Source organism: Citrobacter sp. Cpo030 (assembly GCF_030333005.1).
Taxonomy (GTDB): domain Bacteria; phylum Pseudomonadota; class Gammaproteobacteria; order Enterobacterales; family Enterobacteriaceae; genus Citrobacter; species Citrobacter portucalensis.
In genome coordinates this window covers 1-57,671 of sequence record NZ_JAOWGT010000067.1, presented here as the reverse complement: position 1 = coordinate 57,671, position 57,671 = coordinate 1, and the positions used below count along the sequence as shown (strand labels likewise).

Sequence of the window (57,671 nt, the reverse complement as noted above, 5' to 3'; positions counted from 1 at the left end):
CAAGGCTGTAATCCGCTACGCCCGTGAGCATAATCTGGGAAAAATTGTCCTCGGACGTCCGGCTACACGACGCTGGTGGCGCAGTGATTCTTTTGCTGACAAACTGGCCCATCGCGCACCGGATCTCGACCTGATGATTGTTGCGCTCGATGAGCCACCTTCGCGCCCTGTGCTACAAACTGCAGATAACCGCACCTTTAAGGATAAATGGCGGGTACAAATTCAGGGTTGTGTGGTTGCCGTCGCGCTGTGCGCCATCATTACGTTGATTGCCATGCAGTGGTTGATGGCCTTTGACGCCGCCAACCTGGTGATGATCTATTTATTGGGCGTGGTGGTTATCGCCCTCTTTTACGGACGCTGGCCGTCGGTGCTGGCAACTTTTGTTAACGTCGCCAGCTTCGATCTCTTCTTTATTGCTCCACGCGGCACGCTGGCCGTTTCCGACGTCCAGTACCTGCTCACCTTCGCCGTGATGCTAACGGTAGGGCTGGTAATCGGTAATCTTACCGCCGGAGTGCGTTATCAGGCGCGGGTAGCCCGTTATCGCGAACAACGTACGCGCCATTTGTATGAGATGTCGAAAGCGCTGGCCGTCGGACGGAGTCAGCAAGATATCGCCGCCACCAGCGAACAGTTTATTGCCTCAACGTTCCAGGCCCGCAGCCAGGTTTTACTGCCCGGTGAGAACGGTAAGCTGGCCCCTCTCACCCATCAACAGGGCATGACACCGTGGGATGATGCCATTGCCCAATGGAGCTTTGATAAAGGGCAACCGGCTGGCGCAGGTACTGACACGTTGCCAGGAGTGCCGTATCAAATTTTACCGTTAAAAAGTGCCGACAAAACGCATGGGCTGCTGGTTGTGGAACCGGGAAATTTACGCCAGCTGATGATCCCCGAACAGCAACGCCTGCTGGAAACTTTCACTTTACTGGTCGCCAGTGCGCTGGAGCGTCTGACGCTAACCGCCAGCGAAGAGCAGGCCCGGTTTGCCAGCGAGCGCGAAAGCATTCGTAACGCGCTGCTCGCCGCCCTTTCCCACGATTTACGTACGCCGCTAACGGTGCTGTTTGGTCAGGCAGAGATCTTAACGTTGGATCTGGCAAGCGAAGGATCGCCGCACGCGCGCCAGGCCAGTGAGATTCGCCAGCACGTCCTTAATACGACCCGACTGGTTAATAACCTGCTGGATATGGCGCGAATTCAGTCCGGCGGCTTTAATCTTAAGAAGGAGTGGTTAACACTGGAAGAGGTGGTCGGCAGCGCCCTGCAGATGCTGGAGCCAGGACTCTCTGCTCCTATTAATTTGTCGCTACCAGCACCGTTGACGCTGATCCACGTCGATGGCCCACTCTTTGAACGGGTGCTGATTAATCTGCTGGAAAACGCCGTTAAATACGCAGGTCCAGCGGCGCAAATCGGTATTGATGCCAGCGTCGATGGCGAGCACCTGCAACTGGACGTCTGGGATGATGGCCCCGGCATTCCATCGGGTATGGAGCAGCGAGTTTTTGACAAGTTTTCCCGGGGAAACAAAGAGTCATCGGTACCGGGCGTTGGGCTGGGGCTGGCAATCTGTCAGGCCATTGTGGACGTGCACGGCGGTACGATTTCCGTCCACAATCGCGCACAGGGAGGAGCATGTTTCCGTGTTACACTGCCCCAGGAAATCCCCCCTGAACTTGAAGATTTTCATGAGGATATGTGACGAACGTACTGATTGTTGAAGATGAACAGGCTATCCGTCGCTTTCTGCGTACCGCGCTGGAAGCCGATGGTCTGCGTGTATATGAAGCAGAAACGCTGCAACGTGGTCTGCTGGAAGCCGCCACGCGAAAACCCGATCTCATCATTCTCGATCTCGGTCTGCCGGACGGTGACGGTATTGATTTTATTCGTGACCTGCGACAATGGAGCGCGATACCGGTAATTGTGCTCTCAGCTCGCAGCGAAGAAAGCGATAAAATCGCCGCTCTGGATGCCGGCGCCGATGACTATCTCAGTAAACCCTTTGGTATTGGCGAGCTACAGGCGCGATTACGTGTGGCATTGCGCCGCCACACCAGCGGCGCGTCTCCCGAGCCAGTGGTGCATTTTTCCAACGTAAAAGTAGATATCGCCACCCGGCTCGTACATCGTGGTGATGAAGAGATTCATCTGACGCCGATTGAGTTTCGCCTGTTAGCGGTACTGCTGAATAATGCCGGAAAGGTACTAACGCAACGCCAGCTGTTAAATCAGGTTTGGGGACCGAACGCCGTCGAACACAGTCACTATCTGCGAATTTACATGGGACACCTACGCCAGAAGCTGGAACTGGACCCGGCGCGTCCGCGTCATTTTCTGACCGAAACCGGGATTGGTTATCGGTTTATGCCGTGAATCTAAGCCGAATAAAAAAAGCCGGATCAGCACAAAGCTATCCGGCTTTTTAATTCATGCCGGATAGCGACGCTAGCGTCTTATCCGGCCTACGGTTTACGCGTTTTTCAGCACTTCGCTGACGATTTCAACCGCTTCTTTTTCGATCTGCTTGCGGTGTTCTTCACCGAGGAAGCTCTCGCAATAGATTTTATAAGCGTCTTCGGTGCCGGACGGACGAGCGGCAAACCAGCCGTTGTCAGTCATCACTTTCAGACCGCCGATAGAAGCACCGTTGCCCGGTGCCGCCGTCAGACGTGCGGTGATCGGATCGCCCGCCAGCGTGCTGGCGCTCACCATTTCCGGAGACAACTTAGACAGCGCCGCTTTCTGTGCGGAGGTCGCACTTGCCTGCAGGCGGTTGTAGCTCGGCGCACCAAAGCGGGCAGCCAGTTCGTTGTAGTGCTCCTGCGGATTCTTACCGGTCACTGCGGTAATTTCTGCCGCCAACAAGCACATGATGATGCCGTCTTTGTCGGTCGACCACGGTGTACCGTCGAAACGCAGGAAAGATGCCCCCGCGCTCTCTTCACCACCAAAGCCAAAGCTGCCGTCGAACAGACCGTCAACAAACCATTTAAAGCCAACCGGCACTTCGACCAGTTTACGCCCTAAATCATTCACCACGCGGTCAATCATCGCCGAGGACACCAGCGTCTTACCAACGGCAACATCTTTGCCCCACTGCGGGCGATGCTGGAACAGGTAGTTGATCGCCACCGCCAGATAGTGGTTCGGATTCATCAGCCCTGCCGGGGTGACAATACCGTGACGGTCGTAGTCTGGGTCGTTGGCAAAGGCCAGATCGAACTTGTCGCGCAGCGCCAGCAGGCCTGCCATCGCGCACTCGGAAGAGCAGTCCATGCGGATTGCGCCATCTTTGTCGAGATGCATGAAACGGAAAGTCTGATCAACGTGATCGTTAACGATAGTCAGGTTCAGGTTGTAGTGCTTAGCAATACGCTTCCAGTATTCGATACCGGAACCGCCCAGCGGATCGACACCCAGCGTCAGACCCGCTTTTTGGATCGCCGCCATGTCGACGATGTCAGCCAGTCCTTCAACAAACGGCTGAACCAGATCCTGCTCTGTTACATGGCCAGATGCCAGCGCAGCGTCCAGCGACATGCGCTTCACGCCTTGCAAACCGTCAGCCAGCAGCGCGTTGGCTCTGTCTTCCACCACTTTGGTGACGTTGGTATCTGCCGGACCACCGTTTGGCGGGTTATATTTAATGCCGCCATCTTCCGGCGGATTGTGGGACGGCGTGATCACAATGCCGTCAGCCAGCGGGCCGCCTTTTTTGTTGTGGACCAGGATAGCATTCGACACAGCAGGGGTCGGCGTAAAACCGTTACTTTCCTGCACGATGACGTCAACGCCGTTCGCCGCCAGCACTTCCAGTACAGAGATAAAAGCCGGTTCAGACAGCGCGTGGGTATCCTTGCCCACATAGCACGGGCCAGTAATCCCGTTTTTCGCACGTTCTTCAGCAATCGCCTGAGCGATAGCCAGAATATGCGGCTCGTTAAAACTATGACGACCTGCACTGCCGCGATGTCCGGACGTACCGAACTTAACGGCGTGCTCAGCGTTCCCTGCTGTTGGTTTCAGTACATAATACTGTGCCGTCAGTTGGGCGACGTTAATCAAATCACTCTGTTGCGCAGGTTGACCTGCACGGTTGTGGATTGCCATTGCCTGGTCCTTCTAATGCAAGGATTAAATTGTTCCGCAAACCTTTTCAATCAATTCCGCGGGGAATTGCATTGACTGCATGATGTGTTCAACCATGCTGCATTTACGGCCGGTATTGGTGTTGGTGATCACCCAGTACGGCGTGCCTGGCACGTGTTTCGGTTTGGTTTGATTACCATTTTTCAGCAGCGTCTGTTCATCTGCTGCAAAATAAACGCGCGTACGGCCATGCAACGATTCCGTTGCTTCGGCGAACGCGTTTTGATCCAGTGAATAGAGTGTAGACAGCACCAGCATAAAGCGATTTACTGCTTTCTTCTGTTCCGCGTATTCGTCGGACAGCAGCAGTTCACGCATCGCGCGCACTTTATCTTTTACGGGGTTAACCGGCTTAGCTTCCACGACAGGTTGCACAGCGCGGACTTCTTTGACTATCGGAGTGACAGGCTGTGATGCGGCGGAAAATTTCAACATACGCCGTAAAATGTCGGATGCACTCTCGCCAATATGCTTGGTGTGGCTGGCAATATAGCTATAGAGTTCATCATCAACTTCAATCGTTTTCATCTTAATCCAGTGCAGTGTTTAGCTGAATACAAGTTGTCGGGGTAAACACACGTAGTGTAAAGGCAAATCCCAACAGCGGATAGCGTCAAGCCTGGTGGCCAGCAAAACTCAGAGTAACCGTAGTTGTTGCAGCCATGTGGCAGAATGGTCAACATGATACCCTAACCCGTGAGTGTGAAAAAAAGAACTTTGCCATGAAATTGAATATCCGAGCGCAATCTGCGCAAAACCTGCACAATAATTCTCCCATCGTCCTGGTTCACGGCCTGTTTGGCAGTCTGGATAACCTGGGGATCCTGGCGCGCGATCTGGTGGTCGATCACGATATCATCCAGGTCGATATGCGAAATCATGGCCTCTCCCCTCGTTCCCCTGAGATGAATTATCCGGCCATGGCGCAAGATTTGCTGGATACGCTGGACGCTCAGCAAATAGAAAAGGCGACCTTTATTGGTCACTCGATGGGGGGAAAAGCCGTCATGGCATTAACCGCGCTGGCTCCTGATCGTATCGATCGACTGGTGGCCATTGATATTGCACCGGTCGACTATCAAGTTCGCCGTCACGATGCGATCTTTACCGCTATTAATGCCGTAACCGATGCCCAGGTCACTTCGCGTCAGCAGGCGGCCAGCGTCATGCGTCAGCATCTGCATGAGGAAGGCGTAATCCAGTTTCTGCTGAAATCTTTCGTCGACGGCGAATGGCGTTTTAACGTTCCCGTGCTGTGGGATCAGTATCCTCATATCGTCGGTTGGGAAACCATTCCTGCGTGGGAGCACCCGGCGCTGTTTATCCCTGGCGGCAACTCACCGTATGTTACCGAAGCGTATCGCGAACAGCTGCTGGCGCAATTTCCGCAGGCTCGGGCGCATGTTATTGCTGGAGCCGGTCATTGGGTGCATGCGGAAAAACCGGAGGCGGTGCTGCGCGCCATCCGTCGTTATCTGAACGAACACGCTAACTGATTAAAAACTCAGCGTCTGCGCGCGATTACGCGCGTGGGCGTTGGCGTGTCACCCCTGCTGATGTATTATGGCGCGCTATCCATCCGGGCAGACGCCTGGCTGATTGTTTCCCCGAAGTCACCAAGATCATGGCCAAAGAACAAACGGACCGTACGACATTAGATCTGTTCGCGCAGGAGCGTCGCCCGGGACGACCCAAAACTAATCCGCTCTCGCGTGATGAACAGTTACGTATTAATAAACGTAATCAGCTTAAGCGTGACAAAGTTCGCGGGCTTAAGCGTGTCGAACTGAAACTGAACGCTGATGCCGTTGACGCTCTGAACGAGCTGGCGGAGGCGCGCAACATGAGTCGCAGTGAACTCATCGAAGAGATGCTGATGACCCAACTCAGCACATTGCGCGGTCAGGCATAGTCTGAATTTCTGCTCTATACCCAAATAATTCGAGTTACAGGAAGGCGGCAAATGAACGAATCCCGGTGAGCTTACTGTAGTAAGTGATTCGGGTGAGTGAGCGCAGCCAACGCACCTGAAACTTGAAGTATGACGGGTATAAATCATAAATCGTGTAGCACAGAGTGCAGTCCTGCGTGTTTGCTGTTTCCGCATGCCTGACTGTTCTGCTATGATTGCCCTTATCCGTGGGCAATGCGCCACCACCATTTCAATAAGTTTCAAGAGGTTATTTAACTCATGGCAATCACTGGCATCTTTTTCGGCAGCGACACCGGTAATACCGAAAACATCGCAAAAATGATTCAAAAACAGCTTGGTAAAGACGTTGCCGATGTTCATGACATTGCAAAAAGTAGCAAAGAAGACCTCGAAGGTTATGACATTCTGCTGCTCGGCATCCCAACCTGGTACTACGGTGAAGCGCAGTGTGACTGGGATGATTTCTTCCCTACCCTCGAAGACATTGATTTTAACGGCAAACTGGTTGCATTGTTCGGCTGTGGCGACCAGGAAGATTACGCAGAGTATTTCTGCGATGCGTTAGGCACAATTCGCGACATCATCGAACCGCGCGGTGCAACCATCGTTGGTCACTGGCCGACGGCGGGTTATCACTTTGAAGCGTCTAAAGGCCTGGCTGACGACGACCACTTTGTCGGTCTGGCTATCGATGAAGATCGCCAGCCAGAACTGACAGCAGAACGCGTAGAAAAATGGGTTAAGCAGATCTCTGAAGAGCTGCACCTCGACGAAATCATTAATGCCTGATTTCGTGCGGCGTAGATTTCCATCTGCGCCGCATCAATAGATAAAACCAATCAAAATAATTGCTACAAATTTGTAACTTTTTCGTCTGACCCTGTACAATGGCTGGATGCCAATCGGGTGTTGCACAGTGTGTTTGTCGGCGATACCACGTTTTGATTAACAATATATGCCAGAGACTTGCAGTTTTCATTTAGCCATGGCAGTTCTATAATGATACGCATTATCTCAAGTGCAATTTCTGTCACTTCTGTTAATGAAGTGAATCGTTTAGCTACAGGACAGATTCCGCATGACTGACAACAATACCGCATTAAAGAAGGCTGGCCTGAAAGTAACGCTTCCTCGTTTAAAAATTCTGGAAGTTCTTCAGGAACCGGATAACCATCACGTCAGTGCGGAAGATTTATACAAACGCCTGATCGATATGGGTGAAGAAATTGGTCTGGCGACCGTGTATCGTGTGCTGAACCAGTTTGATGATGCCGGTATCGTGACCCGCCATAATTTTGAAGGTGGTAAATCCGTCTTCGAACTGACTCAACAGCATCATCACGATCACCTCATCTGTCTCGACTGCGGCAAAGTAGTCGAGTTCAGCGATGATTCCATCGAAGCGCGCCAGCGTGAGATTGCGGCTAAACATGGTATTCGTTTAACCAACCATAGTCTCTATCTCTACGGCCACTGCGCTGAAGGCGATTGCCGCGAAGATGAGCATGCCCACGACGGCAAATAATGTAATGCTTTTTGAAAAGCCAACCTTCCGGTTGGCTTTTTTTATGGGCATTACCTGCCCTTTTCCCCTTCCCTACGCTCCTGTGTTGCTTTAATGTAAAAATCAATTGCCCCTTCCGGAGAGTCGAAATGGAACTTCGCCAGCTACGCTATTTTGTGCGCATTGTAGAAACAGGCAGCATGGGTAGCGCGGCGCTCGATCTCAATATCGGGGTTTCGGCACTCAGCCAGCAAATGTCGCGTCTGGAAAACGAACTCGCTATTCGCCTGCTGCAACGCACCTCACGAGGCGTGACACCCACCAGCGCCGGGCTGGCTTTTTACTCCCAGGCGCAGCTGGCGCTTCGTCACGCAGACGACGCGATCCTCGCCGCACGCGAGTCCCGACTTTCCGGACACGTCAGCGTCGGCATGGCTCCTAGTACCGCTTCCGTTCTCGGAATGCCGTTTATCAACGCCATGCAGGAAAGCTACAGTGATGTCCGTCTGCATGTGGTGGAAAGCCTCTCTGGCAATCTGGAGCGGATGATTAATACCCGCCAGATTGATCTGGCTGTCGTGTTTCAGAAAGAAAAGATCCTGCGCTGGAGCGCCATACCGATTCTCGAAGAGCGGCTGTTTTTGATTGGGACTCATGCCTTACTGGCTGATATTGCCGATGACAATATTGCTCCAGCCCAGCTGGCAAGTATCCCATTGATAATGCCAAGCCCGGGCCACGGTCTGCGCGGCAGGCTGGAAGCGATTTGTCAGGAACACGCGCTGAACATTGAGATCGCCACGGAAATTGATGGTCTGGCGCTACTCATGCGTGCCGTGCGCAGTGGCATTGGTGCCACTCTCCAGCCCGGCGCGGCAATTTCCCATCTCGATAAAGAGACGCTAAGAGTGATCGGCGTCCACAATCCAATACTTAGCCGCCCCAACTTTCTGGTGAGTCTCTCAGACGATGAACTCACCCCGGCAGGCCTCGCGGCCCGTGTGGTGCTGACGAAAGTGATGCATCAACTGGTGGAAGCAGGAAGCTGGCCTGGCGCCATCCTTTACAATAACTAAAGTACCGTTTAGCACTACGTCATGGCGCCCGCACAAGCTGCGCGTATACATTTCAATTACAAATTTAACAATTAGTTAAATGGTAATGGAGTATACGATGGTTGATGTTCTGGTGATTGGCGGTGGCAATGCTGCCTTATGCGCTGCCCTTACCGCCCGGGAGCAAGGCGCTTCCGTTTTACTACTCGAAGCGGCTCCCCGGGAATGGCGTGGGGGAAATTCCCAACACACGCGTAATCTGCGCTGTATGCATAATGCGCCGCAGGATGTGCTGGTGGAAAGCTATCCGGAAGAGGAGTTCTGGCAAGACCTGCAGCGCGTAACTGAAGGAAATACCAACGAAGCCCTGGCGCGTCTGGTGATCCGTACCTCATCACAGTGTCGCGACTGGATGCGCCAGCACGGCGTCAATTTTCAGCCCCCACTCTCTGGCGCTCTACACGTGGCGCGAACCAACGCTTTTTTTATGGGGGGCGGTAAAGCTCTCGTGAATGCCTATTATCGCAGCGCAGAAAAGCTGGGCGTACAAATCCGCTATAACACACCGGTGCAGGCGCTTGAACTGCACAACGGCGAGTTCGTGGCGGCGCTGTCAGGCAACGAGCGTATCACAGCGAAATCCTGCGTGCTTGCTGCTGGCGGATTCGAATCTAACCGGGAGTGGTTGCGCGAAGCCTGGGGGGAAAATGCCCGCGGCGAGTGGCCTGCGGATAACTTTCTAATTCGCGGCACGCGTTTTAATCAGGGCGTACTGCTCAAATTTATGATGGATGCTGGCGCAGACATTATCGGCGATCCCTCCCAGTCACACTGTGTGGCAATTGATGCCAGAGCGCCATTATATGACGGCGGGATTTGCACCCGCGTGGACTGCGTTTCGCTCGGTATTGTGGTGAACCGGGACGCTGAGCGTTTTTATGATGAAGGTGAAGATTTCTGGCCCAAACGCTATGCCATCTGGGGACGTCTGGTCGCTCAACAGCCAGGACAGATTGGCTACTCCATCATCGACAGTAAAGCTATCGGACACTTCATGCCTCCGGTCTTTCCTGGCACACAGGCCAATACGCTGGCTGAACTGGCCTTTCAGTTAGGACTGGATGCCGAACGCTTTACCCACACCGTGACAGAGTACAACAACGCCTGCCAGCCAGGTCAGTTCGACCATACCGTTCTGGATAACTGCGCCACTAAAGATTTGCTACCCGCGAAAACGCATTGGGCGCGACCGCTGGATCAACCGCCTTACTACGGCTACGCCCTGCGGCCAGGAATCACCTTCACTTATCTTGGGTTAAAAGTGAACGAACGCGCCGCTGTGCATTTTGCAGGGCTTCCAAGCCGTAACCTGTTCGTCGCCGGAGAGATGATGGCGGGCAACGTGCTGGGCAAGGGTTACACTGCAGGCGTGGGGATGTCGATCGGCACGACCTTTGGCCGCATTGCCGGAAAAGAAGCCGCGCTGGCCGCACGTAAGGAGACACGTCATGAAGCAGCTTGAGAAACTGATCATCGAAGCGCAAATTATCACCGAACCGGAAGCGGAAGTTGAACGCGTGATGCAGGTGTGTAACGCCTGCCGCTATTGCGAAGGCTTTTGCGCCGTGTTCCCGGCCATGACTCAGCGTCTGGAATTCGGTAAAGCGGATATCAATTATCTGGCAAACTTGTGCCATAACTGCGGCGCTTGCCTGCACGCGTGTCAGTATGCCCCGCCTCATGAATTTGCCATCAACGTGCCGAAGGCGATGGCGGAAGTCCGGCTCGAAACCTATCAGCATTACGCGCAGCCCGCTGCTTTTGGAGCGCTATATCGTCGCGCAGGCGTAACCGTGACGCTGGCGCTGGTATTCGGTCTGATCCTGTTTTTACTCCTCGCTATAGGTTTGAAAGGTTCACTATTCCATCCTCCGCTGGCCGGGGATTTCTATCAAATTTTCCCGCATAACCTGCTGGCCTGGATGTTTGGTTCGGTCTTTGTTCTGGCGATCGGTTTGCTGATGGCAGGCGTGATCCGCTTCTGGCGCGAGATTTCTCCGGGCATGCCGCGTTCCGCCGAGATTGCTGAAGCCTCACACAATGTGCTGACGCTGAAGTATCTCGATGGAGGCCATGGCAAAGGTTGTAACGAAGCGGATGATGCTTTCACCCTGATGCGTCGCCGTTTCCACCACTTCACCTTCTACGGTTTTCTGCTCTGCTTTGCCGCCACCGTGGTGGCAACAGGCTATCACTACTTTGCCGGCATAGAAGCACCCTACCCGTTCTTCAGCGTTCCGGTCATGCTGGGCACGTTGGGTGGCATTGGCCTGGTTGTCGGCCCGGCTGGCTTGCTATGGCTTAATCTCAGGCGCTCACCGCTACACGGCGACGCCCGGCAAAAACCGATGGATCGCGGTTTTATTTTGCTGCTGCTGCTGACCAGTCTGACCGGTCTGGCGCTGCTGGCAGGAAGAGATACCTCATGGATGGCTATTTTACTGGTCATTCATCTCGGCGTGGTCATGGCGCTTTTTCTGACCATTCCTTACGGAAAATTTGCCCACGGATTTTACCGCTGCGCAGCCTTACTCAAGTGGGCGATTGAGAAACGGCGCGGCAAACAGGCGGGAGTCTCAGGCGACTAACCCGCAAACTCTTACCTCTATAAATATTATGATAAGACAGTGGAGCAAACCCAATGACACAACAACCATCGCGCACCGGAACTTTCGGCGCAATACTGCGGGTAACCAGCGGTAATTTTCTCGAACAGTTCGACTTTTTTCTGTTCGGGTTTTACGCCACCTATATCGCAAAGACTTTCTTCCCCGCGGAGAGTGAGTTTGCCGGGCTCATGTTGACCTTTGCGGTTTTCGGTTCGGGTTTTTTAATGCGGCCGGTTGGCGCAATCGTGCTGGGTGCTTATATCGACAGAATTGGTCGCCGCAAAGGACTGATGGTGACGCTGGCGATCATGGGCTGTGGGACCCTGCTGATTGCCCTGGTTCCCGGTTATCAAAGTATTGGCCTGCTGGCTCCTGTGCTGGTATTAGTCGGTCGATTATTGCAGGGCTTCTCTGCGGGCGTAGAGTTGGGCGGCGTTTCGGTTTATCTTTCTGAAATCGCCACGCCTGGCAATAAAGGTTTCTACACCAGCTGGCAGTCCGCCAGCCAACAGGTTGCCATTGTGGTGGCAGCGCTGATTGGCTACGGCCTGAATGCCACGCTGGGGCACGATGAAATCTCTGAATGGGGCTGGCGCATTCCGTTCTTTATTGGTTGTATGATTATTCCGTTGATCTTCGTCCTGCGCCGCTCGCTTCAGGAAACGGACGCATTTTTACAACGTACACACCGTCCCGACACCAGGGAAATTTTCACCACTATCATCAAAAACTGGCGTCTGATCTCAGCGGGTACGCTGCTGGTGGCGATGACCACAACGACGTTTTACTTTATTACCGTCTATACCCCGACCTATGGCAGGGCTGTACTCCATCTGAGCGCTCGCGACAGCCTGGTCGTCACCATGCTGGTCGGTATTTCTAACTTTATCTGGCTGCCGATTGGCGGAGCGATTTCTGACCGAATTGGTCGCCGCCCGGTATTGATGGGGATAACCGTACTCGCTCTGATCACCACCTGGCCGGTCATGCACTGGCTCACCGCCGCGCCAGATTTTATGCGCATGACGTTGGTCCTGCTTTGGTTCTCGTTCTTTTTTGGTATGTACAATGGGGCAATGGTCGCGGCACTCACCGAGGTGATGCCTGTCTATGTCCGTACGGTGGGTTTTTCACTGGCCTTCAGTCTGGCTACGGCGATTTTTGGCGGTCTGACACCCGTCATATCCACGGCACTGGTTCAGCTAACCGGAGATAAAAGCTCACCGGGATGGTGGCTGATGTGCGCGGCACTTTGCGGACTCGCCGCCACGGCAATGCTGTTTGTCCGGCTGAGTCGGGGTTATCAACCAGTGGAAAATAAGCTCTGAAATGCAAACGGGCGGAAAATTCTCCGCCCGTTGTCTTTTTCATTTTTTGAATTACTGTGCGGCATTCTTGCTGCGAATTTCCTGCCAGACCTTGTCACAATCAGCATTAACGGACTGACCGTTACCCGTGCGCGTGGCCTGAATACACTGCTGATAATCCAGCACGCGTACGCTTTCTTCATTGGCAAACTGCTGGTGCTGTTTTTCTTTCTTCAGTACATTCAACACGCTTTGGCAGGCTTCTATTTTTTCCGGCGATCCTTGAGCGGTATTAATACACGCGCTGTAGGCTTCTTTCAGACGGCTGTCCTCTTTCGGCGCAGGAGATTGCGCACACGCCACCAGCCCTGATGCCATAACGGCAATGAGTATCAGTTTTTTCATAGCACTTTCCTCAACGAAGCGGCAGGCCCCCGGCCTGCCGCTGTTGGCATTAGAAGATGGTGAACGGAGCAATAACGATGAACTTCACGTCGCGCTCATCCTGGAACATGTTGCCGTAGCCACCGCCCCAGCTCGGAATGTCTGAATGGTTGTCGTACTGAGTGAAGTGCAGCTTAAACATGGTGCCCTTCGCACGACCATCCTGCAGGGTGTAGACCGCATCCAGGCTGTAAGAAGATTCTTCGATAGTCCGGTTTTTGTCGTAGTACGCATCCGGGTTAAGCTGCCAGGTTGATGGCTTAGCATCCCATGCGTAAACGTAGGACGCGCCTACCGCCCAGCCCGGCAGATTCCAGTTCTTCAGGTCATACATTGCGCCGAAGAAGACCGCCTTTTCACCGTTGGCGTTGAAGTCAGAACGGTTATCCCACCAGACATCCAGACGACCGTTTGAAGAGGCATAGGTTGGGGTCATACGCTGCAGGAAGTAACCCTGCTGGCCGTCCGCTTTAACCCAGGTCCCTTCCAGACGAAGGTCAACGACTTCTGCCACTTTGTAGCCAAAGGTCAACGCCTGCAACCAGGCTGTGCCATCATAAATATCGTTCACGGTACGATCATCAACCTTGTCGCGTGCACCGTAGAACTGGTAGCTGGTGGTAAATGGGTTACCGCCTAAATCGAATTTGTAGCTGGCTTTTGCGAAGTACTGATCGACGTAACCTTCAGACTGACCAAATGCCGCTTCCAGCAACAGGTTATTTTTGAAGTCATATTTCGCGCCAATTGAGTGCAGGTAATCAACGCTGGTCTTTTTATCAGCCTGATAGAATTTATCGACTTCGGTGTGCCACGGTGCTTTATATTCGTTAGCCCACATATAGGAGAAGCTCAGCGCGCCAGCATCACCATAGTCGAAGTTGGCACCAGCTTCAGCACCCTGATAGGTACCTGGCATAAAACTCCAGTGCGGTGCCAGCAGAGTCTGCCCGGTTGGTTGAATGTAACCGGCACGCGCCCAGGTTGGGCCGTATTTAAATTTAGCAGCTGCTTTATAAAGGCTAATCCCGCTCTTATCGCCGGAATAATCCTCGTCATAGCCTTTATTTTTGGAAGAGAATGCGATTTCGTTTGGATGGCCGCTTTCGCTACTTTCGTTCATTTCAATAGCGGTAAATGCTGCGATATCAATACCAAACATATCGGCCGCATAACCGGACTGGAAGTCGAGGTTAGCGTTCCAGGTGGAGTGAGAAAGGTTGGTTTTGTATTTGTCATGATCGGTCACATCTTTACGGTCACGCTCACGCTGCCAGTAATAGATGCCGCCGGTTAAGGTTGAGTCATCAATAAATCCTTCGGCGTGTACCTGGGGAGCAACAACAAAACCCGACATTGCTGTGATACCGGCGATAGCCAGCGCCAGCGTACTACGTTTGCCACTAAACGTACGCATATGTTAATCCTCTTTGACGTATAAAATGCTGCCGACAAAAGCGGACAGCGAAAAAACAAAAAATAAAAAAGTAGCGCTAAGAAAACCTCAGTGACTACAATGAATAGACTATTTTTCGCGACGCGAATTATCAATCTCTTTCTGTAACGAGTATGTAATAGTATGAGCAACCGCACATATTTGATTGCTTTCTGTTACATTTTCATCGGAAGATAAAAAAGCGTTGAAAAAATTAAAAAATCGCTTGTTTTCCATGGAGATGAAATCGGTTTCAGCCCATTTCATATTGAGGTAAGTTATTTAAACGTAAAAACATTCGCCCAGCCCATTATTACGGACATGTAATTAATTCGCTCCGCAAACGGAGCCTGGAACACGTTTTTTTTGCGAAAAAAAACGCCGCATGAAGCGGCGTTTAGAGAGGATGTGTTGCGGCTTATTCGCCCGCTTTAGCCCACGTGTCACGTAGACCAACGGTACGGTTAAACACCAGCTTGTCAGCCGTTGCATAACGACTGTCCAGGCAGAAGTAACCTTCACGCTCGAACTGGAACGCTTTACCTGCAACCGCTGCCTGCAGCGACGGCTCACCGTAACCCTGCTTAATGACCAGCGATTCAGGGTTAATAACAGACAAGAAGTCTTCCGCCGCACCTGGATTTGGCACGCTAAACAGACGGTCGTACAGACGGATTTCAATCGGTAGCGCATGGGACGCGCTCACCCAGTGAATAACGCCTTTGACTTTACGACCATCGGCCGGGTCTTTGCTCAGGGTGTCGGCATCGTAGGTGCAGAAAATCGTGGTGATATTTCCTTCCGCATCTTTCTCAACACGTTCGGCTTTGATCACATAAGCATTACGCAGGCGTACTTCTTTGCCCATCACCAGACGCTTGTACTGCTTGTTCGCTTCTTCACGGAAGTCTGCGCGATCGATCCAAATTTCACCGCTAAATGGCACTTCACGGCTGCCCATTTCCGGTTTGTTCGGATGGTTAGGCATGGTGACCAATTCGCTTTCGCCCTGCGGATAGTTTTCGATAACCAGTTTAACCGGATCGATAACCGCCATCGCGCGCGGGGCGTTTTCGTTCAGATCTTCGCGGATACAGGATTCCAGAGAAGCGATCTCAATGGTGTTGTCTTGCTTGGTCACGCCAATGCGTTTGCAGAACTCACGGATCGCGGCAGCGGTGTAACCGCGACGACGCAGGCCAGAAATCGTCGGCATACGCGGATCGTCCCAGCCTTCAACGTGCTTGTCGGTCACCAGCAGGTTCAGCTTGCGCTTGGACATCACGGTATATTCCAGATTCAGGCGCGAGAATTCGTACTGACGCGGATGAACCGGAATGGTGATGTTGTCCAGCACCCAGTCGTACAGACGACGGTTATCCTGGAACTCAAGCGTACACAGGGAATGCGTAATGCCTTCCAGCGCATCGCTGATGCAGTGGGTAAAGTCGTACATCGGGTAGATGCACCACTTGTTGCCGGTCTGGTGGTGTTCGGCGAACTTAATGCGGTACAGCACCGGATCGCGCATCACGATAAACGGCGACGCCATGTCGATTTTCGCACGCAGGCACGCTTTACCTTCTTCAAAACCACCGGCACGCATTTTTTCGAACAGCGCCAGGTTCTCTTCGACGCTACGATCGCGGTACGGGCTGTTTTTGCCTGGCTGAGTCAGCGTGCCGCGGTATTCGCGGATTTCGTCCGCTGACAGTTCGTCAACGTACGCCAGTCCTTTATTAATAAGCTCTACCGCATAGGCGTGAAGCTGATCGAAGTAATCCGAAGAGTAGCGAATATCGCCAGTCCAGTGGAAACCTAACCATTCAACGTCGTTTTTAATCGACTCAACGTACTCGATATCTTCTTTAACCGGGTTCGTATCATCAAAACGCAGGTTGCACTGGCCCTGGTAATCTTGCGCAATGCCAAAGTTCAGACAAATGGATTTCGCGTGGCCAATGTGCAGATAGCCATTTGGCTCCGGCGGAAAACGGGTATGGATAGTGGTGTGCTTACCACTGGCCAGATCTTCATCGATGATCTGACGAATAAAGTTACTCGGGCGGGCTTCAGCCTCACTCATCGTGGATTCCTCAAAGCGTAAACAACGTATAACGGAGTATGATCTTATAAGCGACGTCAGGAGACAACTATTAGTTGCACAAAAAAGGTGTTTCAACAGGATATATGAGGGCATTTGCTGCAAAAAAAAGCGGCGGAGGAATATCCCCCGCCGCTTAAGGCACTTAACTCACTTTACTCAGGAGCAGTTATTTACCTTTAATCTCATATAGTGGTGTTTGACCGGCAACCACATGACCTTCGGCTTTAATAACCAGAGCGCCGAAATCATCGCTGTTGCTGCACACAACCGGGCTTATCATGGAACGTGCGTTAGCGTTCAGGAACTCCAGATCCATTTCCAGAATCGGTTGGCCTGCAGTAACTTCCGCACCTTCTTCGACCAGACGCTTGAAGCCTTTACCTTCCAGCGCTACGGTATCGATGCCCATATGGACCACGATTTCCGCGCCTTTAACCGTTTCCAGGCAGAACGCATGGTTAGTGTTGAAGATTTTCACGATGGTGCCCGCAGCCGGAGCAACCACGATTTTATCCGTTGGTTTCACTGCCACGCCGTCGCCTACAGCTTTACTGGCGAAGGCTTCATCAGGAACCTGTTCCAGCGCAACTACGTCACCAGTAATCGGAGAAACCAGCGCTTCAACGGTGACTGCATTCGCTACAGCCTGCGGTTTTGCTACTGGGGCCGCTGCTGCTGGCGCACTTTCACCAGATGCTGCTGCCACTGGGCCACGCGCGACAACTTTCTTCATTTCGTCGCCGATGGATTCGGCTTTCGCACCCACGATGACCTGGATAGTTTGCTTGTTCAGCTTGACTACTCCAGATGCACCTAAACGCTTACACATCGCATCGTTTACGCGACCGGAGTCGGCAACAGTCAGACGCAGACGAGTGATACAGGCATCAATCGCTTTCAGGTTATCAGTACCGCCAACCGCTGCAATGTAGTTGGTTGCCAGTTGAGCCAAACCTTCTTCAGTGTTGCTGTTGGCTTCTTCAGTAACGATATCGTCTTCTTTATCTTCGCGGCCCGGCGTTTTCAGGTTAAACATACGAATAACCGCGCTGAACAGCACAAAGTAGATAACGAAGAACACCAGCCCCATCACCACCAGCATCCAGACGTTCTGGCTTGCTGCCGGCAGGTTGTACATCAACACGTAGTCGATAGCACCTGCGGAGAAGGAGAAGCCTGCGTGGATCCCCAGCAGTGTTGCAACGAACAGGCTGATACCCGTTAACAGTGCGTGCAGGAGGTACAGCAGTGGAGCCAGGAACATGAACAGGAATTCCAGCGGCTCGGTAACACCGGTCAGGAACGCGGTGATCGCAACGGACAGCAGCATACCGCCAACCATCGGACGACGTGCTTTAGGAGCCGCGAAGTACATCGCCAGCGCCGCACCCGGCAGACCAAACATCATGATTGGGAAGAAGCCAGACATGAACATACCCGCAGTGCCGTCACCCGCGTAGAAGCGGTTGATGTCACCGTGGAATACGGTACCTGCAGCGTTAGTAAATTCGCCAATCTGGAACCATGCGATGGTGTTCAGCACCTGATGCAGACCGGTTGGGATCAGCAGACGGTTGATGAAACCAAAGATACCGGAACCCAGCGCACCAGCGCCCACGATCCACTCACCACCCGCATGGATGGCATTCTGTACCGGCGGCCATACGTAACCGAAGATAGCAGCCAGCACCAGACAGAAGAAACCAGTGGCGATCGGCACAAAGCGTTTGCCGCCAAAGAAGCTCAGGAAGTCAGGCAGTTTGATACCAGACCAGCGGTTATACACGGCACCGCCGACCAGACCGGTGATGATACCAGCCAGCACGCCCATATTGATTGCAGGGTTAATGGTAACCATTGCTTTGGTCAATATGAAATAACCGACCGCACCTGCCAGCGCTGCCGCACCTGCGCTGTCTTTTGACCAGCTGGAAGCAACACCGATCGCAAAAATTAACGCGAGGTTATCAAAGATGGCCCCACCCGCTTGCGCGATGAAGGGTACGTTAAGTAAATCTGGTTGGCCGAATCGCAGCAGCAGTGCCGCGACTGGCAGCACAGCGATGGGGAGCTGTAACGCCCTACCCAGCCGCTGGAAAAAACCTAAAATATTCATTTTATTCCCCCTACGAGACCCCGATTAGGCTTCTTTGAAGCCATATTTTTATTGTGCGACCATTCCTGACAGCAAGATTCTGGAACAACGATATTAACCATTCATCTACATTCAGAGTGTGTGAAAAATTAATTCGTATCGCAAATTAAACGCGTGTTTTTTGTGATTCCAGTCACCAAATATCGTTATTAACCCTCCCTTTCACTGGCTAACTACGAAAACTTATTTTATCATTCAAAAAATCGAAACGGATTGATCCTTACCGATGCAAAACCAGGTTACGCTTATTACTGCACAGAGACTCAATCCGCCAATTGCTTACATTTACTTTTGAGGTGAAGAATGAGACTGATCCCCCTGAATACCGCTGAACAAGTCGGCAAATGGGCTGCTCGCCATATCGTTAACCGTATTAACGCGTTCAAACCAACGGCAGATCGTCCGTTCGTTCTGGGCCTGCCGACTGGCGGTACTCCGCTGACAGCTTATAAGGCATTGGTTGAAATGCACAAAGCGGGCCAGGTGAGCTTCAAGCATGTTGTTACTTTCAACATGGACGAATATGTTGGCCTGCCGAAAGAGCATCCGGAAAGCTACCACAGCTTTATGCACCGCAATTTCTTTGATCACGTTGATATTCCAGCAGAAAATATCAACCTCCTCAATGGTAACGCGCCGGATATTGATGCAGAATGCCGTCAGTATGAAGAAAAAATCCGTTCTTACGGTAAAATCCACCTGTTTATGGGCGGTGTAGGCAACGATGGTCACATCGCGTTCAACGAACCAGCTTCCTCTTTGGCTTCCCGTACCCGCATCAAAACGCTGACTCACGACACACGTGTTGCTAACTCACGCTTCTTTGACGGCGACGTAAGCCAGGTGCCTAAATATGCGCTGACCGTTGGCGTGGGTACCCTGCTGGATGCTGAAGAAGTGATGATCCTGGTTCTGGGCCACCAGAAAGCACAGGCGCTGCAAGCCGCCGTTGAAGGCAACGTTAACCACATGTGGACCATCAGCTGCCTGCAGTTGCATCCAAAAGCCGTTGTGGTCTGCGATGAGCCTTCCACCATGGAACTGAAAGTGAAGACGCTGAAATACTTCAACGAGTTAGAAGCGGAAAATATTAAAGGTCTGTAATTGATGTCTCCGCCCTGTCGATAAGTTGCAGGGCGGCATTTTTTTGAAATCGGGGGTCGGAATGTATGCTTTAACCCAGGGCCGGATCTTTACCGGTCACGAAATTCTTGATGACCATGCGATTGTTGTCGCCAATGGCCTGATCGACAGCGTTTGCCCACTGGCTGAATTACCGTCAGGGATTGAACAGCGCTCACTGAATGGGGCCATTGTTTCCCCCGGTTTTATTGATGTACAGCTGAACGGCTGCGGCGGTGTGCAGTTTAATGATACGGCAGAAGCCGTGACCGTTGAAACGCTGGAAATCATGCAGAAAGCCAATGAAAAATCTGGCTGCACCAACTATCTGCCAACGCTTATCACCACCAGCGATGACCTGATGAAACAGGGTGTTCGCGTGATGCGTGAATACCTGGCGAAACACCCGAATCAGGCATTAGGACTTCATCTTGAAGGACCGTGGCTGAACCTGGTGAAAAAAGGTACCCATAATCCGGGATTTGTCCGTCAGCCGGACGCTGCACTGGTTGATTTCCTGTGCGATAATGCAGATGTGATCACCAAAGTCACACTGGCACCAGAAATGGTCCCGGTAGAGGTCATCACCAAACTGGTGAATGCGGGTATCGTGGTTTCTGCGGGTCACTCCAATGCAACGGTAAAAGAAGCAAAAATTGGCTTCCGCGCAGGCATCACCTTTGCGACACATCTGTTCAACGCGATGCCGTACATTACCGGCCGTGAGCCCGGTCTGGCGGGCGCTATTTTGGATGAAGCCGATATCTACTGCGGTATCATCGCCGATGGCCTGCATGTTGACTACGTTAACATCCGTAATGCTAAGCGCCTGAAAGGCGACAAGCTGTGCCTGGTCACTGACGCGACTGCGCCGGCAGGTGCAAACATTGAACAGTTCATTTTCGCTGGTAAAACAATATACTACCGCAATGGACTGTGTGTTGATGAGAACGGCACGTTGAGCGGTTCATCATTAACCATGATTGAAGGCGTACGCAATCTGGTCGAGCATGCAAATATCGCCCTCGACGAAGTCTTACGCATGGCAACGCTCTACCCTGCTCGCGCCATTGGCGTCGACAAACAACTCGGCAGCATCGCGCCAGGCAAAGTAGCCAACCTGACTGTGTTCACGCACGACTTTAAAATCATCAAGACCATCGTTAATGGCAACGAGGTCGTTACTGAGTAAGAGAAAGAATGACACCAGGCGGACAAGCTCAAATAGGTAATGTTGATCTCGTAAAACAGCTTAACAGCGCGGCGGTTTATCGCCTGATTGACCAGCATGGGCCAATCTCGCGAATTCAAATTGCCGAGCAAAGCCAGCTTGCCCCCGCCAGCGTAACCAAAATTACGCGTCAGTTGATCGAACGCGGGCTGATCAAAGAAGTCGATCAGCAGGCCTCCACCGGGGGCCGCCGCGCTATCTCTATCGTCACAGAAACCCGCAATTTCCACGCCATCGGCGTACGCCTGGGTCGCCACGACACAACGCTCACGCTCTATGATATGAGCAGTAAAGTGGTTGCTGAAGAGCATTACCCTCTCCCGGAGCGCACCCAGGAAACGCTGGAATATGCTCTGCTCAACACCATTGCCATCTTTATTGAGAACTGCCAGCGGAAAATCCGTGAGCTGATCGCAATTTCTGTCATCTTGCCAGGCCTTGTCGATCCTGAAAGCGGCGTCATCCGCTATATGCCACACATTCAGGTCGAAAACTGGGGACTGGTCGAAGCGCTCGAAAAACGCTTCAACGTCACCTGCTTTGTTGGTCATGATATTCGCAGCCTTGCGCTGGCTGAGCACTATTTCGGGGCAAGCCAGGATTGCGAAGACTCCATTTTGGTGCGAGTGCACCGCGGAACCGGCGCGGGTATCATCTCCAATGGCCGAATTTTCATCGGTCGCAATGGCAACGTCGGCGAGATTGGTCATATTCAGGTAGAGCCGCTGGGTGAGCGCTGTCACTGCGGTAACTTCGGCTGTCTGGAAACCATTGCCGCCAATGCCTCTATCGAACACCGCGTGCAGAACTTATTGAAACAGGGTTATCCAAGCCGGCTCACGCTGGATGATTGCAGCATCAAAGCTATCTGTAAGGCGGCAAATAAAGGCGATAACCTGGCAGCAGAAGTCATTGAGCACGTTGGTCGCCACCTGGGTAAAACCATCGCCATCGCCATCAACCTGTTTAACCCACAAAAAATCGTCATTGCGGGCGAAATTACCGAGGCTGATAAAGTGCTGCTGCCTGCAATAGAAAGCTGTATCAACACGCAGGCGTTGAAAGCGTTTCGCCACAATTTACCGGTGGTTCGTTCCACGCTGGATCACCGCTCTGCCATTGGCGCCTTTGCGTTGGTGAAGCGCGCGATGCTCAACGGTACACTGCTGCAACGTTTGCTGGAAAACTAATACACGTCATCCTTCGAGCTGCCTCTGCGTTAGCTGCATCTGCTCACCCCGGTCACTTACTTCAGTAAGCTCCAGGGGTTCGCAGACTTGCCGCCTTGATGCAACTCGAATGATGTAGTGTATTTTGTGTATAGTAATGCCTTCTTTTTTTAATGTCGGATTGTCCATGGCCATTAAGAATGTAATTTGTGATATCGACGGCGTGCTGATGCACGACAATGTTGCCGTACCAGGTGCGGCAGAATTTCTGACTGGGATCCTGGAAAAAGGCCTGCCGTTAGTCCTGCTGACTAACTACCCTTCGCAGACCGGGCAAGATCTGGCAAACCGCTTCGCCACCGCGGGTGTGAATGTCCCTGATAGCGTCTTTTATACTTCCGCGATGGCTACCGCTGATTTCCTTCGTCGCCAGGAAGGAAAAAAGGCCTATGTGGTGGGTGAAGGCGCGTTAATTCACGAACTGTACAAAGCTGGATTTACCATTACCGACGTGAACCCCGATTTTGTGATTGTTGGCGAGACACGTTCCTATAACTGGGACATGATGCATAAAGCAGCATATTTTGTCGCCAACGGCGCGCGTTTTATCGCCACTAACCCGGATACCCACGGTCGCGGCTTTTATCCCGCCTGTGGAGCACTCTGTGCCGGTATTGAGAAGATCTCAGGTCGTAAACCGTTTTATGTCGGCAAACCCAGCCCGTGGATTATTCGCGCGGCTCTCAACAAAATGCAGGCGCACTCGGAAGAAACCGTTATCGTTGGCGACAACCTGCGTACCGATATTCTGGCTGGTTTTCAGGCGGGTCTGGAAACTATCCTGGTACTGTCTGGCGTATCCAAGCTTGATGATATTGACAACATGCCGTTCAGACCAAGCTGGATTTACCCATCCGTTGCTGAAATAGACGTCATTTAATCTCTTTAGCCGGATAACAACATCTGTAAGTTATCCGGCCTGAAAAATACATCCATTCAATAAAATCACCACTTCACTGTTGATCCATCAATAATAGCGCTCATTATATAATCTTTTTTCACCAATCCACAATGACTATTGCGTTTTTTATTTTCTGACCCGTAATTCGCTTGCGCCCTCTCCAGCTTTGCGGCATTTTCTTTATCAAGCAAACATAAAAAGCATCACGCAACAGGTTAACGGAGAAGGTTATGTGTTCTATTTTTGGCGTATTCGATATTAAAACTGACGCAGTTGAACTGCGTAAAAAAGCCCTGGAACTGTCTCGTCTGATGCGCCACCGCGGCCCGGACTGGTCAGGTATTTACGCCTGTGATAACGCCATTCTGGCGCACGAACGTCTGTCCATCGTCGACGTCAATGCCGGTGCTCAGCCGCTGTACAACATGAAGAAGACACATATCCTGGCGGTTAACGGTGAAATTTATAACCACCAGACACTGCGTGCTGAATACGGCGATCGCTACCAGTTCCAGACCGGTTCCGACTGCGAAGTTATCCTCGCGCTGTATCAGGAAAAAGGACCCGCTTTCCTCGATGACCTGCAAGGGATGTTCGCTTTTGCCCTGTACGACAGCGAGCAGGACGCCTACCTGATCGGTCGTGATCATATCGGGATCATCCCGCTGTATATGGGTTACGACGAGCACGGTAACTTCTACGTTGCGTCTGAAATGAAAGCGCTGGTTCCTGTCTGCCGCACAATCAAAGAATTCCCGGCCGGTAGCTATTTGTGGAGTAAAGACGGTGAAATTCGTCAGTACTACCAGCGCGACTGGTTTGAATACGATGCCGTCAAAGACAACGTTACCGATAAAAACGAGCTGCGCCAGGCGCTGGAAGATGCGGTGAAAAGTCACCTGATGTCAGATGTTCCTTATGGAGTTCTGTTGTCCGGTGGTCTGGATTCATCCGTCATTTCCGCGATCACTAAAAAATACGCGGCACGCCGTGTTGAAGATCAGGAACGTAGCGAAGCCTGGTGGCCACAGCTGCACTCCTTCGCCGTCGGCCTGGAAGGCGCTCCGGATCTGAAAGCTGCGCAAGAGGTGGCGAACCATCTGGGGACCGTGCACCATGAGATCCACTTCACCGTGCAAGAAGGTCTGGATGCGATCCGCGACGTGATTTACCACATCGAAACTTACGATGTCACGACGATTCGCGCCTCGACGCCAATGTACTTAATGTCGCGTAAAATTAAAGCGATGGGCATTAAAATGGTGTTGTCGGGTGAAGGTTCGGACGAGGTGTTTGGCGGCTACCTCTATTTCCACAAAGCGCCAGATGCAAAAGAACTGCACGAAGAAACTGTACGCAAGCTGCAAGCGCTGCATATGTTCGACTGCGCCCGTGCCAACAAAGCCATGTCGGCCTGGGGTGTAGAAGCTCGCGTGCCCTTCCTGGATAAGAAATTCCTTGATGTGGCGATGCGCATCAACCCGCAGGACAAAATGTGCGGCAACGGCAAAATGGAAAAACACGTTCTGCGCGAATGTTTTGAGTCCTACCTGCCGGCAAGCGTCGCATGGCGTCAGAAAGAACAGTTCTCTGACGGTGTCGGTTACAGCTGGATTGACACCCTGAAAGAGGTGGCTGCAGAACAAGTTTCTGACCAACAACTGGAAACTGCCAGCTTCCGTTTCCCGTACAACACGCCATCGTCAAAAGAAGCGTATTTGTACCGTGAGATTTTCGAAGAGTTGTTCCCGGTAGTAAGCGCTGCCGAATGTGTGCCTGGCGGGCCGTCGGTTGCCTGTTCTTCTGCCAAGGCGATCGAATGGGATGAGGCGTTTAAAACCATGAACGATCCGTCTGGCCGTGCCGTTGGCGTACACCAGTCTGCTTATAAATAAGTTAATCCTTAGATAAGAGCCCTGCGGGGCTCTTTTTTTATGTTTGTTTTCTGTGCAAAAAAACAATTAATAACTAATAATTGCCGAATATTGCGTCATGCTGTTCGCAACCTAACCAAACAGTCACATTCCAGCTATTTTCAATGAAAAAGGGGTTGACGCTTCAAGGCTCAATACGCATAATGCGCCCCGCAACGCCGATAAGGTTACGCGAAAAAAAGATGGCTACGTAGCTCAGCTGGTTAGAGCACATCACTCATAATGATGGGGTCACAGGTTCGAATCCCGTCGTAGCCACCATCTTTTTTGCGGGAGTGGCGAAATTGGTAGACGCACCAGATTTAGGTTCTGGCGCCGCAAGGTGTGCGAGTTCAAGTCTCGCCTCCCGCACCATTCACCCGTAAGCGTTGCACGGATGGGGTATCGCCAAGCGGTAAGGCACCGGTTTTTGATACCGGCATTCCCTGGTTCGAATCCAGGTACCCCAGCCATTTTTTCTTCGATATAGCGGTTCACCGCAACGGTCATTGGGGTATCGCCAAGCGGTAAGGCACCGGTTTTTGATACCGGCATTCCCTGGTTCGAATCCAGGTACCCCAGCCATCGAAGAAAATGTTAGTATTTGGCTACGTAGCTCAGCTGGTTAGAGCACATCACTCATAATGATGGGGTCACAGGTTCGAATCCCGTCGTAGCCACCATATTAAGGACGTATCGACTCGTTCGGTAAATCCAAAAAATTGTTGGGGTATCGCCAAGCGGTAAGGCTCTGGTTTCTGATACCAGCATTCCGAGGTTCGAATCCTCGTACCCCAGCCAATTTCAAAAAGTCGTCCACTCTGTGGGTGCACCCGTTGGGGTATCGCCAAGCGGTAAGGCTCTGGTTTCTGATACCAGCATTCCGAGGTTCGAATCCTCGTACCCCAGCCATATTAAAAAAGCTCGCTTCGGCGAGCTTTTTGCTTTTCTGACGCCGGATGATGGCAAGCTTTACCCGGCCTACATGAGCTGTAGGCCTGATAAACGTAGCGCCATCAGGCACCACTCGAGCTACAACCCTAACGCATACTTCAGTGCCTGACGTTTCAGTACGCCAGCGCGCTCTGCGGCCATGAGCCCGAGATTACGCATGATGCGCAGCGGCTGCAGGTTATTGCTAAATCCAGCATAGAACAGATCCATACCGCTTTGCATGATGAAATTGTCAGTCATACGGCGATTCTGATAGCGCTTGAGCACCGGCTGACTGGCCCAGGATTCACCGTAGCTGCGCGCGTTCACCAGCACATCAATCAACGCATCAACATCACGAAAGCCCAGATTGACGCCCTGCCCCGCCAGCGGATGAATGGTATGCGCGGCATCACCTACCAGCGCCAGCCCTGGTTGCACATATTGCAGCGCATGACGACGCGTAAGCGGGAACGCCCCCGCAGCCACTGGCATCACCTTACCGAGTCGCGATGGAAAATGTTTAGCAATCTCCGTCTGCAATTGCGGCATATTCAGCGCTTGCAATTGGCGGATGCGAGCCGGTGAGTCGTACCACACCAGCGAGGCCCAGTTATCAAACAGCGGTAAAAACGCGCGCGGGCCGTCAGGCGTAAATTGCTGCCAGGTGCTGTCTCCCGGTGAATTTTCGCATTGTACGGTTATCAACATACAGGACTGCGCGTACTGCCAGGCATGGATACCAATCCCGGCCATTTTTCGCACCTGAGAGTTGGCACCATCGGCGCCGATGACCAGCTTCGCGCTAATGGTCTCTCCGCCTGCCAGCTCAAGCTCATGTCGATCGTTATGTTGATGCAAAGAAATCAGTGACGCCGGTACGCGCAGCGTGACTTTGGGATGGGCTTCCAGCGCCTGCCAGAGCGCCTGTTGCAGGACCGTGTTCTCCACCATATAGCCCAACAGAGGCAGCTTAAGCTCGGCGGCATCAAACATCACATGGGCATTTTCCCACTCCCACGTTTCCAGTCGACGATAAGGATGGCTGCGCATCCCCTGCACCGTATCCCAGACGCCCAGCCCTTTTAGCAACGACACCGACGCGGAACTAATGGCAGAAATTCTGACATCAGGCTGTCCGTCAGCCACAAACGGCGCGGGAACGGCATGCTCAATGACCGTTACCGTAAATCCATGCTGCGCCAGTCCAAGCGCCAGCGCGCCGCCGACCATCCCCCCGCCGACAATGGCAATTTCCGTTGGTTGATTTGTCATGGTCAATTATCCAGTTACATGTATTGTGTAAGTTTACAGGATTTTTTACCCCTTGAGGCTGACATCCGTCATACTGGTCACAACCGCGCCAAAGCAGTACACTATGCGCCCTGCATTTCAGCCACAATTTCGCAAGAGCAAGTCGATGACCAAAAAACTCCATATTAAAACCTGGGGCTGTCAGATGAACGAATACGATTCATCGAAGATGGCCGATCTGCTGGATGCCACTCATGGGTATCAACTGACTGACGTGGCGGAAGAAGCGGATGTGCTGCTGCTGAATACCTGCTCAATCCGTGAGAAGGCTCAGGAAAAAGTGTTCCATCAACTGGGCCGCTGGAAGCTGTTAAAAGAGAAAAATCCCAAGCTCATCATTGGGGTCGGTGGCTGTGTTGCGTCTCAGGAAGGCGATCATATTCGCCAGCGCGCGCATTACGTCGATATTATTTTTGGGCCGCAAACGCTGCACCGCCTGCCGGAAATGATCAACAAAGTGCGTGGAAGCACGACCCGCAGCCCGGTGGTTGATATCAGTTTCCCGGAGATCGAAAAGTTCGACCGCCTGCCGGAACCGCGTGCTGAAGGTCCAAGCGCGTTTGTGTCCATCATGGAAGGTTGTAATAAATATTGTACTTACTGCGTGGTGCCCTACACCCGCGGTGAGGAAGTCAGCCGTCCGGCGGATGATATTCTGTTTGAAATCGCCCAGCTTGCAGCCCAGGGCGTGCGTGAAGTGAACCTGCTGGGGCAAAACGTGAACGCCTGGCGCGGTGAGAACTACGACGGCACGATCGGATCTTTTGCCGATCTGTTACGTCTGGTCGCGGCGATCGACGGCATTGATCGTATCCGCTTCACCACCAGCCATCCGATCGAATTCACCGATGATATCGTTGAAGTTTATCGCGATACGCCAGAGCTGGTGAGCTTCCTGCACCTGCCGGTACAGAGCGGCTCAGACCGCGTACTGAACCTGATGGGACGTACCCATACCGCGCTGGAATACAAAGCGATCATCCGCAAACTGCGCGCTGCGCGTCCGGATATCCAGATTAGCTCCGACTTCATCGTTGGCTTCCCGGGTGAAACCACGCAGGATTTCGAGCAGACTATGAAGCTGATCGCTGACGTCAATTTTGACATGAGCTACAGCTTTATCTTCTCTGCACGTCCTGGCACCCCTGCCGCCGATATGGTTGACGATGTTCCGGAAGAAGAGAAAAAACAGCGTCTGTACATTCTACAGGAGCGTATCAACCAGCAAGCTATGGCCTGGAGCCGCCGTATGGTCGGCACGACCCAGCGCATTCTGGTTGAAGGCACATCGCGTAAGAGCATCATGGAACTGTCAGGCCGTACCGAAAATAACCGTGTGGTGAACTTTGAAGGCAACCCGGATATGGTCGGTAAGTTCGTGGACGTAGAAATTACCGATGTCTGGACTAACTCCCTGCGCGGTAAAGTGGTGCGTACCGAGGACGAAATGGGCCTGCGCATCGCAGAATCCCCTGAGTCGGTTATTGCGCGTACGCGCAAAGAAAACGATCTGGGCGTCGGTATTTATCAGCCTTAATCCTGCTGAAAAACGTAAACAAGGCCCGATGGCGCTATGCTTATCGGGCCAACACTCCCAGGCTCGCTGCTCCAGCGGGCCTTGTAATCAGCCCTGTCATCCCCATATTTATTGCAATGCTTGCGCCTTTCCCCCATGGCGTGAATAATTTCCTTAGATGCCGGTAAATGTTCAGCGTCCGGCGAGACATGCATAAGAGGAACAGTTTGAACATAGACACTCGCGAAATCACCCTTGAACCCGCAGACAACGCCCGCCTGTTGAGCCTTTGCGGCCCCTTTGATGACAACATCAAACAGCTGGAACGTCGCCTCGGCATCGAAATTAACCGCCGTGATAACCACTTTAAGCTGACCGGTCGCCCCATTTGCGTCACCGCGGCGGCAGATATTTTACGTAGCCTGTACGTCGATACCGCCCCAATGCGCGGTCAGACGCAGGACATCGAGCCTGAACAAATTCATTTGGCGATCAAAGAAGCGCGTGTGCTTGAGCAAAGCGCAGACAGCGTGCCTGAATTTGGCAAAGCGGTGAACATCAAAACCAAGCGTGGAGTAATTAAGCCGCGTACACCGAACCAGGCACAGTACATTGCGAATATCCTCGACCACGACATCACCTTTGGCGTTGGCCCTGCGGGTACGGGTAAAACGTATCTCGCCGTTGCCGCTGCGGTCGATGCGCTTGAGCGTCAGGAGATCCGTCGCATTCTGCTGACCCGTCCGGCAGTGGAAGCGGGCGAAAAACTGGGATTCCTGCCAGGAGATCTCAGCCAGAAAGTCGATCCGTATTTACGACCGCTGTATGACGCGCTTTTCGAAATGCTCGGCTTTGAGAAAGTTGAAAAGCTGATTGAGCGTAACGTCATTGAAGTTGCGCCGCTGGCTTATATGCGCGGTCGTACGTTAAACGATGCGTTCATCATTCTTGATGAAAGCCAGAACACTACCATCGAACAGATGAAAATGTTCCTGACCCGTATCGGCTTTAACTCTAAAGCGGTCATCACAGGTGATATCACCCAGATTGACCTGCCGCGTAGCACCAAATCTGGTCTGCGTCATGCCATTGAAGTACTGGCTGAAGTCGACGAAATTAGTTTTAATTTCTTCCATAGCGAAGACGTGGTTCGCCACCCGGTGGTTGCCCGTATCGTCACGGCGTATGAAGCCTGGGAAGAAGCAGAACAGAAACGCAAAGCCGAGCAGGCTGCAGAACGCAAGCGCGAAGCTCAGGAGCAGGAACAAAAATGAGTCAGGTTATCCTCGATTTACAGCTGGCATGTGAAGACGAATCCGGTCTGCCAACAGAAAGTCAGTTTCAGGGCTGGCTGGATGCGGTGATCCCGCAGTTTCAGGAAGAATCAGAGGTGACCATTCGTCTGGTCGATGACGCGGAAAGCCACGAGCTGAACCTGACCTACCGCGGGAAAGATAAATCAACCAACGTGCTCTCATTCCCGTTTGAAGCCCCGCCGGGCATCGAGATGCCGCTGCTGGGCGATTTGATCATCTGCCGTCAGGTGGTTGAGAAAGAAGCGCAGGAGCAAGGCAAACCGCTTGAGGCCCACTGGGCGCACATGGTGGTGCATGGTAGCCTGCACTTACTCGGTTACGACCATATCGAAGATGATGAAGCGGAAGAGATGGAATCCCTCGAAACAGAGATTATGCTTGCTCTGGGCTATGAGGATCCGTACATTGCCGAGAAGATTGCAGAATAGTAGCTTGCCGGATGGCGGCGCTTGCGCCTTATCCGGCCTACATTCATGCCTTTCGTAGGCCTGATAAGCGTAGCGCCATCAGGCAAAACATGCCGTCAACTGCTGAGTATACGCATGACGCGCTTTGTATTAACTAACATGAGAACCCATACGACGCCATGAGCGACGACAATTCACACAGTAGTGACACCTTAAACAGCAAAAAGGGATTTTTTTCCCTGTTACTGAGCCAACTTTTCCACGGTGAACCGAAAAACCGCGACGAACTGTTGGAGCTGATCCGTGATTCCGGGCAAAACGATCTTATCGATGAAGATACGCGCGATATGCTCGAAGGGGTAATGGATATTGCGGACCAACGTGTTCGCGACATCATGATCCCTCGCTCCCAGATGATTACCCTGAAACGTAACCAAACTCTGGACGAATGCCTCGATGTCATTATCGAGTCTGCCCACTCGCGTTTCCCGGTAATTAGCGAAGACAAGGATCACATTGAAGGGATTCTGATGGCCAAAGATCTGCTGCCGTTTATGCGTAGCGATGCCGAAGCCTTCAGCATGGAGAAAGTGTTACGCCAGGCGGTTGTCGTCCCTGAAAGCAAGCGGGTTGACCGCATGCTGAAAGAGTTCCGCTCCCAGCGTTATCATATGGCTATCGTCATCGACGAGTTTGGCGGTGTCTCAGGTCTGGTGACCATTGAGGACATCCTTGAACTGATCGTCGGTGAAATTGAAGATGAGTACGACGAAGAAGACGATATTGATTTCCGTCAGCTCAGTCGCCACACCTGGACTATTCGCGCGCTGGCGCCAATTGAAGACTTCAACGAAGCTTTCGGCACGCATTTCAGCGATGAAGAAGTGGATACCATTGGCGGGTTGGTCATGCAGGCCTTCGGTCATCTGCCCGCGCGTGGAGAGACCATCGACATTGATGGTTACCAGTTCAAAGTGGCAATGGCCGACAGCCGTCGTATTATTCAGGTTCATGTCAGAATTCCGGACGACTCACCCCAGCCCAAACTGGACGAATAAACCCGAAACTGGATCTAAGACTACATGGCATTTGCCCCATTAATTGAACGCCAGCGCATTCGCCTGCTGCTGGCGTTATTATTCGGTGCCTGCGGGACACTGGCTTTCTCACCGTATGACATCTGGCCCGCTGCGATTGTTTCGCTGATGGGCCTGCAGGCTCTCACCTTCAACCGCCGCCCGCTCCAGTCTGCCGCTATCGGCTACTTCTGGGGACTGGGACTGTTTGGCTCAGGCATCAACTGGGTTTACGTCAGTATAGCGCAGTTTGGCGGTATGCCGGGCCCCGTAAACGTCTTCCTCGTGGTTCTGCTTGCAGCTTACCTTTCCCTCTACACGGGTCTGTTTGCCGGTGTTTTGGCGCGTCTGTGGCCGAAAGCCACCTGGATACGCGTAGCGATTGCCGCGCCGGTAGTCTGGCAAATCACTGAATTTCTGCGCGGCTGGGTACTGACAGGTTTCCCGTGGCTGCAGTTCGGCTACAGCCAGATCGACGGTCCGTTAAAAGGGCTGGCGCCGGTAATGGGCGTTGAGGCGATTAACTTCCTGCTGATGATGGTTAGCGGCCTGCTGGCGCTGGCGCTGGTAACACGTAACTGGAAGCCGCTGGCTGCCGCCGCAGTTCTTTTCGCTCTGCCCTTTCCGCTACGTTATATTCAGTGGTACACGCTTGAGCCAGAAAAAACCACCCAGGTTTCGATGGTGCAGGGTGACATTCCGCAGTCGCTTAAATGGGATGAAGGCCAGTTACTCAACACCCTGAAGATTTATCTCGACGCTACCCAGCCCGAGATGGGCAAATCACAGCTCATCATCTGGCCAGAATCCGCTATTCCTGACCTGGAAATTAACCAGCAGCGTTTTCTGAGTATGATGGATGACCTGCTGAAATCGAAAAACAGCACGCTGATTACCGGTATCGTGGACGCGCGTCTGAACAAGCAGAATCGTTACGACACCTACAACACCATCATCACGTTGGGTAAAGACAGTCCGTACAGCTACGACTCCAGCAACCGCTACAACAAAAACCATCTGGTACCGTTTGGCGAGTTTGTCCCGCTGGAATCAATCCTGCGCCCGCTGGCGCCATTCTTTGACCTGCCAATGTCTTCGTTCAGCCGCGGTCCGTATGTACAGCCACAGCTGCATGCACACGGCTTTAAGCTGACCGCAGCCATCTGCTACGAAATCATTCTTGGCGAACAGGTACGAGATAACTTCCGCCCGGATACGGACTATCTGCTGACTATCTCCAACGATGCATGGTTTGGTAAATCTATTGGTCCGTGGCAGCACTTCCAGATGGCGCGGATGCGTTCCCTCGAGCTGGCGCGACCTCTGCTGCGTAGCACCAACAACGGTATTACGGCGGTGATTGGTCCGCAGGGTGAAGTGCAGGCGATGATCCCGCAGTTTACCCGCCAGGTGCTGACCACCAGCGTGACGCCAACGACGGGCTTAACCCCTTATGCCCGTACCGGAAACTGGCCGCTCTGGCTGCTAACCGCGCTGTTTGGCTTTGGCGCAGTGGTAATGAGTCTGCGCCAGCGTCGCAAATAAACCAGTACCCCATCAAATGTAGGCCGGATAAGGCGGTACGCCGCCATCCGGCAGTTGTGCCGCATCGTGCCTGATGGCGCTACGCTTATCAGGCCTACTCCCCCCTTCCTCTCTTCCAATGCCCATTCTGGCACGTCTATTGCTTTGTTCTACAAGGCAAACGCTGTTTTGGCTGAATGTGCAACCTGGTCGCACCAAAGTTGAGCGCCGGTAGCACCTGAAAAGTGCAACAAGATATTTTTGCCCCCAAATGGTGCGGCGCACTTCGCAAAAATAAACAATAACACAGCAAATTCTTTACATTCATCCAAACTAAATGTTAACAAACACATACAAGACTGCACGTTTTAGTAGCAAACAATAACAACATCACAATGGGTATCAATGCGTCCCTGGCGCAGACGATAAAGGAGTTGGATATGCAATTACGTAAGCTCGCCACTGCCATGCTGGTCATGGGAATGTCCGCCGGTCTGGCGCACGCAGAAGACGCAGCACCAGCGGCAGGCAGCACGCTGGATAAGATCGCCAAAAATGGCGTGATCGTTGTCGGCCACCGTGAATCATCAGTACCGTTTTCTTACTACGATAATCAGCAAAAAGTGGTCGGTTATTCACAGGATTACTCCAACGCGATCGTTGACGCCGTGAAGAAAAAGCTGAACAAGCCTGATCTGCAGGTGAAACTGATCCCGATTACTTCTCAAAACCGTATCCCGCTGCTGCAAAACGGCACCTTCGATTTTGAATGTGGATCCACCACCAACAACGTCGAGCGCCAAAAACAAGCGGCTTTCTCTGACACCATTTTCGTTGTCGGCACCCGTCTGCTGGCGAAAAAAGGCGGCGACGTCAAAGATTTCGCCGATCTGAAAGGTAAAGCCGTAGTCGTGACTTCGGGTACCACCTCCGAAGTTCTGCTGCACAAGCTGAATGAAGAACAAAAAATGGATATGCGCATCATCAGCGCGAAAGACCACGGTGACTCTTTCCGTACTCTGGAAAGCGGTCGCGCCGTTGCCTTTATGATGGATGACGCCCTGCTGGCTGGCGAGCGCGCGAAAGCGAAGAAACCAGACAACTGGGAGATCGTCGGCAAGCCACAGTCTCAGGAAGCCTACGGCTGTATGTTGCGCAAAGATGATCCTGAGTTCAAAAAGCTGATGGACGACACTATCGCCAAGGCGCAAACCTCAGGCGAAGCTGAGAAATGGTTTGATAAGTGGTTTAAAAATCCAATTCCACCGAAGAACCTGAACATGAATTTCGAACTGTCAGACGAGATGAAAGCTCTGTTCAAAGAACCAAATGATAAAGCGCTTAACTAACTAAAATAAATGGGAGGCTTCCCCTCCCTCTCGATTGTTACTCGGCACGGACAGACTATAAGCCTGATGGTCGTTCCCCATCAGGCCTGAAAACCGCAAAACGCCGAATAACAATCTTCGAGGGTAGCGCTGCTACCCTTTTTTTTCTGGAGTAGATTTATGTCTATAGACTGGAACTGGGGTATTTTTTTACAACAAGCCCCGTTCGGCAACACCACCTATCTCGGCTGGCTCTGGAGTGGTTTCCAGGTCACTGTCGCGTTATCCATCACCGCCTGGATTATCGCTTTCCTCATAGGCTCTTTATTCGGCATCTTACGTACCGTTCCAAATCGTTTCCTTTCTGGGATCGGCACACTGTACGTTGAGCTGTTTCGTAACGTTCCGCTCATCGTCCAGTTTTTTACCTGGTATCTGGTTATTCCGGAACTGCTGCCGGAAAACATTGGGATGTGGTTCAAGGCTGAGTTGGATCCCAACATCCAGTTCTTCCTCTCATCGATGCTTTGTCTGGGGCTGTTTACCGCCGCGCGCGTCTGCGAACAGGTTCGCGCCGCAATTCAGTCTCTGCCTCGTGGGCAGAAAAACGCCGCACTGGCGATGGGGCTAACGTTGCCGCAGACCTACCGCTATGTTCTGTTGCCAAACGCCTACCGCGTGATTGTTCCGCCAATGACCTCAGAGATGATGAACCTGGTGAAGAACTCCGCTATCGCCTCCACCATCGGCCTGGTCGATATGGCGGCACAGGCGGGCAAACTGCTGGATTACTCCGCCCACGCATGGGAATCGTTTACCGCTATCACTCTGGCTTACGTCCTGATTAACGCCGTCATCATGCTGGTGATGAATCTCGTTGAACGTAAAATCCGCCTGCCTGGCAATTTGGGAGGCAAATAATGTACGAATTTGACTGGAGTTCTATCATCCCTTCCCTGCCGTATCTGCTGGATGGGTTAATCATCACGCTGAAAATCACCGTTACGGCGGTAGTCATTGGTATTGTCTGGGGAACCATCCTTGCAGTAATGCGTCTGTCCAGCTTCGCGCCGATTGCCTGGTTTGCGAAAGGCTACGTCAACGTATTTCGTTCTATTCCGCTGGTCATGGTGCTGCTGTGGTTCTACCTGATTGTGCCCGGCTTCCTGCAAAACGTACTGGGTCTGTCGCCAAAAACCGATATTCGCCTGATCTCAGCAATGGTCGCGTTTTCGATGTTTGAAGCCGCGTACTATTCCGAGATTATCCGTGCCGGTATCCAGAGTATTTCTCGTGGGCAATCCAGCGCCGCGCTGGCTCTGGGGATGACCCACTGGCAGTCGATGAAGCTCATTATTCTGCCGCAGGCATTCCGCGCGATGGTACCGCTGCTGCTAACCCAGGGCATCGTACTCTTCCAGGATACCTCGCTGGTCTATGTATTAAGTCTGGCAGACTTCTTCCGTACCGCCTCTACCATTGGCGAGCGTGACGGCACACAGGTTGAAATGATCCTGTTTGCTGGCGCCGTTTATTTTGTATTCAGTCTGAGCGCATCGTTGTTGGTCAGCTATTTGAAGAAAAGGACAGTTTAATGATTACCCTGAAAAATGTTTCTAAATGGTATGGTCACTTTCAGGTGCTGACCGACTGCTCCACGGAAGTGAAAAAAGGTGAAGTGGTGGTGGTCTGCGGCCCGTCAGGCTCAGGTAAATCAACGCTTATCAAAACGGTGAACGGGCTGGAGCCGGTACAACAGGGCGTCATCACCGTTGATGGTACCGTGGTGAATGATAAAAAAACCGATCTGGCCAAACTGCGCTCTCGCGTTGGTATGGTGTTCCAGCACTTTGAACTGTTCCCTCACCTGTCGATCATTGAGAACCTGACTCTGGCGCAGGTAAAAGTGCTCAAGCGCGATAAAAAGCCGGCCCGCGACAAAGCGCAAAAGTTACTGGAACGCGTTGGTCTGTCAGCACATGCCGAAAAGTTTCCAGCTCAGCTCTCAGGGGGTCAGCAACAGCGTGTCGCTATCGCCCGGGCGCTGTGCATGGATCCTATCGCCATGCTGTTTGACGAGCCGACGTCGGCGCTTGATCCTGAAATGATCAACGAAGTACTGGACGTTATGGTTGAACTGGCCAATGAAGGGATGACCATGATGGTGGTAACCCACGAAATGGGCTTTGCGCGTAAAGTGGCGAACCGGGTGATCTTCATGGATGAAGGGAAAATTGTTGAAGACTCACCGAAAGAAGAGTTCTTCGCTAATCCGAAATCGGACCGCGCCAAAGACTTCCTCGCGAAAATACTGCACTAATCTTGCTGGCGCGCACCTCCATGTGCGCGCCACCTCACGCTTTATCTCTTCGCCTCTCGAAACACATACAGCCCAGCGTTAACCTTGTCACAAAGTCCCACTTACAAGGAGCAACAATGGCACTCCCTATCCTGTTTGATTGCGATCCGGGTCATGATGACGCTATCGCAATTGTGCTCGCCCTCGCCTCACCAGAACTGGATGTGAAAGCGATAACCTCATCAGCCGGTAACCAGACACCAGACAAAACACTGCGTAACGTGTTGCGCATGTTAACGTTGCTCAACCGTACGGATATACCAGTAGCTGGTGGCGCAGTGAAACCACTAATGCGCGATCTGATTATCGCCGATAACGTTCACGGCGAGAGTGGGCTGGATGGCCCGGCGCTGCCGGAACCCGCTTTTGCGCCACAAGACTGTACCGCCGTGGAACTGATGGCGAAAACCCTGCGTGAAAGCCCGGAACCGATGACGATTGTCTCCACCGGGCCGCAAACTAACGTCGCATTGCTCCTGAATAGCCATCCTGAGCTGCACGCCAAAATCGCCCGTATCGTGATTATGGGTGGTGCGATGGGCCTCGGAAACTGGACGCCCGCCGCCGAGTTCAACATCTTCGTGGATCCCGAAGCCGCCGAAATCGTATTCCAGTCGGGTATTCCGGTGGTAATGGCAGGGCTTGACGTCACGCATAAAGCGCAAATACATCGGGAAGATACCGAACGATTCCGCGCTATCGGCAATCCTATTTCGACGATCGTGGCTGAACTACTCGACTTCTTCTTTGAGTATCACAAAGATGAAAAATGGGGATTCATCGGCGCACCGCTGCATGACCCATGCACCATTGCCTGGCTACTGAAACCTGAACTGTTTACCACCATTGAACGCTGGGTTGGCGTGGAAACTCAGGGTAAATATACCCAAGGAATGACCGTGGTGGATTACTACTTCCTGAGCGGCAATAAGCCAAACGCCACCGTAATGGTAGACGTGGATCGTCAAGGGTTTGTCGATTTGCTGGCAGAACGGCTGAAGTTTTACGCCTAATACACGCCGGATGGCGCTAACGCTTATCCGGCCTACAAAATCGTGCAATTTGTAGGCCGGATAAGACGCTTTGCGTCGCCATCCGGCAAAAAGCGATCACGGCTCAAACGGTCGGCGCTGGAACTGATCGTGTCCGCATTTTGGACACAGCGGCAGCACATCCGGGGTGTAAACCGCTAAATGGAAGTGGCACTTCTCGCAGACCAGATTACCTAATCCGACCACCTCACCGCTGTGATAAACCCCGTGATGACTGAGATCCTGGAACACTTCTCGCCATTCGAGCTGCGTTTTATCGGTAATATCGGCCAGTTCCTGCCAGATACTCTCCTTGATAACCCGCATAAAGACGCTGTCTGTCTCCTCATCGAGACTTTCTTCATAGCTCAGAGCAAACTCTTCCAGGTCACGTCTGACGGCCCGGGTGAGCTCTTCCACCTCGGTTCGCGTTAACTCCCCGGTCTGCATAACTCGTTGACGCGCTTGCTCCACCAACGCATCAATATCGCGTTCGCCATTACGCAGACGTTCGCTCAGTGAAGCCACCAGTTCACGGTAATATTGAGCAACCTTGTTCATCGCTTCGCCTCCTGGGTCGTTAACTGTCTATAATAATAGACGTTATTTACGCTACGCTTTGCAAGACTGTCCACAGAGTGTGTAAATTCGTGCAAGAATTATCCTTGCGGGAATTCAACGCTGAATGCGCGAAAGGCTGTTTTGGCGCGGGCGTTTGGGCTATGCTATGCGGATCTGAAACACCACATCTAGAGCTACGTTTGTAGCTGTATTGAAAACAGGACCACTGGCTGCCATGCAAGAGCAATACCGCCCGGAAGAGATAGAATCCAAAGTACAGCTTCACTGGGATGAGAAGCGCACATTTGAAGTTACCGAAGACGAGAGCAAAGAGAAGTATTACTGCCTGTCTATGCTTCCCTATCCTTCTGGTCGACTACACATGGGCCACGTACGTAACTACACCATCGGTGACGTGATCGCCCGCTACCAGCGCATGCTGGGCAAAAACGTACTGCAGCCAATTGGCTGGGATGCGTTCGGTCTGCCTGCAGAAGGCGCTGCGGTTAAAAACAATACCGCGCCAGCACCATGGACGTACGACAACATCGCATACATGAAAAACCAGCTCAAAATGCTGGGTTTCGGTTACGACTGGAGCCGTGAGCTGGCGACCTGCACCCCAGAATACTACCGTTGGGAACAGAAATTTTTCACCGAGCTGTACAAAAAAGGCCTGGTGTATAAGAAAACGTCTGCGGTCAACTGGTGCCCGAACGACCAGACCGTACTGGCGAACGAACAGGTTATCGACGGCTGCTGCTGGCGTTGCGATACCAAAGTCGAGCGTAAAGAGATCCCACAGTGGTTCATCAAAATCACCGCTTACGCTGACGAACTGCTGCGTGACCTGGATAACCTGGATCACTGGCCTGACACCGTGAAAACGATGCAGCGCAACTGGATTGGCCGTTCTGAAGGCGTGGAAATCACCTTCGATGTGAACGGTTACGACAACACGCTAACCGTTTACACCACCCGCCCGGACACCTTTATGGGTGCGACCTATCTGGCCGTTGCCGCAGGTCACCCGCTGGCGCAGAAAGCTGCTGCAAATAATCCAGAACTGGCCGCCTTCATTGACGAATGCCGCAACACCAAGGTTGCTGAAGCCGAAATGGCAACCATGGAGAAGAAAGGCGTCGACACGGGCTTTAAAGCCGTTCACCCGCTGACTGGCGAAGAAATCCCCGTTTGGGCGGCAAACTTCGTCCTGATGGAATACGGTACGGGCGCAGTCATGGCCGTTCCGGGCCACGATCAGCGCGATTACGAGTTTGCGACAAAATATGGCCTGACCATCAAGCCAGTAATTCTGACCGCTGAAGGCGCAGAGCCGGATCTGTCCGAACAAGCTCTGACCGAAAAAGGCGTGCTGTTTAACTCCGGCGAGTTTGACGGCCTCGGCTTCGAAGCTGCCTTCAACGCCATTGCTGACAAGCTGGTAGCGAAAGGCGTGGGTGAACGTAAAGTGAACTACCGTCTGCGTGACTGGGGTGTTTCCCGTCAGCGTTACTGGGGGGCGCCAATTCCGATGGTGACGTTGGAAGACGGTACCGTACTGCCGACGCCAGAAGATCAGTTGCCGGTTATTCTGCCGGAAGACGTGGTTATGGACGGCATCACCAGCCCAATAAAAGCCGATCCGGAGTGGGCAAAAACCACCGTTAACGGCATGCCTGCGCTGCGCGAAACCGACACCTTCGATACCTTTATGGAATCCTCCTGGTACTACGCGCGCTATACCTGCCCGCAGTACAACGAAGGGATGCTGGATCCAGAAGCCGCAAACTACTGGCTGCCAGTTGATATCTACATTGGTGGTATTGAACACGCCATCATGCACCTGCTCTACTTCCGCTTCTTCCACAAGCTGATGCGCGATGCGGGCATGGTCAACTCTGACGAACCGGCCAAACAGCTGCTGTGCCAGGGTATGGTGCTGGCTGATGCGTTCTATTACGTTGGTGCAAACGGCGAGCGTAACTGGGTTTCTCCGGTTGATGCCATCGTTGAGCGCGACGAAAAAGGTCGTATCGTCAAAGCTCAGGACGCAGAAGGCCATGAACTGGTCTATACCGGCATGAGCAAAATGTCCAAGTCGAAAAATAACGGTATCGACCCGCAGGTCATGGTTGAACGTTACGGCGCTGACACGGTACGTCTGTTCATGATGTTCGCTTCTCCGGCTGATATGACGCTGGAATGGCAAGAATCCGGCGTTGAAGGGGCGAACCGCTTCCTGAAACGTGTATGGAAGCTGGTTTACGAACATACTTCCAAAGGCGATGTTGCTGCCCTGAACGTTGATGCGTTGAGCGAAGACCAAAAAGCGCTGCGTCGCGACGTACATAAAACCATTGCTAAAGTTACCGATGATATCGGTCGTCGTCAGACCTTTAACACCGCAATTGCGGCGATTATGGAGCTGATGAACAAGCTGGCGAAAGCACCGCAGGAAGACGAACAAGACAGAGCCCTGATGCAGGAAGCGTTACTGGCCGTCGTTCGCATGCTGAACCCGTTCACCCCACACGTTTGTTTCACGATGTGGGAAGCACTGAAAGGCGAAGGCGATATCGACAACGCACCGTGGCCGGTGGCGGACGAAGCCGCAATGGTTGAAGACTCGACGCTGGTTGTGGTTCAGGTGAACGGTAAGGTCCGTGGCAAAATTACCGTTCCGGTAAATGCGACAGAAGAACAGGTTCGTGAACGTGCTGGCCAGGAGCATCTGGTGGCAAAATATCTTGATGGCGTTACCGTACGTAAAGTGATTTATGTACCGGGTAAACTCCTCAATCTGGTCGTTGGCTAAGCGCGGGAGGAAGCGTGCGACTTCTGACAACATTGTTGTTATCTCTGGCGGTGCTTGTCACCGCCGGATGTGGATGGCATCTGCGTAATACTACGCAGGTCCCACCCTCAATGAAAACCATGATTCTGGACTCTGGGGATCCAAACGGCCCATTAAGCCGCGCGGTTCGTAATCAGCTGCGTCTGAACGGCGTTACGCTGCTAGAGGACGGCTCAATGCGTAAAGATGTGACGTCCTTACGTCTGGGCGCGGTCAGCATATCGCAAGATACGGCGTCGGTATTCCAGAACGGTCAAACGGCTGAATACCAGATGGTGATGTTCGTGAGTGCTACTGTGCTGATTCCAGGTCATGATATTTATCCAATCACTGCCAAAGTTTATCGTTCGTTCTTTGACAACCCACAGGCTGCACTGGCGAAAGATAACGAGCAGGACATGATCATCAAAGAGATGTATGACAAAGCGGCTGAACAGTTAATTCGTAAGCTGCCAAGCGTACATCTGGCCGATACTCTGTCATCCAATGCTGATGATGATGCTAAGCCAGCGGCGACAAAAGCCGCAGAGCCTGCGTCATCTCCGGCGCGTGTTTCCACCACGCTGGGTAACTGATGCTCAAGTTGTACCCTGAACAACTCCGCGCACAGCTCAATGAAGGGCTGCGCGCGGCGTATTTGCTCTTAGGTAACGATCCTCTCTTATTGCAGGAAAGCCAGGACGCTATCCGTCAGGCAGCAGCAACGCAAGGATTCGAAGAACACCACGCTTTCACCCTGGACAATAGCACCGACTGGGGAGAGATTTTTTCACTCTGCCAGGCGATGAGCCTGTTTGCCAGCCGTCAAACCCTACTTTTGCAGTTGCCTGAAAATGGCCCCAATGCCGCCATTAACGAACAGCTCGCTTCACTCGTCACACTGCTACATGACGACCTGCTGCTGATTGTTCGCGGCAACAAACTGACTAAAGCGCAGGAAAACGCCGCATGGTATACCGGACTTGCCAATAATGCGGTGCAGGTAAGCTGCCAGACGCCGGAGCAAGCACAGCTTCCTCGTTGGGTCGCTGCCAGGGCGAAGCTTAACAATCTACAACTGGATGACGCAGCCAATCAGCTGTTGTGCTATTGCTATGAAGGTAATCTGTTAGCGCTGGCGCAAGCGCTGGAACGGCTAGCGTTGCTTTGGCCTGATGGCAAACTAACGCTGCCTCGCGTGGAGAAAGCCGTTAACGATGCCGCGCACTTTACCCCGTTCCATTGGGTGGATGCGCTGCTGATGGGCAAAAGCAAACGCGCGCTGCACATTCTGCAACAGTTACGTCTGGAAGGCAGTGAGCCGGTTATTTTGCTACGTACGATACAGCGCGAATTACTGCTGTTGGTCAACTTAAAACGGCAGTCAGCCCATACGCCTTTGCGCTCGTTGTTTGATAAACACCGGGTGTGGCAAAATCGCCGGGGTATGATGGGAGACGCGCTAAACCGGCTGAATCCTGCGCAGTTGCGTCAGGCGGTAACGTTGTTAACGCGTACGGAAATTACGCTTAAACAAGACTATGGTCAGTCAGTGTGGGCGGAACTTGAGGGGCTTTCCCTTTTGCTCTGCCATAAATCGCTGGCCGATGTTTTTATTGATGGTTGATATGAAATCATTGCAGGCTCTGTTCGGTGGCACCTTTGATCCGGTGCATTATGGTCATCTTAAACCAGTTGAAATTCTGGCGAATCTGATTGGCCTTTCCCGGGTCATTATCATGCCCAATAACGTGCCGCCGCATCGTGCGCAACCCGAAGCGTCCGGCGAACAACGTCAACGCATGGTTGAACTGGCCATTGCCGATAAGCCGCTGTTCTCCCTTGATGAACGCGAACTGAAACGCGATACCGCCTCCTACACCGCACAAACGCTCAAAGAGTGGCGCGAGGAGCAAGGACCGGAAGTACCGTTAGCGTTTATTATTGGCCAGGACTCACTGCTTACCTTTCCGTCCTGGCATGACTACGACACGATTCTGGGTAACACCCACCTCATTGTCTGCCGACGTCCGGGCTATCCGCTCGAAATGGCGCAGGAAAAGCACCAGCAGTGGCTGGAGGATCATCTGACCCATTCGCCAGATGACCTGCACAACTTGCCTTGCGGGAAAATTTATCTGGCTGAAACGCCGTGGTTTAACATCTCCGCCACGCTCATCCGTGAGCGTCTGGAAAAAGGCGAGCCGTGCGACGACCTGATGCCAGCTGCAGTGCTTGACTATATCAATCAGCAAGGGTTGTACCGCTAAGCACCTTGTGTAAAGCCGCCAACAGGCGGTTATTCTCTTCCTGGCTGCGAACGGCTACCCGATAATAGCGCGCATCCAGCCCCGGATAATTAGCACAACTGCGAATCAAGACATGTTGCTCCAGCATTGCGCGTTGCAGATCAAAATCCGCCCGCTCGGAGCGCAATAAGCGATAATTTGCCCTGCCAGGATACACCGTCAGGCCGGGCAGTTCTTTCAACTGCCGATCAAACCTCGCACCCTCTTGCTCCAGCCACTTCCACGTTGCCTGCTGATATGCGCTGTCGTGTAAAATAATCTCGCCTGCCAGTGCAGCAAATGCGTTAATTGACCACGGCATTTGTCGACGGCGCATCTGTGCAACAGCCTGTTCATTACTGTTGACCAGATACCCCAACCGGAGCCCCGGTATCGCATAGAACTTGGTGAGAGAGCGCAGCACCCAAATATGCGGGTTATCACGAAGCAGCGGAATAAACCCCGGCTCCCCGGCAATAAAATCGATAAACGCTTCATCAAGGATCAGATTGATCCCAAGCAACTCACAACGCGCGGCTATTTCGCGCAGCAGGCGGTTATCTGGCAGCAAGCCAGTGGGATTGTTGGGCGTACAGAGAAGCAGGCAGTCCAGCTCTGAGGTTAACGCATCGATGATTGCATCAGTAAGCTGCCAACCATCGTCTTCGCGTAGCGCAAACTCATGGATCGTACAGTCTTCCCATTGCAGCGCCCGACGATATTCAGCAAACCCGGGCGTCACGATCATCGCATGGCGTGGTTTAAGATCTTGCACCAAAGTGAAAATCGACTCAGTCTCGCCGTTTCCGGCAAGTATCCATGAGGCAGGAATCTGATGATGCTCCGCCAGCGCCGCATGCAGTTTAGCGTAATCAACATCCGGGTAATGCTCCGCGCAGTCCAGGTTGTCGACGATCGCGCGTTTTAAACTTGCCGGCATACCCAGCGGATTAATATTCGCGCTAAAATCCAACAATTGCTCAGGCGAGATGCCCAACAGTTCGGCGGCTTCTCGGGTATTGCCACCATGCGCGCTCTTCAATAAAGACATCGTGCCGCTCCACGCAAAAAAAGGTATTTTAGTGAAAAATCTCTGCGCAATCAGGGCAAACATCATGTTTTGTGCGAATAACCTCAAGAGGAAAAAATGAGACTCTGGTTAGTACGTCATGGAGAAACTGAAGCCAATGTCGCTGGTTTATACAGCGGCCACGCCCCCACACCGCTAACGGGACGGGGTATCGCTCAGGCGCAAACACTGGGTACGCTGTTACGCCATGTGCCTGTCGACAACGTTCTGTGCAGCGAGTTGGAACGTGCCCGCCATACAACGCAGTTGATCTTAGGCGATCGCGAGGTTCCTGTGCGCAACATGCCTGAGCTCAATGAGATGTTTTTTGGTGACTGGGAAATGCGCCATCATCGCGATCTGGCGCGAGAAGACGCCGAAAACTACGCCGTGTGGTGTAACGACTGGCAGAATGCGACGCCAACCAATGGTGAAGGTTTTCAGGCGTTTTCCCAGCGCGTGGAACGCTTTATTGCTCAGCTCGCTGATTACAAAACGTGCCAAAACCTGCTGGTGGTGAGTCATCAAGGTGTTCTGAGCGTGTTGATCGCCCGTCTGCTGTCCATGCCGGCTGCAGCAATGTGGCATTTTCGCGTCGAACAAGGTTGCTGGAGCGCAATTGATTTTTGCGACGATTTTGCGGTTCTTAAAGTGCTCAACAGCCGGGCAGTATGGCACGACGGGGAGTGAACGCACTGTTTTTTCTGCCGAAGGGCTTCTCTCCCATTGACACCCCATGACAGGCTGTTATTCTCCGCAACCTGACTTTTCCCGCCCTTCAGAGCTTTGCAGAAATTGTTTTACAAAAATGGCGATGCATTCTGCGGCGTGGGGTGGGATGATAGCGCACTTCAAAAGCGCTTTCGGAGACATTTGTCCCGATATCGCCTCTGGTTCAGGTATACTAACAGACGTTTTTAACTCTTTTCACCCAGGGGGAACACTTGCAGGGTAAAGCACTTCAGGATTTTGTAATCGACAAAATTGATGACCTGAAAGGTCAAGACATCATCGCCTTAGACGTTCAGGGCAAATCCAGCATCACTGATTGCATGATTATCTGCACCGGCACGTCCAGCCGTCATGTAATGTCTATCGCAGACCACGTTGTTCAGGAGTCCCGCACAGCTGGCCTGCTGCCGCTCGGCGTAGAAGGCGAGAACGTTGCAGACTGGATCGTCGTTGACCTCGGTGATGTGATTGTCCACGTGATGCAGGAAGAAAGCCGTCGCCTGTATGAACTGGAAAAACTCTGGAGTTAATGCGTGAAGCTGCAACTTGTCGCTGTGGGTACGAAAATGCCTGACTGGGTGCAAACCGGGTTTACGGAGTATCTCCGTCGGTTTCCGAAAGATATGCCCTTTGAGCTGATCGAAATCCCGGCAGGAAAACGCGGCAAGAACGCGGATATTAAACGCATTCTCGACAAAGAGGGTGAGCAGATGCTGGCTGCCGCAGGCAAAAACCGCATCGTCACCCTTGATATCCCTGGTAAACCCTGGGATACGCCGCAACTGGCGACTGAACTGGAACGCTGGAAACTGGACGGTCGTGACGTCAGTCTGTTGATTGGCGGGCCGGAAGGTCTCTCTCCTGCCTGTAAGGCGGCAGCGGAACAAAGCTGGTCACTCTCTGCGTTAACCCTTCCTCACCCTCTTGTTCGGGTTCTGGTCGCGGAGAGTCTGTACAGGGCGTGGAGCATCACCACCAACCATCCTTATCACCGTGAGTGATCATTGATTCTTGAGTAGATTAAGCAGCGGATGAAACTACAGAATTCTTTTCGCGACTATTCGGCTGAGTCCGCGCTGTTTGTGCGCCGGGCGCTGGTCGCTTTTTTGGGGATTTTGCTGCTCACCGGCGTGCTGATCGCCAACCTTTATAATCTGCAAATCGTTCGCTTTACTGATTACCAGACCCGCTCGAACGAAAACCGCATCAAACTGGTGCCTATCGCCCCCAGTCGCGGCATCATTTATGACCGTAACGGAATTCCGCTCGCCCTTAACCGCACCATTTATCAGATAGAAATGATGCCGGAAAAGGTCGACAACGTTCAGGATACCCTCGACGCGCTGCGTAACGTCGTAGACCTGACGGACGACGACATTGCCGCCTTTAAAAAAGAGCGCGCCCGTTCACACCGCTTCACCTCCATTCCGGTAAAAACTAACCTGAGTGAAGTGCAGGTGGCACGGTTCGCCGTTAATCAATATCGCTTTCCCGGCGTCGAAGTTAAAGGCTATAAACGCCGCTATTACCCCTACGGCTCTGCGCTGACCCACGTCATTGGCTACGTATCGAAGATCAACGATAAAGACGTGGACCGCCTGGACAAAGACGGCAAGCTGGCCAACTACGCGGCAACGCACGACATCGGTAAGCTGGGTATTGAACGCTATTATGAAGACGTACTTCACGGCCAGACCGGTTATGAAGAAGTTGAAGTGAACAACCGTGGCCGCGTCATTCGCCAGTTGAAAGAAGTGGCGCCGCAGGCCGGGCACGATATCTATCTCACCCTTGACCTGAAACTCCAGCAGTACATTGAAACGCTGCTGGCGGGCAGTCGTGCCGCGGTGGTAGTCACCGACCCGCGTACCGGTGGCGTTCTCGCACTGGTGTCCATGCCGAGCTACGACCCGAACCTGTTTGTTGATGGTATCTCGAGTAAAGATTACTCCGGGTTGCTCAATGACCCGAATACCCCATTGGTTAACCGCGCGACTCAGGGTGTCTACCCTCCTGCTTCGACGGTTAAACCTTACGTCGCGGTTTCTGCATTAAGTGCGGGCGTCATCACCCGCAATACTGGTCTGTTCGATCCGGGTTGGTGGCAATTACCGGGCTCTGAAAAACGTTACCGCGACTGGAAAAAATGGGGGCACGGCCATCTGAACATCACCCGTTCTCTGGAAGAGTCGGCGGATACGTTTTTCTATCAAATCGCCTATGATATGGGGATAGACCGCCTTTCAGAATGGATGAGCAAGTTTGGCTACGGCCAATATACGGGCATCGATCTTGCCGAAGAGCGCGCCGGAAACATGCCAACCCGCGAGTGGAAGCAAAAACGGTTTAAAAAGCCATGGTACCAGGGTGATACCATTCCGGTCGGCATCGGCCAGGGTTACTGGACGGCAACCCCTATCCAGATGAGTAAAGCGCTGATGATCCTTATCAACGACGGTTTGGTAAAAGTCCCGCATCTGCTGATGAGCACAGCAGAAAACGGCAAGCAAGTGCCGTGGATACAGCCACACGAACCACCTGTTGGTGACATTCATTCCGGTTATTGGGAAATCGCAAAAGACGGCATGTACGGTGTAGCCAACCGTCCTAACGGTACTGCACACAAATATTTCGCTGGCGCACCTTACAAAATTGCGGCGAAATCCGGTACTGCACAGGTCTTTGGCCTGAAAGCCAATGAAACCTATAACGCACATAAGATCGCCGAGCGCTTACGTGACCACAAGTTGATGACGGCCTTCGCACCCTATGATAAGCCCCAGGTTGCTGTCGCCATAATCCTTGAAAACGGTGGCGCGGGCCCGGCTGTGGGTACCATTATGCGCCAGATCCTTGACCACATTATGTTGGGCGACAATAACACCAATCTGCCTGCAGAAAACCCCGCGGTTGCAGCAGCGGAGGACCAATAATCGTGACGGATAATCCGAACAAAAAAACATTCTGGGACAAAATCCACATCGATCCCACGATGTTGCTTATTTTGCTGGCGCTGCTGGTTTACAGCTCGCTGGTCATCTGGAGCGCCAGCGGCCAGGATATTGGCATGATGGAGCGCAAGGTCGGTCAGATCGCGATGGGCCTGGTCATCATGGTGGTGATGGCGCAAATCCCGCCCAGGGTTTATGAGGGCTGGGCACCCTATCTCTACATCTTTTGCATCATTCTGTTGGTGGCGGTAGATGCCTTCGGCGCTATCTCCAAAGGCGCGCAGCGCTGGCTGGATTTGGGGATTGTGCGTTTTCAGCCTTCCGAAATCGCCAAGATTGCCGTGCCGCTGATGGTCGCGCGCTTCATCAACCGTGATGTTTGCCCGCCATCGCTAAAAAATACCGCCATTGCGTTAGTGCTGATATTTATGCCCACCCTGCTGGTGGCCGCCCAGCCAGACCTCGGAACTTCAATTCTGGTCGCCCTTTCCGGTCTGTTTGTTCTGTTCCTTTCTGGTTTGAGCTGGCGTTTAATCGGTGTTGCAGTGGTCCTGGTTGCGGCGTTTATCCCGATACTGTGGTTCTTCCTGATGCATGATTATCAACGTCAGCGCGTCATGATGTTACTCGATCCGGAAACTGATCCGCTGGGTGCGGGTTATCACATCATTCAGTCTAAAATTGCTATTGGCTCCGGCGGTCTACGTGGTAAGGGCTGGCTACACGGTACGCAGTCGCAGCTTGAGTTTTTACCCGAACGTCATACAGATTTTATCTTCGCGGTATTAGCGGAAGAACTGGGTCTGGTAGGGATCTTAATTCTGTTGGCGCTGTACATTTTGCTGATTATGCGCGGATTATGGATCGCTGCCCACGCGCAAACCACCTTTGGTCGCGTTATGGCGGGTGGTTTAATGTTGATATTATTCGTTTATGTCTTCGTAAATATTGGTATGGTGAGCGGTATTCTGCCCGTGGTTGGCGTTCCTCTCCCACTGGTCAGTTACGGAGGCTCGGCACTTATCGTGCTGATGGCTGGGTTCGGGATTGTTATGTCGATCCATACCCATAGAAAAATGTTGTCGAAAAGCGTGTAAGGGGTACGCAATGCGTAAGCAGTGGCTTGGTATCTGCATCGCAGCAGGAATGCTCGCGGCGTGTTCGAGTGATGATGGTCAGCAACAGGGTGCTGTCGCGCCGCAGCCTGCGGTGTGTAATGGTCCGATTGTTGAAATCAGCGGGGCCGATCCGCGCTTTGAACCCCTGAACCCAACGGCGAATCAGGACTATCAGCGTGATGGTAAGAGCTACAAAATCGTCCAGGACCCTTCCCGCTTTAGCCAGGCAGGGCTTGCCGCTATCTATGATGCGGAACCCGGAAGCAACTTAACCGCGTCTGGTGAAGCGTTCGACCCGATGCAGTTAACCGCTGCGCATCCGACGCTGCCAGTCCCAAGCTATGCCAGAATAACTAACCTGGCAAATGGCAGGATGATTGTCGTGCGCATTAACGATCGCGGCCCTTATGGCAACGATCGCGTGATTTCACTTTCACGTGCAGCAGCCGACCGTCTGAATACCTCCAACAATACCAAAGTGCGTATCGACCCGATTATCGTCGCCCAGGATGGTTCCTTGTCCGGGCCGGGAATGGCTTGTACCACGGTAGCGAAACAAACCTATGCCCTGCCCGCGCGTCCTGATTTAAGCGGCAGTGGCAATATGGGCAGCATGCCTGCGCCATCGGATGCGGGTCAGCCGCAAGGCGATATTCGTCCGATCAGCAATTCCACGTTGAAAAGCGATGATACAACCGGTGCGCCAGTGAACAGCAGTGGATTCCTAGGTGCGCCGACCACGCTCGCTGCAGGCGTGCTGGAAGGTAGCGAGCCGACTCCGGCTCCGCAACCAACCACCACCGCACCGGTAACACCAACCGCACCAGCAGCAACACCAGCCGCCGTCGCTGCACCTGCGCCAGCGGCAGTAGCCAACGGACGCTACGTGGTTCAGGTTGGCGCAGTCAGCGAGCAGTCGCGTGCGCAGCAGTATCAAAAACGTTTAAGCCAGCAATTTGGCGTCCCAGGTCGGGTGGTACAAAACGGCGCAGTCTGGCGTATCCAGATGGGGCCGTTCGCCAGCAAAGCTGAAGCCTCCACATTGCAGCAGCGTCTTCAAGCCGAGGCGCAATTACAGTCCTTCATCACCGGCGTGTAATAACGTAAATCAGGTATCTGAACTGTCAGTTTCTGTAAATGACATTAACAAAGTCACGCGGAAAGTCAGATGCCTGCCCGTTTTGCATTTGCTATAGTAGGGCACTTTTTTTAATTTCATCACGGACGTCGTAGTTCAGACCATGAAGACCACTTTTTCCGCTCGTTTCGTGCAGCGTATGGCGCTCACCGCGGCTCTCTGCGCAGCTTCTCTCTCTGCTGCCCATGCCGATGACCTGAATATTAAAACCATGATCCCGGGTGTTCCGCAGATCGATGCGGAGTCATATATCCTGATTGATTACAATTCAGGCAAAGTTCTGGCAGAACAGAACGCTGACACTCGCCGCGATCCCGCCAGTCTGACCAAAATGATGACCAGCTACGTCATCGGCCAGGCGATGAAAGCCGGGAAATTCAAAGAAACTGATCTGGTCACCGTCGGCAATGACGCCTGGGCTACAGGTAACCCGGTCTTTAAAGGTTCATCATTGATGTTCCTGAAACCTGGCATGCAGGTTCCTGTTTCTCAGCTTATCCGTGGTATCAACCTGCAATCCGGGAATGACGCGTGCGTGGCAATGGCGGACTTCGCAGCCGGTAGCCAGGATGCTTTCGTCGGTCTGATGAACAGCTATGTGAACGCGCTGGGCCTGAAAAACACCCACTTCCAGACCGTTCATGGTCTCGATGCTGACGGTCAGTACAGCTCGGCTCGCGACATGGCGATGATTGGTCAGGCGCTGATTCGCGACGTCCCTAACGAATACTCTATCTATAAAGAAAAAGAGTTCACCTTTAACGGCATCCGTCAGTTAAACCGTAACGGCCTGCTGTGGGATAACAGCCTGAATGTCGACGGTATCAAAACCGGTCATACCGACAAGGCTGGCTATAACCTCGTTGCATCCGCAACCGAAGGTCAGATGCGTCTGATCTCCGCCGTCATGGGTGGCCGCACCTATAAAGGTCGTGAAACCGAAAGTAAAAAACTGCTGACCTGGGGCTTCCGTTTCTTTGAAACCGTGAACCCACTGAAAGTCGGTAAAGAGTTTGCTTCAGAGCCCGCCTGGTTTGGTAATACCGATCGTGCATCGTTAGGCGTAGATAAAGATGTCTACCTGACTATTCCGCGCGGCCGCATGAAAGATCTGAAAGCAAGCTATGTGCTGAACACCACGGAACTGCACGCACCGCTGCAGAAAAACCAGGTTGTCGGCACCATCAACTTCCAGCTTGATGGCAAAACTATTGAGCAGCGCCCGCTGGTAGTCCTGCAGGAAATCCCTGAAGGCAACTTCTTTGGGAAAATCATTGATTACATTAAATTAATGTTCCATCACTGGTTTGGCTAAAAATCGAACACTTGAAAGTGTGATTTACGTCCCCATATACTAGGTATCCAGATAACTCCCACGCGCTGTGGGAGTTATTATTTATTGATGTAACGCCGGAGCTGACATGAAAACCAAACTTAACGAACTGCTTGAATTCCCTACTCCATTTACTTACAAAGTAATGGGGCAGGCGTTGCCTGAGCTGGTTGAGCAGGTGGTTGAAGTGGTACAGCGCCATGCGCCAGGTGATTACTCTCCGACGGTAAAACCGAGCAGCAAAGGCAACTACCACTCGGTCTCAATCACTATTACTGCTACACACATTGAGCAGGTTGAAACGCTGTACGAAGAATTAGGCAATATCGATATCGTTCGCATGGTGCTGTAAAAACCTGTTGGTTACCCGCTGCATCCCCGCTCGGGTAACCCCTCCCTCCTGTGATATACTTTTTCCCCTCTTTTACATTCTCTACTCTATGTGAGTATCTACGGAGATGCCGTTTTGTATCAGGATAAAATTCTTGTCCGCCAGCTCGGTCTTCAACCTTACGAGCCAGTTTCTCTGGCCATGCACGAATTCACCGATACCCGCGATGAAAACAGTTATGACGAGATCTGGCTGGTAGAGCATTATCCTGTTTTTACCCAGGGTCAGGCAGGTAAAGCAGAGCACGTACTGATGCCGGGAGATATTCCGGTGATCCAGAGCGATCGTGGCGGTCAGGTGACTTATCACGGGCCGGGCCAGCAAGTCATGTATGTGCTGTTGAACCTGAAGCGTCGTAAACTTGGCGTTCGCGAACTGGTTACGCTGCTGGAGCAAACCGTTGTGAATACCCTTGCGGAAATCGGTATTGACGCCCACCCGCGAGCCGATGCGCCTGGCGTATACGTTGGAGAGAAGAAAATCTGCTCTTTGGGGTTACGTATTCGTAAAGGTTGTTCATTTCACGGCTTAGCGCTCAATGTGGATATGGACTTGTCGCCTTTCCTGCGTATCAATCCTTGTGGTTATGCCGGAATGGAAATGGCGAAGGTATCGCAGTGGGATAGCACTGCCACGACCGAGAGCATTCGCCCAAGGCTGCTGGCCAACATTCTGGCGCTGTTGGGTAACCCACCGCACGAGTACATTGCGGACTGAAAATACGCGCATACTTCGCCATGGCATATGTTGTGGCAAATGGCACAAAACAACAACTATTTTACATTTTGCCAGCCTGTCAGGCTGCTTTCTGGCCCGTTTCAATGATATACTGCGTATCACTAATTCAAAAATAGTTGATAAATGCAACATTCCCTTGAATTGAAACGCTTTCCTTCGTAATTCGCAACTGGAACACGCAAGCTATGAGTAAACCCATTGTGATGGAACGCGGTGTTAAATACCGCGATGCCGATAAGATGGCTCTTATCCCGGTAAAAAATGTGGCAACAGAGCGTGAAGCCCTGCTGCGTAAACCGGAATGGATGAAAATAAAACTGCCAGCGGACTCCACTCGCATCCAGGGCATCAAAGCGGCAATGCGCAAAAATGGCCTGCACTCTGTCTGCGAAGAAGCTTCCTGCCCTAACCTGGCTGAATGTTTCAATCACGGAACTGCAACCTTTATGATCCTCGGCGCAATCTGTACCCGCCGTTGCCCATTCTGTGACGTTGCCCATGGACGTCCGGTTGCTCCTGATGCTAACGAGCCGTTAAAACTTGCTCAGACAATTGCTGACATGGCGCTGCGCTATGTCGTCATTACCTCCGTTGACCGCGACGATCTGCGTGACGGCGGCGCTCAGCACTTTGCTGACTGCATCACCGCTATTCGTGAGAAAAGCCCGTCGATTAAAATCGAAACGCTGGTGCCTGACTTCCGTGGTCGTATGGATCGCGCGTTGGATATCCTCACCGCTACGCCGCCGGATGTGTTTAACCACAACCTCGAAAACGTACCACGTATTTATCGCAATGTACGCCCTGGGGCTGACTACAACTGGTCACTGAAGCTTCTGGAACGTTTCAAGGAAGCGCACCCGGAGATTCCGACCAAATCAGGTCTGATGGTCGGTCTGGGCGAAACCAATGCGGAAATCATTGAGGTCATGCGTGACCTGCGCAGTCATGGTGTAACCATGTTGACGCTGGGGCAGTATTTACAGCCAAGCCGCCATCACCTGCCGGTTCAACGCTATGTGAGCCCGGATGAGTTCGATGAGATGAAAGCCGAAGCTATGGCCATGGGCTTTACCCATGCAGCCTGCGGTCCATTCGTTCGCTCTTCATACCATGCTGACATGCAGGCCAAAGGGCTGGAAGTGAAGTAATCGTGTAATACTCACTTACATATCAGCAATAAAAAAACCGGCTAATTGCCGGTTTTTTTTCATGCAGAGTATGCAGTATGAGCATCATGCTCCTGACATTACTCTTTATGAGAAAGCTTCTCAGCCTGAACGCTACCATCAGCATCTTTCTTAGCATCGGCATTATCGTCGTTCATTGCTTTCTTGAAGCCCTTGATTGCCGTTCCCAGGTCTCCACCCAGTGTACGTAACTTCTTGGTACCAAACAGCAGAACAACCAGTGCGGCAACCACCAGCAGTTTGGTAATACTAATCTCACCCATAGATACCTTCTTGACTTAAACCAGGCTGCATAAAGCGCCATATTAACCTGAGAATATTAACGGCCTTTCGACGCGCGCACACAATAGCAATCTGTAACAAGGTGAATCAAGCCTTGTTTAAAAAAACGTCATAATAATTGCGGTGGCGCAAAGCGTCGGTTACTTAACACCGGGAGTTGTGCCCTAACCTGCCTCACCCGCTCGGCGGAAACCTCGGCCATAATTAGCGTGGGCGTTTCTGCCGCAGCAGCAATGGTCACACCAAAGGGGTCGATGACCCTGCTTTGGCCGATATTCTTATTACCACACTCTCCCGCCGCAATCAGGTAACACGTAGCATCTAACGCTCTAGCAGCCAAAAGCGTAGACCAGTGATGCTCTTTAAGCGATCCCCGAACCCAGGCTGCGGGTAATACGAGAATTTCCGCTCCCTGCAATGCGTGCGCCAGCGCCAGCTCAGGGAATCGCAGATCATAACAGGTCATTAACCCTACTTTTAACCCGTCTACGTCCAACAGCGGCGCTATGGCGTCCCCTGCATCCACATTTCGTGACTCCTGAATCGAAAAGGCATCGTAGAGATGTAATTTAGCGTAATGGGCAACCACCTGCCCTGCCCGTAGCGCCACCAGCATGTTAAACGCCCGTCCAGGCACAGAAGGAACATGAATTGTCAGGATTGTCGTCATCTCGTTTTGCGCGCTTTCTCGCAGCAAGCGCGTCAAAAATCCGCCCTCCAGCAGTTGAGCTGATTTCACTGACAGGTCTGGGTCCAGATCGTCACGGGCCAGAAGCGCCTCCGGTAATACCAGCAGCGACGCCCCCTCTCCTGCAGCCTGTGACATCAATAAGACGCAGGTTTCTGCATTTTTTTCCCATGAAGGTCCCACGGCAAATTGCCCTGCTGCAACGAACATATTTCCTCCAGAAAACGTTGTTAGGCTCGCCAACCACGATTATTCAGCGTTACACTCATCCTATATACAATCAAATAGCAGGATTATGCAGTGTTACAACTCCTTTTAGCGGTTTTTATCGGTGGTGGTACAGGTAGTGTAGCAAGATGGATGTTGAGCATGAGGTTTAACCCGCTCCATCAGACCATCCCATTCGGTACGCTGGCTGCAAACTTACTTGGCGCATTTATCATTGGTATGGGTCTGGCATGGTTTAATCGCATGACTAACATTGATCCAATGTGGAAGGTACTGATTACCACTGGCTTTTGCGGGGGACTAACAACGTTCTCCACTTTCTCAGCTGAGGTGGTGTTTTTGCTACAGGAAGGACGCTTTGGTTGGGCTATGGTGAATGTACTGGTTAATCTGTTGGGATCATTTGCGATGACCGCCCTGGCATTCTGGCTGGTTTCAGCCTCTCCCGCGCACTGAAGCGAAAAAAAACCCGCAATTAAGCGGGTTTTGAATGCTTGCTGTCGTATGCTTACAGAGCGATTACGTTTGCAGCAGAAGGGCCTTTGGCACCGTTAGTGATTTCGAACTCTACACGCTGACCTTCAGCCAGAGTTTTAAAACCATTGGTCTGGATTGCAGAGAAGTGTACGAACACGTCTTTGCTGCCATCTTCCGGAGTAATGAAACCGAATCCTTTGGACTCATTAAACCACTTAACGTTACCTTTAATCTTAGACATCAAAATTACCTTTACATGAAAAATAGACACAAATGCTGTGTCGGGTATCAGTACAACAATTGTGGTGGACTTTGTCCAGTCGAACTTTATCAAAAAGTGATAAATGTCGCGTTATTTTTCAGTTAAAGTTAATATCACACTGTTTTTAAAAGACTTTTTAATAATCCACCTGACAATACAGGTAGTCCATCAAAACTGGAAACGCATCCATGCAAAGTAGACGTTACCGTTGTTGTACGTTCCCGGAATGTAGGTCATCTGGAACGTTGCCGGACCATACCCTATCGATGCCAGCGGTAACAGCACGGGTACCGGAATGTAGTTCCAGTTATCGCGCGCGGTAAAACCAGCGGTAAAACCGAGACCTGTATGGAAATTTTCATCTGCCAGCGGTCGCCAGGTTTTTTCCCAGCCATAACCACCAATGGGTTCCCATTTATTGTAGGAATCCTTAAAGGCCATTATATAAAGCCCGTGCCAGTTACCTTTATCATCCCAACGAGATTGACCAAAGCCCGCCCCCCATGGGCGTTCATTGTAGCGATCCGTTTTTTCTTTATCATAAGCAAAACGCGCATGCCAGGTAATAGCCGGCACGTACAGATCATAATGTTCTGGCTGCTGCCAGGTTTCACTGACATTGTCTTTAAAAGTAGCGAACCAACCTTTATCGGTAATGACTCCAATTTACTGATAGTGTTTTATGTTCAGATAGTGCCCGATGACTTTGTCATGCAGCTCCACCGATTTGGAGAACGACAGGGACTTCCTGCCCAGCCTTGCCAGATGCTGTCTCAGATTCAGGTTGTGTCGCTCAATTCGCTGCGTGTAACGCTTACTGATGACGTGCAGTTTTCCCTTCAGACGTGACTCATACATCGGCCAGCCGTCCGTCATCCATATCACCACGTCAAAAACTGACAGCAGGCTCAGAAGACGCTCCAGTGTGGCCATAGTGCGTTCACCGAAAACGTGGGCTACCACCGCCCTGCGTATCCTGTCATACGCGTAAAACAGCCAGCGCTGACGTAATTTTGCACCGACGTAGCCCCATTGCTCGTCCATCTCCGCACAGACAATGACATCACTGCCCGGCTGTATCCGGGAGGTTACTGACTGCGGCCTGAGTTTTTTAAATGGCGCAAAATGGTGTTGAGGCCCACGCCCATTAGTCGTGCGGTGGCACGGCAACCGACGCCGTTCATAGCCATATCAATGATTTTCTGGTGTGTACCGGGCTGAGAAGCGGCATAAGTGAAGGTGAGCTGCCATGTTTTACGGCAGTGAGAGCAGAGATAACGTTGATGCCCGGCAGTACTTTTGCCATTACGCATCACGCCTTCAGTAGCGGAACAGGAGGGACAGCAGACGGAGACTGAAGCCACGGGAGCACCTCAAAAACACCATTATACACTAAATCAGCAAGTTGGCAGCATTGCC

General features: G+C 52.3%; 54 protein-coding genes, 7 tRNA genes and 1 pseudogene (1 of these 62 running past the window's edge). 48 read left to right on the top strand and 14 right to left on the bottom strand.

The annotated features are described in order from the left end of the window. Positions 1–1,711: the 3' portion of a two-component system sensor histidine kinase KdpD gene (kdpD, locus tag OGY37_RS13250; RefSeq protein ID WP_148362257.1), read on the top strand. 974 nt of this gene lie to the left of the window's left edge; the window shows 1,711 of its 2,685 coding nt (coding positions 975–2,685); its start codon lies beyond the left edge, outside the window; its stop codon occupies positions 1,709–1,711. Next, a complete protein-coding gene (kdpE, locus tag OGY37_RS13245; protein WP_286546757.1) occupies positions 1,708–2,385 on the top strand; it encodes a two-component system response regulator KdpE in 678 nt (225 codons plus the stop codon). The genes kdpD and kdpE overlap by 4 nt, the downstream gene beginning before the upstream one ends. 96 nt (positions 2,386–2,481) lie before the next feature. On the opposite strand, the gene pgm is transcribed toward kdpE, so the two are convergent. Then, positions 2,482–4,122, bottom strand: a complete 1,641-nt coding sequence (gene pgm / locus OGY37_RS13240; protein WP_126955847.1) for a phosphoglucomutase (alpha-D-glucose-1,6-bisphosphate-dependent) — start codon at positions 4,120–4,122, stop codon at positions 2,482–2,484. Between the two features lie 24 nt (positions 4,123–4,146). After that, a complete protein-coding gene (seqA, locus tag OGY37_RS13235) occupies positions 4,147–4,689 on the bottom strand; it encodes a replication initiation negative regulator SeqA (RefSeq protein WP_003022848.1) in 543 nt (180 codons plus the stop codon). Positions 4,690–4,883: 194 nt separating this feature from the next. Between seqA and ybfF the strand changes: the two genes are divergently transcribed. The 9 genes from ybfF (at position 4,884) to OGY37_RS13190 (ending at position 12,650) form a co-directional block, all read left to right on the top strand. Continuing rightward, on the top strand, positions 4,884–5,657 hold the full coding sequence (gene ybfF, locus OGY37_RS13230) for an esterase (protein WP_032934546.1): 774 nt from the start codon (positions 4,884–4,886) through the stop codon (positions 5,655–5,657). A 128-nt stretch (positions 5,658–5,785) separates the two neighbouring features. After that, positions 5,786–6,073 carry a LexA regulated protein gene (gene ybfE, locus OGY37_RS13225; RefSeq protein ID WP_003831362.1) on the top strand — a complete coding sequence of 96 codons (288 nt, stop codon included), beginning with the start codon at positions 5,786–5,788 and terminating at the stop codon, positions 6,071–6,073. A gap of 279 nt (positions 6,074–6,352) precedes the next feature. Next, positions 6,353–6,883, top strand: a complete 531-nt coding sequence (fldA, locus tag OGY37_RS13220) for a flavodoxin FldA (protein ID WP_003022839.1) — start codon at positions 6,353–6,355, stop codon at positions 6,881–6,883. 210 nt (positions 6,884–7,093) lie between these two features. Continuing rightward, positions 7,094–7,180, top strand: coding sequence for a ryhB-regulated fur leader peptide (locus OGY37_RS13215; protein ID WP_100247215.1), 87 nt, complete (start codon positions 7,094–7,096; stop codon positions 7,178–7,180). Further along, positions 7,173–7,619, top strand: coding sequence for a ferric iron uptake transcriptional regulator (gene fur, locus OGY37_RS13210; RefSeq protein WP_003022836.1), 447 nt, complete (start codon positions 7,173–7,175; stop codon positions 7,617–7,619). The genes OGY37_RS13215 and fur overlap by 8 nt, the downstream gene beginning before the upstream one ends. 128 nt (positions 7,620–7,747) lie before the next feature. Further along, positions 7,748–8,674, top strand: a complete 927-nt coding sequence (gene tcuR / locus OGY37_RS13205; RefSeq protein ID WP_003831357.1) for a tricarballylate utilization LysR family transcriptional regulator TcuR — start codon at positions 7,748–7,750, stop codon at positions 8,672–8,674. Between the two features lie 97 nt (positions 8,675–8,771). Beyond that, positions 8,772–10,175 (top strand): FAD-dependent tricarballylate dehydrogenase TcuA, encoded by a 1,404-nt coding sequence (gene tcuA / locus OGY37_RS13200; protein WP_286620978.1) that lies wholly within the window; start codon positions 8,772–8,774, stop codon positions 10,173–10,175. Further along, positions 10,162–11,301 carry a tricarballylate utilization 4Fe-4S protein TcuB gene (tcuB, locus tag OGY37_RS13195; RefSeq protein ID WP_286620976.1) on the top strand — a complete coding sequence of 380 codons (1,140 nt, stop codon included), beginning with the start codon at positions 10,162–10,164 and terminating at the stop codon, positions 11,299–11,301. The genes tcuA and tcuB overlap by 14 nt, the downstream gene beginning before the upstream one ends. A gap of 53 nt (positions 11,302–11,354) precedes the next feature. Then, positions 11,355–12,650: an MFS transporter gene (locus OGY37_RS13190; RefSeq protein WP_126318831.1), complete on the top strand. Its 1,296-nt coding sequence runs from the start codon at positions 11,355–11,357 to the stop codon at positions 12,648–12,650. Positions 12,651–12,701: 51 nt separating this feature from the next. Here the strand turns inward: OGY37_RS13190 and OGY37_RS13185 are convergent, their stop codons facing one another. The 4 genes from OGY37_RS13185 to nagE form a co-directional block, all read right to left on the bottom strand. Continuing rightward, a complete protein-coding gene (locus tag OGY37_RS13185; protein ID WP_063940703.1) occupies positions 12,702–13,034 on the bottom strand; it encodes a ChiQ/YbfN family lipoprotein in 333 nt (110 codons plus the stop codon). A 49-nt stretch (positions 13,035–13,083) separates the two neighbouring features. Then, on the bottom strand, positions 13,084–14,490 hold the full coding sequence (gene chiP / locus OGY37_RS13180; RefSeq protein WP_003831346.1) for a chitoporin ChiP: 1,407 nt from the start codon (positions 14,488–14,490) through the stop codon (positions 13,084–13,086). A 436-nt stretch (positions 14,491–14,926) separates the two neighbouring features. After that, complete coding sequence (glnS, locus tag OGY37_RS13175; RefSeq protein ID WP_286620975.1) at positions 14,927–16,594, bottom strand: glutamine--tRNA ligase; 1,668 nt, start codon at positions 16,592–16,594, stop codon at positions 14,927–14,929. A gap of 187 nt (positions 16,595–16,781) precedes the next feature. Further along, a complete protein-coding gene (nagE, locus tag OGY37_RS13170; RefSeq protein ID WP_003831342.1) occupies positions 16,782–18,731 on the bottom strand; it encodes a PTS N-acetyl glucosamine transporter subunit IIABC in 1,950 nt (649 codons plus the stop codon). A gap of 342 nt (positions 18,732–19,073) precedes the next feature. Here nagE and nagB point away from each other — a divergent pair, with 342 nt between their 5' ends. The 12 genes from nagB to OGY37_RS13110 all read left to right on the top strand — a co-directional run bounded on the left by nagB (position 19,074) and on the right by OGY37_RS13110 (position 26,078). Further along, entirely contained in the window at positions 19,074–19,874 is an 801-nt protein-coding gene (gene nagB, locus OGY37_RS13165; RefSeq protein ID WP_003022803.1) for a glucosamine-6-phosphate deaminase, read from the top strand. A 61-nt stretch (positions 19,875–19,935) separates the two neighbouring features. Next, the gene (nagA, locus tag OGY37_RS13160) at positions 19,936–21,084 is read left to right on the top strand and encodes an N-acetylglucosamine-6-phosphate deacetylase (RefSeq protein WP_286620974.1); all 1,149 of its coding nucleotides are present in this window, start codon (positions 19,936–19,938) and stop codon (positions 21,082–21,084) included. Positions 21,085–21,092: 8 nt separating this feature from the next. Beyond that, positions 21,093–22,313: a DNA-binding transcriptional regulator NagC gene (gene nagC / locus OGY37_RS13155; protein ID WP_126955851.1), complete on the top strand. Its 1,221-nt coding sequence runs from the start codon at positions 21,093–21,095 to the stop codon at positions 22,311–22,313. A gap of 166 nt (positions 22,314–22,479) precedes the next feature. Next, positions 22,480–23,232: a ribonucleotide monophosphatase NagD gene (nagD, locus tag OGY37_RS13150; protein WP_003022792.1), complete on the top strand. Its 753-nt coding sequence runs from the start codon at positions 22,480–22,482 to the stop codon at positions 23,230–23,232. A gap of 251 nt (positions 23,233–23,483) precedes the next feature. Next, positions 23,484–25,148 (top strand): asparagine synthase B, encoded by a 1,665-nt coding sequence (gene asnB, locus OGY37_RS13145; protein ID WP_149384128.1) that lies wholly within the window; start codon positions 23,484–23,486, stop codon positions 25,146–25,148. Between the two features lie 223 nt (positions 25,149–25,371). Next, positions 25,372–25,448 (top strand) — tRNA-Met (locus OGY37_RS13140). 8 nt (positions 25,449–25,456) lie between these two features. Next, positions 25,457–25,541, top strand: a tRNA-Leu gene (locus tag OGY37_RS13135). 23 nt (positions 25,542–25,564) lie between these two features. Next, positions 25,565–25,639 (top strand) — tRNA-Gln (locus tag OGY37_RS13130). A gap of 37 nt (positions 25,640–25,676) precedes the next feature. Next, positions 25,677–25,751, top strand: a tRNA-Gln gene (locus OGY37_RS13125). A gap of 21 nt (positions 25,752–25,772) precedes the next feature. Continuing rightward, a tRNA-Met gene (locus OGY37_RS13120) sits at positions 25,773–25,849 on the top strand. 43 nt (positions 25,850–25,892) lie between these two features. Then, positions 25,893–25,967, top strand: a tRNA-Gln gene (locus OGY37_RS13115). A gap of 36 nt (positions 25,968–26,003) precedes the next feature. Continuing rightward, positions 26,004–26,078 (top strand) — tRNA-Gln (locus OGY37_RS13110). 120 nt (positions 26,079–26,198) lie between these two features. Here the strand turns inward: OGY37_RS13110 and ubiF are convergent. After that, positions 26,199–27,374, bottom strand: coding sequence for a 3-demethoxyubiquinol 3-hydroxylase (gene ubiF, locus OGY37_RS13105; protein WP_003831329.1), 1,176 nt, complete (start codon positions 27,372–27,374; stop codon positions 26,199–26,201). A gap of 145 nt (positions 27,375–27,519) precedes the next feature. Between ubiF and miaB the strand changes: the two genes are divergently transcribed. From miaB to rihA, 10 genes are all read left to right on the top strand, one after another. Then, the gene (miaB, locus tag OGY37_RS13100; protein WP_003831327.1) at positions 27,520–28,950 is read left to right on the top strand and encodes a tRNA (N6-isopentenyl adenosine(37)-C2)-methylthiotransferase MiaB; all 1,431 of its coding nucleotides are present in this window, start codon (positions 27,520–27,522) and stop codon (positions 28,948–28,950) included. Between the two features lie 206 nt (positions 28,951–29,156). Next, the gene (locus OGY37_RS13095) at positions 29,157–30,203 is read left to right on the top strand and encodes a PhoH family protein (protein ID WP_003022776.1); all 1,047 of its coding nucleotides are present in this window, start codon (positions 29,157–29,159) and stop codon (positions 30,201–30,203) included. Further along, positions 30,200–30,673, top strand: a complete 474-nt coding sequence (ybeY, locus tag OGY37_RS13090) for an rRNA maturation RNase YbeY (protein ID WP_003022773.1) — start codon at positions 30,200–30,202, stop codon at positions 30,671–30,673. The genes OGY37_RS13095 and ybeY overlap by 4 nt, the downstream gene beginning before the upstream one ends. A 158-nt stretch (positions 30,674–30,831) precedes the next feature. Then, entirely contained in the window at positions 30,832–31,710 is an 879-nt protein-coding gene (gene corC, locus OGY37_RS13085; protein WP_003022770.1) for a CNNM family magnesium/cobalt transport protein CorC, read from the top strand. A 24-nt stretch (positions 31,711–31,734) separates the two neighbouring features. Continuing rightward, a complete protein-coding gene (gene lnt / locus OGY37_RS13080; protein ID WP_286546734.1) occupies positions 31,735–33,273 on the top strand; it encodes an apolipoprotein N-acyltransferase in 1,539 nt (512 codons plus the stop codon). A 419-nt stretch (positions 33,274–33,692) separates the two neighbouring features. Next, positions 33,693–34,601 carry a glutamate/aspartate ABC transporter substrate-binding protein GltI gene (gene gltI, locus OGY37_RS13075; RefSeq protein ID WP_003831318.1) on the top strand — a complete coding sequence of 303 codons (909 nt, stop codon included), beginning with the start codon at positions 33,693–33,695 and terminating at the stop codon, positions 34,599–34,601. A 159-nt stretch (positions 34,602–34,760) separates the two neighbouring features. Next, positions 34,761–35,501 (top strand): glutamate/aspartate ABC transporter permease GltJ, encoded by a 741-nt coding sequence (gltJ, locus tag OGY37_RS13070; protein ID WP_275396606.1) that lies wholly within the window; start codon positions 34,761–34,763, stop codon positions 35,499–35,501. Then, positions 35,501–36,175, top strand: coding sequence for a glutamate/aspartate ABC transporter permease GltK (gene gltK, locus OGY37_RS13065; RefSeq protein WP_003831315.1), 675 nt, complete (start codon positions 35,501–35,503; stop codon positions 36,173–36,175). Before gltJ ends, gltK begins: the two co-directional genes overlap by 1 nt. Then, positions 36,175–36,900: a glutamate/aspartate ABC transporter ATP-binding protein GltL gene (gltL, locus tag OGY37_RS13060; protein ID WP_003022754.1), complete on the top strand. Its 726-nt coding sequence runs from the start codon at positions 36,175–36,177 to the stop codon at positions 36,898–36,900. The genes gltK and gltL overlap by 1 nt, the downstream gene beginning before the upstream one ends. Positions 36,901–37,016: 116 nt before the next feature. After that, positions 37,017–37,952, top strand: coding sequence for a pyrimidine-specific ribonucleoside hydrolase RihA (gene rihA, locus OGY37_RS13055; protein WP_148362266.1), 936 nt, complete (start codon positions 37,017–37,019; stop codon positions 37,950–37,952). Between the two features lie 96 nt (positions 37,953–38,048). Here the strand turns inward: rihA and OGY37_RS13050 are convergent, their stop codons facing one another. Beyond that, on the bottom strand, positions 38,049–38,531 hold the full coding sequence (locus tag OGY37_RS13050) for a zinc ribbon-containing protein (RefSeq protein WP_003022748.1): 483 nt from the start codon (positions 38,529–38,531) through the stop codon (positions 38,049–38,051). Between the two features lie 235 nt (positions 38,532–38,766). On the opposite strand from OGY37_RS13050, the gene leuS reads away from it, so the two are divergent. The 4 genes from leuS to nadD are packed head-to-tail and all read left to right on the top strand — an operon-like array spanning position 38,767 to position 43,637. Further along, complete coding sequence (leuS, locus tag OGY37_RS13045; protein WP_003831305.1) at positions 38,767–41,349, top strand: leucine--tRNA ligase; 2,583 nt, start codon at positions 38,767–38,769, stop codon at positions 41,347–41,349. 14 nt (positions 41,350–41,363) lie between these two features. Beyond that, a complete protein-coding gene (gene lptE / locus OGY37_RS13040; protein WP_286620973.1) occupies positions 41,364–41,963 on the top strand; it encodes an LPS assembly lipoprotein LptE in 600 nt (199 codons plus the stop codon). After that, on the top strand, positions 41,963–42,994 hold the full coding sequence (gene holA / locus OGY37_RS13035; protein WP_126318843.1) for a DNA polymerase III subunit delta: 1,032 nt from the start codon (positions 41,963–41,965) through the stop codon (positions 42,992–42,994). Before lptE ends, holA begins: the two co-directional genes overlap by 1 nt. Position 42,995: 1 nt before the next feature. Beyond that, positions 42,996–43,637 carry a nicotinate-nucleotide adenylyltransferase gene (gene nadD / locus OGY37_RS13030; protein WP_122973951.1) on the top strand — a complete coding sequence of 214 codons (642 nt, stop codon included), beginning with the start codon at positions 42,996–42,998 and terminating at the stop codon, positions 43,635–43,637. Here the strand turns inward: nadD and cobD are convergent. Continuing rightward, positions 43,612–44,706, bottom strand: a complete 1,095-nt coding sequence (gene cobD / locus OGY37_RS13025; protein ID WP_286620972.1) for a threonine-phosphate decarboxylase CobD — start codon at positions 44,704–44,706, stop codon at positions 43,612–43,614. The two genes, nadD and cobD, sit on opposite strands and share 26 nt — an antisense overlap. A gap of 96 nt (positions 44,707–44,802) precedes the next feature. On the opposite strand from cobD, the gene OGY37_RS13020 reads away from it, so the two are divergent. The 10 genes from OGY37_RS13020 (at position 44,803) to lipA (ending at position 54,276) form a co-directional block, all read left to right on the top strand. After that, complete coding sequence (locus tag OGY37_RS13020) at positions 44,803–45,414, top strand: adenosylcobalamin/alpha-ribazole phosphatase (protein ID WP_284969384.1); 612 nt, start codon at positions 44,803–44,805, stop codon at positions 45,412–45,414. A gap of 254 nt (positions 45,415–45,668) precedes the next feature. Then, entirely contained in the window at positions 45,669–45,986 is a 318-nt protein-coding gene (gene rsfS / locus OGY37_RS13015) for a ribosome silencing factor (RefSeq protein WP_003022728.1), read from the top strand. Between the two features lie 3 nt (positions 45,987–45,989). After that, positions 45,990–46,457, top strand: a complete 468-nt coding sequence (gene rlmH, locus OGY37_RS13010; RefSeq protein WP_003022725.1) for a 23S rRNA (pseudouridine(1915)-N(3))-methyltransferase RlmH — start codon at positions 45,990–45,992, stop codon at positions 46,455–46,457. Positions 46,458–46,487: 30 nt separating this feature from the next. Next, the gene (gene mrdA, locus OGY37_RS13005; protein WP_003831292.1) at positions 46,488–48,389 is read left to right on the top strand and encodes a peptidoglycan DD-transpeptidase MrdA; all 1,902 of its coding nucleotides are present in this window, start codon (positions 46,488–46,490) and stop codon (positions 48,387–48,389) included. A 2-nt stretch (positions 48,390–48,391) separates the two neighbouring features. After that, complete coding sequence (mrdB, locus tag OGY37_RS13000; protein ID WP_003022718.1) at positions 48,392–49,504, top strand: peptidoglycan glycosyltransferase MrdB; 1,113 nt, start codon at positions 48,392–48,394, stop codon at positions 49,502–49,504. A gap of 10 nt (positions 49,505–49,514) precedes the next feature. Further along, positions 49,515–50,624: an endolytic peptidoglycan transglycosylase RlpA gene (gene rlpA, locus OGY37_RS12995; RefSeq protein ID WP_148362269.1), complete on the top strand. Its 1,110-nt coding sequence runs from the start codon at positions 49,515–49,517 to the stop codon at positions 50,622–50,624. Positions 50,625–50,766: 142 nt separating this feature from the next. After that, complete coding sequence (dacA, locus tag OGY37_RS12990) at positions 50,767–51,978, top strand: D-alanyl-D-alanine carboxypeptidase DacA (protein ID WP_003022711.1); 1,212 nt, start codon at positions 50,767–50,769, stop codon at positions 51,976–51,978. Positions 51,979–52,084: 106 nt separating this feature from the next. Then, entirely contained in the window at positions 52,085–52,348 is a 264-nt protein-coding gene (gene ybeD / locus OGY37_RS12985; RefSeq protein ID WP_286620971.1) for a DUF493 family protein YbeD, read from the top strand. 114 nt (positions 52,349–52,462) lie between these two features. Then, the gene (lipB, locus tag OGY37_RS12980; RefSeq protein WP_003831286.1) at positions 52,463–53,104 is read left to right on the top strand and encodes a lipoyl(octanoyl) transferase LipB; all 642 of its coding nucleotides are present in this window, start codon (positions 52,463–52,465) and stop codon (positions 53,102–53,104) included. A gap of 206 nt (positions 53,105–53,310) precedes the next feature. Further along, complete coding sequence (gene lipA / locus OGY37_RS12975; RefSeq protein WP_003022702.1) at positions 53,311–54,276, top strand: lipoyl synthase; 966 nt, start codon at positions 53,311–53,313, stop codon at positions 54,274–54,276. Between the two features lie 98 nt (positions 54,277–54,374). On the opposite strand, the gene tatE is transcribed toward lipA, so the two are convergent. Next, positions 54,375–54,578 (bottom strand): twin-arginine translocase subunit TatE, encoded by a 204-nt coding sequence (gene tatE, locus OGY37_RS12970; protein WP_003022699.1) that lies wholly within the window; start codon positions 54,576–54,578, stop codon positions 54,375–54,377. Between the two features lie 128 nt (positions 54,579–54,706). Further along, positions 54,707–55,495: a deaminated glutathione amidase gene (locus OGY37_RS12965; RefSeq protein WP_126318849.1), complete on the bottom strand. Its 789-nt coding sequence runs from the start codon at positions 55,493–55,495 to the stop codon at positions 54,707–54,709. A gap of 90 nt (positions 55,496–55,585) precedes the next feature. Between OGY37_RS12965 and crcB the strand changes: the two genes are divergently transcribed. Continuing rightward, positions 55,586–55,969 carry a fluoride efflux transporter CrcB gene (crcB, locus tag OGY37_RS12960; RefSeq protein ID WP_126318851.1) on the top strand — a complete coding sequence of 128 codons (384 nt, stop codon included), beginning with the start codon at positions 55,586–55,588 and terminating at the stop codon, positions 55,967–55,969. 52 nt (positions 55,970–56,021) lie between these two features. Here the strand turns inward: crcB and cspE are convergent, their stop codons facing one another. The 3 genes and pseudogenes from cspE to OGY37_RS12945 form a co-directional block, all read right to left on the bottom strand. Beyond that, positions 56,022–56,231 carry a transcription antiterminator/RNA stability regulator CspE gene (cspE, locus tag OGY37_RS12955; RefSeq protein WP_000034825.1) on the bottom strand — a complete coding sequence of 70 codons (210 nt, stop codon included), beginning with the start codon at positions 56,229–56,231 and terminating at the stop codon, positions 56,022–56,024. A gap of 189 nt (positions 56,232–56,420) precedes the next feature. Then, positions 56,421–56,903, bottom strand: a pseudogene (pagP, locus tag OGY37_RS12950) (lipid IV(A) palmitoyltransferase PagP); the annotation flags it as partial. A gap of 15 nt (positions 56,904–56,918) precedes the next feature. Then, positions 56,919–57,616, bottom strand: a protein-coding gene (locus tag OGY37_RS12945) for an IS1 family transposase (RefSeq protein ID WP_286619986.1) whose coding sequence is annotated in 2 segments (ribosomal slippage) — positions 56,919–57,367 and positions 57,367–57,616 — 699 coding nt in all. Because the reading frame shifts where the segments join, the coding sequence is not laid out codon by codon here. Between the last annotated feature and the right edge of the window lie 55 nt (positions 57,617–57,671).

Bases quoted from the DNA above. Each gene is read 5' to 3' on its own strand.
- pgm (WP_126955847.1), bottom strand. From the start codon at position 4,122: ATGGCAATCCACAACCGTGCAGGTCAACCTGCGCAACAGAGTGATTTG.
- seqA (WP_003022848.1), bottom strand. From the start codon at position 4,689: ATGAAAACGATTGAAGTTGATGATGAACTCTATAGCTATATTGCCAGC.
- ybfF (WP_032934546.1), top strand. From the start codon at position 4,884: ATGAAATTGAATATCCGAGCGCAATCTGCGCAAAACCTGCACAATAAT.
- ybfE (WP_003831362.1), top strand. From the start codon at position 5,786: ATGGCCAAAGAACAAACGGACCGTACGACATTAGATCTGTTCGCGCAG.
- fldA (WP_003022839.1), top strand. From the start codon at position 6,353: ATGGCAATCACTGGCATCTTTTTCGGCAGCGACACCGGTAATACCGAA.
- OGY37_RS13215 (WP_100247215.1), top strand. From the start codon at position 7,094: ATGATACGCATTATCTCAAGTGCAATTTCTGTCACTTCTGTTAATGAA.
- fur (WP_003022836.1), top strand. From the start codon at position 7,173: ATGACTGACAACAATACCGCATTAAAGAAGGCTGGCCTGAAAGTAACG.
- tcuR (WP_003831357.1), top strand. From the start codon at position 7,748: ATGGAACTTCGCCAGCTACGCTATTTTGTGCGCATTGTAGAAACAGGC.
- tcuA (WP_286620978.1), top strand. From the start codon at position 8,772: ATGGTTGATGTTCTGGTGATTGGCGGTGGCAATGCTGCCTTATGCGCT.
- tcuB (WP_286620976.1), top strand. From the start codon at position 10,162: ATGAAGCAGCTTGAGAAACTGATCATCGAAGCGCAAATTATCACCGAA.
- OGY37_RS13190 (WP_126318831.1), top strand. From the start codon at position 11,355: ATGACACAACAACCATCGCGCACCGGAACTTTCGGCGCAATACTGCGG.
- OGY37_RS13185 (WP_063940703.1), bottom strand. From the start codon at position 13,034: ATGAAAAAACTGATACTCATTGCCGTTATGGCATCAGGGCTGGTGGCG.
- chiP (WP_003831346.1), bottom strand. From the start codon at position 14,490: ATGCGTACGTTTAGTGGCAAACGTAGTACGCTGGCGCTGGCTATCGCC.
- glnS (WP_286620975.1), bottom strand. From the start codon at position 16,594: ATGAGTGAGGCTGAAGCCCGCCCGAGTAACTTTATTCGTCAGATCATC.
- nagE (WP_003831342.1), bottom strand. From the start codon at position 18,731: ATGAATATTTTAGGTTTTTTCCAGCGGCTGGGTAGGGCGTTACAGCTC.
- nagB (WP_003022803.1), top strand. From the start codon at position 19,074: ATGAGACTGATCCCCCTGAATACCGCTGAACAAGTCGGCAAATGGGCT.
- nagA (WP_286620974.1), top strand. From the start codon at position 19,936: ATGTATGCTTTAACCCAGGGCCGGATCTTTACCGGTCACGAAATTCTT.
- nagC (WP_126955851.1), top strand. From the start codon at position 21,093: ATGACACCAGGCGGACAAGCTCAAATAGGTAATGTTGATCTCGTAAAA.
- nagD (WP_003022792.1), top strand. From the start codon at position 22,480: ATGGCCATTAAGAATGTAATTTGTGATATCGACGGCGTGCTGATGCAC.
- asnB (WP_149384128.1), top strand. From the start codon at position 23,484: ATGTGTTCTATTTTTGGCGTATTCGATATTAAAACTGACGCAGTTGAA.
- ubiF (WP_003831329.1), bottom strand. From the start codon at position 27,374: ATGACAAATCAACCAACGGAAATTGCCATTGTCGGCGGGGGGATGGTC.
- miaB (WP_003831327.1), top strand. From the start codon at position 27,520: ATGACCAAAAAACTCCATATTAAAACCTGGGGCTGTCAGATGAACGAA.
- ybeY (WP_003022773.1), top strand. From the start codon at position 30,200: ATGAGTCAGGTTATCCTCGATTTACAGCTGGCATGTGAAGACGAATCC.
- corC (WP_003022770.1), top strand. From the start codon at position 30,832: ATGAGCGACGACAATTCACACAGTAGTGACACCTTAAACAGCAAAAAG.
- lnt (WP_286546734.1), top strand. From the start codon at position 31,735: ATGGCATTTGCCCCATTAATTGAACGCCAGCGCATTCGCCTGCTGCTG.
- gltI (WP_003831318.1), top strand. From the start codon at position 33,693: ATGCAATTACGTAAGCTCGCCACTGCCATGCTGGTCATGGGAATGTCC.
- gltJ (WP_275396606.1), top strand. From the start codon at position 34,761: ATGTCTATAGACTGGAACTGGGGTATTTTTTTACAACAAGCCCCGTTC.
- gltK (WP_003831315.1), top strand. From the start codon at position 35,501: ATGTACGAATTTGACTGGAGTTCTATCATCCCTTCCCTGCCGTATCTG.
- gltL (WP_003022754.1), top strand. From the start codon at position 36,175: ATGATTACCCTGAAAAATGTTTCTAAATGGTATGGTCACTTTCAGGTG.
- rihA (WP_148362266.1), top strand. From the start codon at position 37,017: ATGGCACTCCCTATCCTGTTTGATTGCGATCCGGGTCATGATGACGCT.
- OGY37_RS13050 (WP_003022748.1), bottom strand. From the start codon at position 38,531: ATGAACAAGGTTGCTCAATATTACCGTGAACTGGTGGCTTCACTGAGC.
- leuS (WP_003831305.1), top strand. From the start codon at position 38,767: ATGCAAGAGCAATACCGCCCGGAAGAGATAGAATCCAAAGTACAGCTT.
- holA (WP_126318843.1), top strand. From the start codon at position 41,963: ATGCTCAAGTTGTACCCTGAACAACTCCGCGCACAGCTCAATGAAGGG.
- nadD (WP_122973951.1), top strand. From the start codon at position 42,996: ATGAAATCATTGCAGGCTCTGTTCGGTGGCACCTTTGATCCGGTGCAT.
- cobD (WP_286620972.1), bottom strand. From the start codon at position 44,706: ATGTCTTTATTGAAGAGCGCGCATGGTGGCAATACCCGAGAAGCCGCC.
- OGY37_RS13020 (WP_284969384.1), top strand. From the start codon at position 44,803: ATGAGACTCTGGTTAGTACGTCATGGAGAAACTGAAGCCAATGTCGCT.
- mrdA (WP_003831292.1), top strand. From the start codon at position 46,488: ATGAAACTACAGAATTCTTTTCGCGACTATTCGGCTGAGTCCGCGCTG.
- rlpA (WP_148362269.1), top strand. From the start codon at position 49,515: ATGCGTAAGCAGTGGCTTGGTATCTGCATCGCAGCAGGAATGCTCGCG.
- dacA (WP_003022711.1), top strand. From the start codon at position 50,767: ATGAAGACCACTTTTTCCGCTCGTTTCGTGCAGCGTATGGCGCTCACC.
- ybeD (WP_286620971.1), top strand. From the start codon at position 52,085: ATGAAAACCAAACTTAACGAACTGCTTGAATTCCCTACTCCATTTACT.
- lipA (WP_003022702.1), top strand. From the start codon at position 53,311: ATGAGTAAACCCATTGTGATGGAACGCGGTGTTAAATACCGCGATGCC.
- tatE (WP_003022699.1), bottom strand. From the start codon at position 54,578: ATGGGTGAGATTAGTATTACCAAACTGCTGGTGGTTGCCGCACTGGTT.
- OGY37_RS12965 (WP_126318849.1), bottom strand. From the start codon at position 55,495: ATGTTCGTTGCAGCAGGGCAATTTGCCGTGGGACCTTCATGGGAAAAA.
- cspE (WP_000034825.1), bottom strand. From the start codon at position 56,231: ATGTCTAAGATTAAAGGTAACGTTAAGTGGTTTAATGAGTCCAAAGGA.